The organism is Mesorhizobium sp. M0243, assembly GCF_040321775.1.
In the GTDB taxonomy this organism is placed as follows: domain Bacteria; phylum Pseudomonadota; class Alphaproteobacteria; order Rhizobiales; family Rhizobiaceae; genus Mesorhizobium.
This window is the reverse complement of record NZ_JAMYSF010000003.1, coordinates 224,681-277,678: the sequence shown is the minus strand read 5'-3', so window position 1 is coordinate 277,678 and position 52,998 is coordinate 224,681. Positions and strand designations below refer to the sequence as shown.

The 52,998-nt window shown below is 62.2% G+C and carries 64 protein-coding genes and 2 tRNA genes (2 of these 66 only partly in view); 43 read left to right on the top strand and 23 right to left on the bottom strand.

Annotation, left to right across the window (positions count from 1 at the left end):
* Positions 1 to 385 carry the start of a UDP-glucuronic acid decarboxylase family protein gene (locus tag NKJ11_RS05565; protein ID WP_352792853.1) on the bottom strand. It extends 653 nt beyond the left edge of the window, so only the first 385 of its 1,038 coding nucleotides appear in the window; it begins with the start codon at positions 383 to 385; the stop codon falls past the left edge of the window.
* 1,052 nt (positions 386 to 1,437) lie between these two features.
* On the opposite strand from NKJ11_RS05565, the gene NKJ11_RS05560 reads away from it, so the two are divergent.
* The 5 genes from NKJ11_RS05560 (at position 1,438) to NKJ11_RS05540 (ending at position 5,153) form a co-directional block, all read left to right on the top strand.
* Positions 1,438 to 2,043 (top strand): hypothetical protein, encoded by a 606-nt coding sequence (locus NKJ11_RS05560; RefSeq protein WP_352442189.1) that lies wholly within the window; start codon positions 1,438 to 1,440, stop codon positions 2,041 to 2,043.
* 61 nt (positions 2,044 to 2,104) lie between these two features.
* Positions 2,105 to 2,959 carry a 23S rRNA (adenine(2030)-N(6))-methyltransferase RlmJ gene (locus NKJ11_RS05555; RefSeq protein ID WP_128305672.1) on the top strand — a complete coding sequence of 285 codons (855 nt, stop codon included), beginning with the start codon at positions 2,105 to 2,107 and terminating at the stop codon, positions 2,957 to 2,959.
* 193 nt (positions 2,960 to 3,152) lie between these two features.
* Entirely contained in the window at positions 3,153 to 3,605 is a 453-nt protein-coding gene (locus NKJ11_RS05550) for a hypothetical protein (RefSeq protein ID WP_352676631.1), read from the top strand.
* 133 nt (positions 3,606 to 3,738) lie between these two features.
* A complete protein-coding gene (locus NKJ11_RS05545) occupies positions 3,739 to 4,320 on the top strand; it encodes a TetR/AcrR family transcriptional regulator (protein WP_352550511.1) in 582 nt (193 codons plus the stop codon).
* Entirely contained in the window at positions 4,317 to 5,153 is an 837-nt protein-coding gene (locus NKJ11_RS05540) for an EamA family transporter (RefSeq protein WP_352550509.1), read from the top strand. Before NKJ11_RS05545 ends, NKJ11_RS05540 begins: the two co-directional genes overlap by 4 nt.
* Before the next feature lie 38 nt (positions 5,154 to 5,191).
* On the opposite strand, the gene NKJ11_RS05535 is transcribed toward NKJ11_RS05540, so the two are convergent.
* Complete coding sequence (locus NKJ11_RS05535) at positions 5,192 to 5,503, bottom strand: transcriptional regulator (RefSeq protein ID WP_352792850.1); 312 nt, start codon at positions 5,501 to 5,503, stop codon at positions 5,192 to 5,194.
* 574 nt (positions 5,504 to 6,077) lie between these two features.
* Here NKJ11_RS05535 and NKJ11_RS05530 point away from each other — a divergent pair.
* Together NKJ11_RS05530 and NKJ11_RS05525 are read left to right on the top strand one after the other, a co-directional pair.
* Positions 6,078 to 6,542: a hypothetical protein gene (locus tag NKJ11_RS05530; protein ID WP_024504297.1), complete on the top strand. Its 465-nt coding sequence runs from the start codon at positions 6,078 to 6,080 to the stop codon at positions 6,540 to 6,542.
* A gap of 410 nt (positions 6,543 to 6,952) precedes the next feature.
* The gene (locus NKJ11_RS05525) at positions 6,953 to 7,549 is read left to right on the top strand and encodes a glutathione S-transferase family protein (RefSeq protein ID WP_352676635.1); all 597 of its coding nucleotides are present in this window, start codon (positions 6,953 to 6,955) and stop codon (positions 7,547 to 7,549) included.
* Between the two features lie 114 nt (positions 7,550 to 7,663).
* On the opposite strand, the gene NKJ11_RS05520 is transcribed toward NKJ11_RS05525, so the two are convergent.
* Positions 7,664 to 8,320 carry an outer membrane protein gene (locus tag NKJ11_RS05520; protein ID WP_023812630.1) on the bottom strand — a complete coding sequence of 219 codons (657 nt, stop codon included), beginning with the start codon at positions 8,318 to 8,320 and terminating at the stop codon, positions 7,664 to 7,666.
* Positions 8,321 to 8,732: 412 nt separating this feature from the next.
* Here NKJ11_RS05520 and NKJ11_RS05515 point away from each other — a divergent pair, with 412 nt between their 5' ends.
* The 6 genes from NKJ11_RS05515 (at position 8,733) to NKJ11_RS05490 (ending at position 13,867) form a co-directional block, all read left to right on the top strand.
* A complete protein-coding gene (locus NKJ11_RS05515) occupies positions 8,733 to 9,497 on the top strand; it encodes an SDR family oxidoreductase (RefSeq protein WP_352676638.1) in 765 nt (254 codons plus the stop codon).
* Positions 9,494 to 11,557 carry an excinuclease ABC subunit UvrC gene (gene uvrC, locus NKJ11_RS05510; RefSeq protein ID WP_352676640.1) on the top strand — a complete coding sequence of 688 codons (2,064 nt, stop codon included), beginning with the start codon at positions 9,494 to 9,496 and terminating at the stop codon, positions 11,555 to 11,557. Before NKJ11_RS05515 ends, uvrC begins: the two co-directional genes overlap by 4 nt.
* A gap of 100 nt (positions 11,558 to 11,657) precedes the next feature.
* Positions 11,658 to 12,254, top strand: a complete 597-nt coding sequence (pgsA, locus tag NKJ11_RS05505) for a CDP-diacylglycerol--glycerol-3-phosphate 3-phosphatidyltransferase (RefSeq protein WP_023673449.1) — start codon at positions 11,658 to 11,660, stop codon at positions 12,252 to 12,254.
* Between the two features lies 1 nt (position 12,255).
* A complete protein-coding gene (moaD, locus tag NKJ11_RS05500; RefSeq protein ID WP_023812627.1) occupies positions 12,256 to 12,513 on the top strand; it encodes a molybdopterin converting factor subunit 1 in 258 nt (85 codons plus the stop codon).
* A gap of 1 nt (position 12,514) precedes the next feature.
* Positions 12,515 to 12,991, top strand: a complete 477-nt coding sequence (locus NKJ11_RS05495) for a molybdenum cofactor biosynthesis protein MoaE (RefSeq protein ID WP_023812626.1) — start codon at positions 12,515 to 12,517, stop codon at positions 12,989 to 12,991.
* 111 nt (positions 12,992 to 13,102) lie between these two features.
* Complete coding sequence (locus tag NKJ11_RS05490) at positions 13,103 to 13,867, top strand: YbaY family lipoprotein (RefSeq protein WP_023812625.1); 765 nt, start codon at positions 13,103 to 13,105, stop codon at positions 13,865 to 13,867.
* A 69-nt stretch (positions 13,868 to 13,936) separates the two neighbouring features.
* On the opposite strand, the gene ndk is transcribed toward NKJ11_RS05490, so the two are convergent.
* On the bottom strand, positions 13,937 to 14,359 hold the full coding sequence (gene ndk / locus NKJ11_RS05485; protein ID WP_013532476.1) for a nucleoside-diphosphate kinase: 423 nt from the start codon (positions 14,357 to 14,359) through the stop codon (positions 13,937 to 13,939).
* Positions 14,360 to 14,704: 345 nt separating this feature from the next.
* Here ndk and NKJ11_RS05480 point away from each other — a divergent pair, with 345 nt between their 5' ends.
* Entirely contained in the window at positions 14,705 to 14,962 is a 258-nt protein-coding gene (locus NKJ11_RS05480; RefSeq protein WP_023812624.1) for a DUF2934 domain-containing protein, read from the top strand.
* A 17-nt stretch (positions 14,963 to 14,979) separates the two neighbouring features.
* On the opposite strand, the gene NKJ11_RS05475 is transcribed toward NKJ11_RS05480, so the two are convergent.
* Entirely contained in the window at positions 14,980 to 15,672 is a 693-nt protein-coding gene (locus NKJ11_RS05475) for a glutathione S-transferase family protein (RefSeq protein ID WP_128305352.1), read from the bottom strand.
* Between the two features lie 60 nt (positions 15,673 to 15,732).
* Here NKJ11_RS05475 and NKJ11_RS05470 point away from each other — a divergent pair, with 60 nt between their 5' ends.
* A complete protein-coding gene (locus NKJ11_RS05470) occupies positions 15,733 to 16,245 on the top strand; it encodes a DinB family protein (protein WP_023812622.1) in 513 nt (170 codons plus the stop codon).
* Between the two features lie 48 nt (positions 16,246 to 16,293).
* Here the strand turns inward: NKJ11_RS05470 and NKJ11_RS05465 are convergent, their stop codons facing one another.
* Together NKJ11_RS05465 and NKJ11_RS05460 are read right to left on the bottom strand one after the other, a co-directional pair.
* On the bottom strand, positions 16,294 to 16,884 hold the full coding sequence (locus NKJ11_RS05465) for a GNAT family N-acetyltransferase (protein ID WP_206535255.1): 591 nt from the start codon (positions 16,882 to 16,884) through the stop codon (positions 16,294 to 16,296).
* Position 16,885: 1 nt separating this feature from the next.
* Positions 16,886 to 17,845, bottom strand: a complete 960-nt coding sequence (locus NKJ11_RS05460) for a LysR substrate-binding domain-containing protein (protein ID WP_023812620.1) — start codon at positions 17,843 to 17,845, stop codon at positions 16,886 to 16,888.
* A gap of 110 nt (positions 17,846 to 17,955) precedes the next feature.
* Between NKJ11_RS05460 and NKJ11_RS05455 the strand changes: the two genes are divergently transcribed.
* From NKJ11_RS05455 to NKJ11_RS05435, 5 genes are all read left to right on the top strand, one after another.
* Entirely contained in the window at positions 17,956 to 18,789 is an 834-nt protein-coding gene (locus NKJ11_RS05455) for a hypothetical protein (protein ID WP_023812619.1), read from the top strand.
* Between the two features lie 45 nt (positions 18,790 to 18,834).
* A complete protein-coding gene (locus NKJ11_RS05450; RefSeq protein WP_023812618.1) occupies positions 18,835 to 19,761 on the top strand; it encodes a DMT family transporter in 927 nt (308 codons plus the stop codon).
* A complete protein-coding gene (locus NKJ11_RS05445) occupies positions 19,754 to 19,957 on the top strand; it encodes a hypothetical protein (RefSeq protein ID WP_023812617.1) in 204 nt (67 codons plus the stop codon). Before NKJ11_RS05450 ends, NKJ11_RS05445 begins: the two co-directional genes overlap by 8 nt.
* A 162-nt stretch (positions 19,958 to 20,119) precedes the next feature.
* Positions 20,120 to 20,569 (top strand): Ros/MucR family transcriptional regulator, encoded by a 450-nt coding sequence (locus NKJ11_RS05440; RefSeq protein ID WP_023812616.1) that lies wholly within the window; start codon positions 20,120 to 20,122, stop codon positions 20,567 to 20,569.
* Between the two features lie 124 nt (positions 20,570 to 20,693).
* Entirely contained in the window at positions 20,694 to 22,571 is a 1,878-nt protein-coding gene (locus NKJ11_RS05435) for an ABC-F family ATP-binding cassette domain-containing protein (protein ID WP_023812615.1), read from the top strand.
* 244 nt (positions 22,572 to 22,815) lie between these two features.
* On the opposite strand, the gene NKJ11_RS05430 is transcribed toward NKJ11_RS05435, so the two are convergent.
* A complete protein-coding gene (locus NKJ11_RS05430; RefSeq protein ID WP_023812614.1) occupies positions 22,816 to 23,154 on the bottom strand; it encodes a winged helix-turn-helix transcriptional regulator in 339 nt (112 codons plus the stop codon).
* Positions 23,155 to 23,289: 135 nt separating this feature from the next.
* On the opposite strand from NKJ11_RS05430, the gene NKJ11_RS05425 reads away from it, so the two are divergent.
* From NKJ11_RS05425 to NKJ11_RS05415, 3 genes are all read left to right on the top strand, one after another.
* Positions 23,290 to 24,204 carry an NAD(P)-dependent oxidoreductase gene (locus NKJ11_RS05425; RefSeq protein WP_128305354.1) on the top strand — a complete coding sequence of 305 codons (915 nt, stop codon included), beginning with the start codon at positions 23,290 to 23,292 and terminating at the stop codon, positions 24,202 to 24,204.
* Positions 24,128 to 24,610, top strand: coding sequence for a GFA family protein (locus NKJ11_RS05420; protein WP_348625600.1), 483 nt, complete (start codon positions 24,128 to 24,130; stop codon positions 24,608 to 24,610). The genes NKJ11_RS05425 and NKJ11_RS05420 overlap by 77 nt, the downstream gene beginning before the upstream one ends.
* Positions 24,611 to 24,745: 135 nt before the next feature.
* Positions 24,746 to 26,854 carry a molybdopterin-containing oxidoreductase family protein gene (locus NKJ11_RS05415; protein ID WP_023812610.1) on the top strand — a complete coding sequence of 703 codons (2,109 nt, stop codon included), beginning with the start codon at positions 24,746 to 24,748 and terminating at the stop codon, positions 26,852 to 26,854.
* 136 nt (positions 26,855 to 26,990) lie between these two features.
* On the opposite strand, the gene NKJ11_RS05410 is transcribed toward NKJ11_RS05415, so the two are convergent.
* From NKJ11_RS05410 to NKJ11_RS05400, 3 genes are all read right to left on the bottom strand, one after another.
* Complete coding sequence (locus tag NKJ11_RS05410; RefSeq protein ID WP_128305355.1) at positions 26,991 to 27,494, bottom strand: hypothetical protein; 504 nt, start codon at positions 27,492 to 27,494, stop codon at positions 26,991 to 26,993.
* A gap of 313 nt (positions 27,495 to 27,807) precedes the next feature.
* Complete coding sequence (locus NKJ11_RS05405; RefSeq protein WP_352792847.1) at positions 27,808 to 28,950, bottom strand: flavin-containing monooxygenase; 1,143 nt, start codon at positions 28,948 to 28,950, stop codon at positions 27,808 to 27,810.
* A 76-nt stretch (positions 28,951 to 29,026) separates the two neighbouring features.
* Entirely contained in the window at positions 29,027 to 29,536 is a 510-nt protein-coding gene (locus NKJ11_RS05400; protein WP_196815338.1) for an Lrp/AsnC family transcriptional regulator, read from the bottom strand.
* Positions 29,537 to 29,611: 75 nt separating this feature from the next.
* Here NKJ11_RS05400 and NKJ11_RS05395 point away from each other — a divergent pair, with 75 nt between their 5' ends.
* The 10 genes from NKJ11_RS05395 (at position 29,612) to NKJ11_RS05350 (ending at position 38,637) form a co-directional block, all read left to right on the top strand.
* Complete coding sequence (locus NKJ11_RS05395) at positions 29,612 to 30,820, top strand: diaminopropionate ammonia-lyase (RefSeq protein WP_352792846.1); 1,209 nt, start codon at positions 29,612 to 29,614, stop codon at positions 30,818 to 30,820.
* A complete protein-coding gene (locus tag NKJ11_RS05390) occupies positions 30,817 to 32,037 on the top strand; it encodes a Zn-dependent hydrolase (protein ID WP_128305359.1) in 1,221 nt (406 codons plus the stop codon). Before NKJ11_RS05395 ends, NKJ11_RS05390 begins: the two co-directional genes overlap by 4 nt.
* Positions 32,038 to 32,055: 18 nt before the next feature.
* Positions 32,056 to 33,228, top strand: coding sequence for a M20 aminoacylase family protein (locus tag NKJ11_RS05385; protein ID WP_352792844.1), 1,173 nt, complete (start codon positions 32,056 to 32,058; stop codon positions 33,226 to 33,228).
* 487 nt (positions 33,229 to 33,715) lie between these two features.
* On the top strand, positions 33,716 to 33,889 hold the full coding sequence (locus NKJ11_RS05380; protein ID WP_023812604.1) for a hypothetical protein: 174 nt from the start codon (positions 33,716 to 33,718) through the stop codon (positions 33,887 to 33,889).
* A gap of 88 nt (positions 33,890 to 33,977) precedes the next feature.
* Entirely contained in the window at positions 33,978 to 36,071 is a 2,094-nt protein-coding gene (locus NKJ11_RS05375; RefSeq protein WP_352792842.1) for an ATP-dependent helicase, read from the top strand.
* Positions 36,072 to 36,090: 19 nt separating this feature from the next.
* Positions 36,091 to 36,870, top strand: coding sequence for a 4-hydroxy-tetrahydrodipicolinate reductase (dapB, locus tag NKJ11_RS05370; RefSeq protein ID WP_352792841.1), 780 nt, complete (start codon positions 36,091 to 36,093; stop codon positions 36,868 to 36,870).
* Positions 36,871 to 37,260: 390 nt separating this feature from the next.
* Entirely contained in the window at positions 37,261 to 37,464 is a 204-nt protein-coding gene (locus NKJ11_RS05365) for a DUF680 domain-containing protein (RefSeq protein ID WP_352792839.1), read from the top strand.
* 47 nt (positions 37,465 to 37,511) lie between these two features.
* A complete protein-coding gene (locus tag NKJ11_RS05360) occupies positions 37,512 to 37,715 on the top strand; it encodes a DUF680 domain-containing protein (protein WP_128305364.1) in 204 nt (67 codons plus the stop codon).
* Between the two features lie 47 nt (positions 37,716 to 37,762).
* On the top strand, positions 37,763 to 37,990 hold the full coding sequence (locus NKJ11_RS05355; protein ID WP_023812599.1) for a DUF680 domain-containing protein: 228 nt from the start codon (positions 37,763 to 37,765) through the stop codon (positions 37,988 to 37,990).
* Positions 37,991 to 38,403: 413 nt separating this feature from the next.
* Positions 38,404 to 38,637, top strand: a complete 234-nt coding sequence (locus tag NKJ11_RS05350) for a DUF680 domain-containing protein (RefSeq protein ID WP_352792837.1) — start codon at positions 38,404 to 38,406, stop codon at positions 38,635 to 38,637.
* Positions 38,638 to 38,688: 51 nt separating this feature from the next.
* Here the strand turns inward: NKJ11_RS05350 and NKJ11_RS05345 are convergent, their stop codons facing one another.
* From NKJ11_RS05345 to purM, 3 genes are all read right to left on the bottom strand, one after another.
* The gene (locus NKJ11_RS05345; protein ID WP_352792835.1) at positions 38,689 to 39,219 is read right to left on the bottom strand and encodes a SixA phosphatase family protein; all 531 of its coding nucleotides are present in this window, start codon (positions 39,217 to 39,219) and stop codon (positions 38,689 to 38,691) included.
* 195 nt (positions 39,220 to 39,414) lie between these two features.
* Positions 39,415 to 40,128, bottom strand: coding sequence for a phosphoribosylglycinamide formyltransferase (purN, locus tag NKJ11_RS05340; protein ID WP_352792833.1), 714 nt, complete (start codon positions 40,126 to 40,128; stop codon positions 39,415 to 39,417).
* Entirely contained in the window at positions 40,125 to 41,204 is a 1,080-nt protein-coding gene (gene purM, locus NKJ11_RS05335) for a phosphoribosylformylglycinamidine cyclo-ligase (RefSeq protein WP_352555341.1), read from the bottom strand. Before purM ends, purN begins: the two co-directional genes overlap by 4 nt.
* A gap of 239 nt (positions 41,205 to 41,443) precedes the next feature.
* Here purM and NKJ11_RS05330 point away from each other — a divergent pair, with 239 nt between their 5' ends.
* From NKJ11_RS05330 to hdaA, 3 genes are read left to right on the top strand one after another with little or no spacing between them, the layout of a single operon-like run.
* Complete coding sequence (locus NKJ11_RS05330) at positions 41,444 to 42,001, top strand: CDP-alcohol phosphatidyltransferase family protein (RefSeq protein WP_127289150.1); 558 nt, start codon at positions 41,444 to 41,446, stop codon at positions 41,999 to 42,001.
* Complete coding sequence (locus tag NKJ11_RS05325; protein ID WP_352792832.1) at positions 41,973 to 43,175, top strand: AI-2E family transporter; 1,203 nt, start codon at positions 41,973 to 41,975, stop codon at positions 43,173 to 43,175. Before NKJ11_RS05330 ends, NKJ11_RS05325 begins: the two co-directional genes overlap by 29 nt.
* Position 43,176: 1 nt before the next feature.
* The gene (hdaA, locus tag NKJ11_RS05320; RefSeq protein WP_128305366.1) at positions 43,177 to 43,881 is read left to right on the top strand and encodes a DnaA regulatory inactivator HdaA; all 705 of its coding nucleotides are present in this window, start codon (positions 43,177 to 43,179) and stop codon (positions 43,879 to 43,881) included.
* 15 nt (positions 43,882 to 43,896) lie between these two features.
* Here the strand turns inward: hdaA and NKJ11_RS05315 are convergent, their stop codons facing one another.
* Positions 43,897 to 44,178 carry a hypothetical protein gene (locus NKJ11_RS05315; protein ID WP_128305367.1) on the bottom strand — a complete coding sequence of 94 codons (282 nt, stop codon included), beginning with the start codon at positions 44,176 to 44,178 and terminating at the stop codon, positions 43,897 to 43,899.
* Between the two features lie 101 nt (positions 44,179 to 44,279).
* Positions 44,280 to 44,356: transfer RNA gene (locus NKJ11_RS05310), tRNA-Pro, on the bottom strand.
* A gap of 140 nt (positions 44,357 to 44,496) precedes the next feature.
* Here NKJ11_RS05310 and NKJ11_RS05305 point away from each other — a divergent pair.
* Both NKJ11_RS05305 and NKJ11_RS05300 read left to right on the top strand, forming a co-directional pair.
* Positions 44,497 to 44,802: an ETC complex I subunit gene (locus NKJ11_RS05305; RefSeq protein ID WP_023812590.1), complete on the top strand. Its 306-nt coding sequence runs from the start codon at positions 44,497 to 44,499 to the stop codon at positions 44,800 to 44,802.
* Positions 44,803 to 44,849: 47 nt separating this feature from the next.
* Positions 44,850 to 44,926, top strand: a tRNA-Arg gene (locus NKJ11_RS05300).
* A gap of 87 nt (positions 44,927 to 45,013) precedes the next feature.
* Here the strand turns inward: NKJ11_RS05300 and NKJ11_RS05295 are convergent.
* From NKJ11_RS05295 to NKJ11_RS05285, 3 genes are read right to left on the bottom strand one after another with little or no spacing between them, the layout of a single operon-like run.
* Positions 45,014 to 45,295: a hypothetical protein gene (locus tag NKJ11_RS05295; RefSeq protein WP_023812589.1), complete on the bottom strand. Its 282-nt coding sequence runs from the start codon at positions 45,293 to 45,295 to the stop codon at positions 45,014 to 45,016.
* 39 nt (positions 45,296 to 45,334) lie between these two features.
* Positions 45,335 to 45,616 carry a helix-turn-helix domain-containing protein gene (locus NKJ11_RS05290; RefSeq protein WP_031213538.1) on the bottom strand — a complete coding sequence of 94 codons (282 nt, stop codon included), beginning with the start codon at positions 45,614 to 45,616 and terminating at the stop codon, positions 45,335 to 45,337.
* 4 nt (positions 45,617 to 45,620) lie between these two features.
* Positions 45,621 to 45,899 (bottom strand): hypothetical protein, encoded by a 279-nt coding sequence (locus tag NKJ11_RS05285; protein WP_245490282.1) that lies wholly within the window; start codon positions 45,897 to 45,899, stop codon positions 45,621 to 45,623.
* A 308-nt stretch (positions 45,900 to 46,207) separates the two neighbouring features.
* Between NKJ11_RS05285 and NKJ11_RS05280 the strand changes: the two genes are divergently transcribed.
* The 4 genes from NKJ11_RS05280 to NKJ11_RS05265 all read left to right on the top strand — a co-directional run bounded on the left by NKJ11_RS05280 (position 46,208) and on the right by NKJ11_RS05265 (position 50,082).
* The gene (locus tag NKJ11_RS05280) at positions 46,208 to 46,429 is read left to right on the top strand and encodes a hypothetical protein (RefSeq protein ID WP_023814103.1); all 222 of its coding nucleotides are present in this window, start codon (positions 46,208 to 46,210) and stop codon (positions 46,427 to 46,429) included.
* Positions 46,430 to 46,667: 238 nt separating this feature from the next.
* Positions 46,668 to 47,456 (top strand): GGDEF domain-containing protein, encoded by a 789-nt coding sequence (locus NKJ11_RS05275; RefSeq protein WP_352773928.1) that lies wholly within the window; start codon positions 46,668 to 46,670, stop codon positions 47,454 to 47,456.
* Positions 47,457 to 47,744: 288 nt separating this feature from the next.
* Positions 47,745 to 48,707 (top strand): glycosyltransferase family 4 protein, encoded by a 963-nt coding sequence (locus NKJ11_RS05270; RefSeq protein ID WP_352792829.1) that lies wholly within the window; start codon positions 47,745 to 47,747, stop codon positions 48,705 to 48,707.
* 148 nt (positions 48,708 to 48,855) lie between these two features.
* Positions 48,856 to 50,082 (top strand): anion transporter, encoded by a 1,227-nt coding sequence (locus NKJ11_RS05265; RefSeq protein WP_352792828.1) that lies wholly within the window; start codon positions 48,856 to 48,858, stop codon positions 50,080 to 50,082.
* Between the two features lie 76 nt (positions 50,083 to 50,158).
* Here the strand turns inward: NKJ11_RS05265 and NKJ11_RS05260 are convergent, their stop codons facing one another.
* Positions 50,159 to 50,746 carry a TetR/AcrR family transcriptional regulator gene (locus tag NKJ11_RS05260; RefSeq protein WP_352611860.1) on the bottom strand — a complete coding sequence of 196 codons (588 nt, stop codon included), beginning with the start codon at positions 50,744 to 50,746 and terminating at the stop codon, positions 50,159 to 50,161.
* Between the two features lie 87 nt (positions 50,747 to 50,833).
* On the opposite strand from NKJ11_RS05260, the gene NKJ11_RS05255 reads away from it, so the two are divergent.
* Positions 50,834 to 51,715 (top strand): crotonase/enoyl-CoA hydratase family protein, encoded by an 882-nt coding sequence (locus NKJ11_RS05255; RefSeq protein ID WP_352555358.1) that lies wholly within the window; start codon positions 50,834 to 50,836, stop codon positions 51,713 to 51,715.
* Here NKJ11_RS05255 and NKJ11_RS05250 read toward each other — a convergent pair.
* The 3 genes from NKJ11_RS05250 to NKJ11_RS05240 all read right to left on the bottom strand — a co-directional run.
* Positions 51,676 to 51,984 (bottom strand): cupredoxin domain-containing protein, encoded by a 309-nt coding sequence (locus tag NKJ11_RS05250; protein ID WP_352555360.1) that lies wholly within the window; start codon positions 51,982 to 51,984, stop codon positions 51,676 to 51,678. The two genes, NKJ11_RS05255 and NKJ11_RS05250, sit on opposite strands and share 40 nt — an antisense overlap.
* Before the next feature lie 11 nt (positions 51,985 to 51,995).
* A complete protein-coding gene (locus NKJ11_RS05245) occupies positions 51,996 to 52,520 on the bottom strand; it encodes a DUF4142 domain-containing protein (RefSeq protein WP_352555362.1) in 525 nt (174 codons plus the stop codon).
* Positions 52,521 to 52,637: 117 nt separating this feature from the next.
* A protein-coding gene (locus NKJ11_RS05240) for an RNA polymerase sigma factor (RefSeq protein WP_127289128.1) crosses the window boundary here: on the bottom strand, positions 52,638 to 52,998 show its 3' portion. The gene runs 314 nt beyond the window's last position; only the last 361 of its 675 coding nucleotides appear in the window; its start codon lies off the right edge, out of view — the gene reads right to left on this strand; it ends in the stop codon at positions 52,638 to 52,640.

The following is a 52,998-nucleotide window of genomic DNA, read 5'->3' as shown; positions in this document are numbered from 1 at the left end:
TCTGTCGCGCGAGTTCCAGAAGGTTCAGCGATCCAAGCACGCTTGTCTTGAAGGTGTGGATCGGGTCTGCCTGGTAGTGCGGCGGAGAGGCGGGGCAGGCGAGATTGTAGATCTCGTCGCATTGAAGATCCGAAGGCAATGCATCGACGATGTCTTGCTCGATGCAGCTGAAGCGCGGATTATGCAGGAGGGTATTGAGATTGTATCTTTTGCCGGTGTGGAAATTGTCCAGCGCGACAACCTCGTATCCGTCCCGCAAAAGACGTTCGCACAGATGCGATCCTAAAAATCCCGCTCCTCCGGCGACAAGGGCGCGCCGTCGGCTTTGGTTGGCGCCCCTTTGGCTGCCGGATTCCAGTTTCAGAACCTTGACAAGCTTACTCATGCTTTCCTCATACGCACCGCACACGCTACCGCCGGGCCGGGACAAAGCATCGCCCGGCCACGTTACTCAGAACGTGGCAAACCTCCGCATCTGCGGAACGCCATCACTGATGTGCGTCAATTGTTCTTTGGCTTTCGCGAAGCTGGTGCGACTACACAACCTCCGTGCTGCCGCTCAGCATTCTCTGCGCCCCGAAATCGCGATCACACGCTCGGTGTCACCATCGTCGATTGCTCGCCCAAATTGCACATCCCAACGCATCGAAAATATACCTGTGGAAATCATAGTCAACTAAATTAGATATTTCTTAACCATATCTGTTTGCGAATGGTTAATCACGGGCCGGCATCGGCCTCGAAGCTGAACCGGGAGATGTCCAGAGCAGTTCCTCATTTCGAATCAGCGTATTGGGTCGGTCGCTGGCCGTCGGCGCCACACGCTGTTCGTTATGTCGAATCAGCGCTTGGCAGCCAAGATCGCCATGGAGGAGGGGTTGCGCAATTCAGGGCGAGGTCGGGATGGATCCAGCCGAAAGTGGATTTAACGACCCAAGCGACGGGAAAATTTCAGATAGCAACGAGATTGCTGCCCGAAACCGCTCGGAGTGCAAATATAAATTCCAGGGCGCGAATATTCATACCATAGGGCTTGACCTATCGTAGGCACGCCGCAGCTGGCTATAGTTGGAAGAAGGGCAAGGGCTAAAGCTTTGTAAGCAAATTCATTCACAGGGACGAATTTTGACTTTATCCTCTTTTGGTGCCGCTGTTCATGATCTTTGCGCATCAAGGCCTCTGGTTCGCAAGGCGCACCGATGGCCCATTTCGCCGAAAAGCGCATGCGCGTGTTCATTTCATAGTGGAGGAGCGGTCATTTCGGCAACGAATTTTAAGCGCATAGGTAGAACTCCGCATTGGCGCCCGGCCACGCCGCCACCGGGTTGTTGCTTGCGCACGTCTAGCTCGATCGCCTGGGGTGGCGACTCGGCTGGCCATCGCCTTTTGATCGTTGGGGCGCTATTGGCAAGGTCACGATGGAATGTGGTGATGTGAATGCGCTTTCTGTTTGTCCTGATCCTGCTCGTCGGCGCCGGCATTGGTGTCGTCTATCCCTGGGCGATGAGCAATTTCTCCGGCCATCAGATCGGCACCTGGCGGGTCTATGAGCAGGGCCGCTTCAAGCCGCTGACGGTGCCGCTCTCCGGCCGCGACGCGCCGGTGCGGGTGCTGGTCGACCTGACCGCAAGAGCAGAGCGCATCGTCTCGCAGCAGCGCACCGTGCTGACGCTGACCGCTGCAAGCAATGGCCGCACGGTGCTCGCCTCGACGCTGCAGTTCAACCATTCCGACAATCCTCGCCAGGCCAGCCCGCAACTGCCCGACAAGATCTTTCGCGACGAGGCCGGCGTGATCGCGACCGTCAGCCCGGGTCCCTACATCTTCACCGTCGGACCGGGTGATGCCGACGACATACCGATGCGGGCGGTCGATCTCATCCTGCGCTCCGGCGCCGGCGAGATCGACAGCCGTGCACGGCCGGTCGGCTTCGCGCTGATGGCGATCGGCCTGATCGGGTTCTTGCTGACTTTGCGCACTCGTGGCGGCCGGCCGGAAAATCCCAACTCGCAGCCGCCACCGCCGCGCTGGGGCAGGGGCTGATGCATGTCGCCCAAAAGTGTGCAGCGGTTTGGGACAACGACGTGCATAACGGTACAAAACCATGAACTACCGCCACGCCTATCATGCCGGGAATTTCGCTGACGTCGTCAAGCATGTCGTGCTGACACGCTTGCTCGAGTATCTGAAGCAGAAGGACAAGGCGTTTCGGGTCGTCGACACCCATGCCGGTATTGGCCGCTACGACCTGTCGTCCGTCGAAGCGCAGAAGACGGGTGAATGGCAAGGCGGCATCGGCAGGCTGATCGATGCCTCGTTTGCCGCGCCGGTGGCGGTGCTGCTCGCGCCTTATCTGGAGACAATACGGTCGCTCAACCCCGAGGGTGGCATCCAGAAGTACCCGGGCTCGCCGTTGATTGCGCGCCATCTCATGCGCAAGCAGGATCGGCTGACGGCGATCGAGCTGCACCCCAAGGATGCCGCGAGGCTGAGGACGTTCTTTGCCGGCGATTTCCAGGCCCGGATCATCGAGCTCGATGGCTGGCTGGCGCTCGGCGCCCATCTGCCGCCGAAGGAAAAGCGCGGCCTTGTCCTCATCGATCCGCCATTCGAGGAAGCGGGTGAGTTCGAACGCCTTGTCGACGGGCTTATAAGGGCGCACAAGCGGTGGCCCGGCGGCATCTACGCGCTCTGGTATCCGATCAAGGACCGCAAGGCGATCATCGCCTTCCGCAAGGCGCTGAAGCAATCCGGCATTCCGAAGCTGCTCGACATCGAATTCGAGATCAGGCCGGCCTCTTCGGAACCCAGCCTCGACGGCAGCGGTCTGCTGGTGGTCAACCCGCCGTTCACGCTGGAGGGCGAGCTGCGGACGCTGCTGCCGGCCCTGCACAGGCTGCTTGCGGTGGGGCGGCCGGCGCACTGGTCGTTGGAATGGCTGGCCGGCGAGCAGGCTTGAGGCGGGCTCATCGATGACCCAGGGACCGTGCTCTCTTGGGTCTGGATATGAACGTGCCAGAGCCATTCCGGTGCGTGCAAACTCGGCTTTGGTCAAAAAGCGGTTTCAAACTGGGAAACCATTGTCAACGCAACCGCTTGACCGCCGCCGAGCGAATCCGCACAGTGCGCGCAATCGACCTTGAGAGGCTGCCATGACTCGCTTCACCAAATCCGCCCTTGCCGCCCTGATTTCGCTCTGCACCCCGCTTGCCGCGCCTCTCGGTATCACCCAGACCGTGCAGGCCGCCGATCTTACGGTCTATTCCGATGAAGACAGCGGGGTCTGCGGTCAGCCCTGGGTACTGAACAAGATCACCAGCCGCTTTTCCTATCAGGTGCATCACGTGCCGCATCTGCCTGACGTGCAGATCACCGATTTCCGGCGCATCCACCAGCATCGCTATCTGGCGGCCAACGATACCTGGCCGATCGGTCGCCGTTATTGCGGCGCCACCGTCAGTCTGTCCGACGGCCGCGATCGCACCATCTGGTACCTGATCGAGGAAGGCCAGGGCTTTGCCTCGATCGGCGACAATGTCGAATTTTGCGTCTCGGGCTTCGACCGCTGGATGGTCTACAACGGCCGCTGCCGCATTCTGCGCTAAACCCGGTCTCCCCTTCCAATCTCTTTCGCGCCTGTGGCTTGATCGGCTGCAGGCGTTTTTTGTGCCGCGTTGACAGCAGACGCGATCCGTCGCATAGCTATGAGACAGACCTGTCTCACCACTCGGTAAACGCATGACACCATCGCCCGTTTCCGATAAGCGCCAGCACGTCGTTGAAACGGCCTACGTGCTGTTCAAGCGCGCCGGCTTCCATGCGACCGGTATCGACCGGATCATCGCCGAAGCCGATGTGGCCAAGATGACGATGTATCGCCACTTTCCCAGCAAGGACGAACTGATCGTCGAGGTGCTTGGCTATCGCGCTATGCGTTTCGACCGCCAGCTCGACCGGCTCGCCCAAGAGGGCATTCCGCCGGAACAGAAAATCGGAAGAATCTTCGACTGGCATGCACGCTGGTTCCGCAGCCCGGATTTCCATGGCTGTCTGTTCGCACATGCGCTGGCCGAGTTCGGCGATCCCAGGCATCCGGTTTTCAAGGCCGTTGTCAGGCAGAAGAACGGCCTCAAGCGGCGCATGCGGTCTATCCTCGAAGAGGTGATGCCGCGCGGCCGCGCCGAGAGCGTGGCGGCGACGCTGCTTATGCTGATCGAAGGTGCGACCTTGCTGGCGCAGATGGGGCAGGCCGACGCCGCCATTCGCGACGCCCGCAAGGCGGCCATGGGCATCGTCGCTGCTTCGCGCAGGCCGCAATGAGCCCGCTGGTCATCGGGCTCGCATTGTTTGCGGCGATCCTGCACGCAAGCTGGAACGCGTTCCTGCGCACGGGGGCCGACAGGCTGTGGACCGTCACCGTCATGAGCTTTTCAAGCACGGCGCTCGCCATCCCCTTCGCCTTCTTCCACGCCCTTCCGGCCGCGCCGGCCTGGTCCTACATCGTGCTCTCGGCCTGCCTGCAGGTTGGCTACAGTTTGTTTCTGGTGGCCGCCTACAGATATGGCGAACTGGGACAGGTCTATCCGATCGTTCGCGGCAGCGTGCCGCTGCTTGTCACGCTCGGCGGGTTCTTCCTGGCCAACCAGCAGCTCACTCTGCCGCAGACCATTGGTGTCGCGCTGGTTGCGGGCGGCATCATGGGCCTTTCTCTCGGAAGGGGCAGGGCCGCCACGACATCGATATTCTATGCGTTGGCAACGGGAGCTATCATCGCCGCCTATGCGACGGTCGATGCGCTCGGCGTTCGGGCGGCGGGAAACGCCGGCGCCTACACCGCATGGGTCCTGCTGATCTACGGCGCGTTGCTGCCGGCGGCCTTCGTCGCCTGCCGTGGCCGGCTCATTGTCGACCTGCGCGCGTCTGAAACCTGGAAGGCGCTGGGCGGGGGCCTGTTTGCACTTCTGGCCTACGGTGTCGTGGTCGCGGCCTTCGCGCTCGGGCCGGCCGGGCCGATTACCGCGATCCGCGAAACCAGCGTCGTCTTCGCGGCCTTCATCGGACGCCTGTTCCTCGGCGAGGTGCTGACGCCGCGGCGGGTCGGCGCCTGCGCCATCGTCGCGCTCGGCGCCATCTGCCTCGGTTATCAGCCGTGACGGAACTGCGGATCGCGCAGGATTGCCCGGTCACCATGCTATTTCCTGCGCGGCGCCGCCTCGGCCTGATCGAGGATTTTGCGCAGGAATGCGGCGTGGCCGCGGAACGCGCGCCGTCCACTCGTCGTCGCCTTGAGGCGCGTCTGCGGCCGGCGGCCGACGAACAGCTTTTCGATGTCGACATAACCCGCCCTGGCCAGCGTATCGAGGTGCGCGCCGAGATTGCCGTCGGTGACGTCCACGATGGCCTTCAGCCCGGTGAAGTCCAGTGTTTGACGCCTTTCCAGCATGCTCAGCGCGGCCATGATCCTGAGCCGAGTGCTCTGGTGGATGATTTCGTCGGCACTCATCGATTGGCTCCGGCGCAGCCAAGCCGGAGGCCACGGACAACCATGCTGCCGCCGTGGCGGACCGTCTTGGCAATCTGGAACGGCGGCAGCGCCGCTTGCTCCTGTGCGATCGACATTGAAGTGCTCCCGCATGCTGTACAGAATACTCTGTCATGTAGAGTTATCTGTCAATTCACGAGCAAGCCGATCTGCGATCGTGCTTGACAAGACGATGCATCGACCGGCTGTCGCATTGCAGTATAGATCGTGCGCCTGCACGAGATGATCGCACCGATGAGGCGGCGGTCATGATATCGGCGACCGACGATCGACATGCAAAGCTGTTCACTGATCTTGGGAGCTTCACGAGAGGAGCGGTCCCGCGGAGTGTGGAGAATGTCGGCGACACATTCTAGCCATTGGTCGAAGATCAGCAGTGAATTTCTGCGACGGTCAGCACGACCATGTGCCGATCGTAACCGAAATTTAAGCTGCGAAAATCAGTCTATTGCTTCGCTGGCTAGCAAGCCGCGAGTCAGATATGCATGAGCGTGCCGGGTCATTACGGCCGTCGGCACAAAGGAAGGGGCATCGCATGGCTAAGCAGTCATCCAAAGCGCCGGCGTCCAAGGCACCGGCAAAGAAAGCACCCGCAAAAGCAGCGACGGCAAAGGTCGCAGCTGCAGTGAAGAAAGCAGCACCCGCTGCCAAGCCGAAGGCCGCGGCGGCCAAGGCAAAAGCAGCACCGGCCAAGAAGCCGGCAGCGAAAGCTGCTGCGAAACCGGCAGTGAAGAAGGCAGCACCTGCCAAGGCAGCGGCAAAGCCGGCTGCGAAGGCGGCACCGGCCAAGAAGCCTGCAGCGAAAGCCGCTGCGAAACCCGCAGCGAAGAAGGCAGCACCTGCCAAAAAACCGGCTGCCAAGGCTGCACCTGCCAAGAAGCCGGCTGCGAAGGCTGCTCCGGCAAAGAAGGCTGCGGCAGCGAAATCTTCAGCACCGGTGAAGAAAGCGGCACCTGCGGCCAAGCCGAAGGCAGCGCCCGCGAAGGCCGGCAAGAAGTAGTCGCGTCTTCCCTCGCCGGGGCGGTGCCGAAACAGTCAAGGGCGGGTGCCTGACAGGCGCCCCGCTCGCTGTTTAGGCAGTCGGAAGGCGAGAACAGAGGCGGACGAGGATATCTTTTCGCAGCTCCCAGGACTTCGCCACAGGGCGAAGTCCGGTGGGGCTTTTTTTGTGTCATTCATGCGGGGGATGAAATATCGGCGCGAGGCTCTTCGGTCTGCCTGTCGGCTGGCTGATCCATGCGATCCCGGCAACTCGGCGACCATGGTGATGAAGCGCCGTTTTCATGGAGCGCTCGCTAAACGGCCCTGGCCGATGCGTCGCTCGCTGGCGGCTGGGTTTTCCGCTTCTGGCCATTGCTCGATCGCGCCTGATCGGTCAACAGTGCCGGCCTGCAAAACAGGAAACCGATCATGCCCAGACTGCTCTATGCGTCGTCTTCTCCCTACAGTTCCAAGGTGCGAATGGCAGCAGCCTATGCCAGCATCGCTGTCGATCTGGTGCCGATCAAGACCGAGGAGAAGCCGGCCGACTTGATGACCGCCAACCCGCTCGGCAAGATCCCGGTTCTGGTGCTCGACGACGGTCGCTCCATCCATGACAGTCGCGCCATCACCCAGCATCTCAACCGTTTGTCGAAGAACGCGCTTTTTCCACGCAATCCCGACAAGCGGCTCGAGGCGGAAGTGCTGGAGGCATTGGCCGACGGCATTTGCGACTGCGCGCTGTCGATGGTCTATGAACGGCGCACGCGGCCCGAGGAGATGGTCTATCAGCCTTGGCTCGATCGCCAGTGGGCGAAGATCACGGCGGCACTCGACCTGCTCAACGCCAACCCGCCGAAGCTGCCGAAGAAGATCACCGCCGGCCAGATGGCGCTGCGCGCCTGCCTTGGCTATCTCTCGCTGCGCTTTGCCGGAAAATGGGAGAAGGGTCGTGCCCGGCTGACACGGTGGGCTGCGCGCTTCGACGAGAAGTTTCCAGAGCTGAGGCCCTGCATTCCCGGTTGATAGCCGATTACCCGGAATTGATTTGCCGGTGATCAGTCGATCACCGGGGAAAATCACTCAGACACAAAAAAGCCGGGCGCGAGGCCCGGCTTTTCGTGTCGTGGCTTGAACGACTTAGAACTTCATACCGACGCCGAAGGTGACGCGGTTGTCGGTGGCCTTGACCTTGCCGATACCGTCGAAGCTCTTGCTGCCGAAGTCGGTGTAACGATACTCGACGCGGCCGAAGACATTGTCGGTCAACTTGATGTCGGTGCCAACACCGGCGGTCCAGCCGAGCATCGTTGCGCGATCGCTGGCCCCAAGGACGGTGTCTTCCACCTTCAGGCTTCTGCCGGCGAGACCGCCGGTGCCATAGAGCAGGATTTCTGGGCTGACCGCGTAGCCGAGACGGGCACGCAGCGAACCTTCAAAGCCGGCCTTGGAGTCGATGCCGTTGTCGTCGCCCTTGACGCCGTTGTAGCCGAGTTCGGCTTCAGCGCCGTAGACGAAGTTCTCCTGCTGCCACTGATAGCCGCCGAAGACACTGCCGACGAAACCCTTGGTATCGGTTTCAACGTCGAAATCCTTTTCCTTGGTCCGGCCGCTGAAGCCATAGCCGACGTTGAGACCGGCGTAGGGGCCGGCCCACGAAGCGACCGGAAGTTCAGCGATCGGCGCAGGTGCCGGCGGCTCTTCCGAAACCACGTCAGCAGCATAGGCAGTTCCGCTGAGGGCGAAGAGGCCGAGCGCAACGGCCAGCGGCCGTGCGAATTTGAGATTGGCTTGCATTGTTCTTTACTCCTTAAGCCACAGGACACAGGCTTGTTTCTCACGATCGCCATCTACCCGTCCGGGGGGTGAAACGGATCTGGCGTTCGTCGGTTCCAAATGTCGTGTCAAAATGCGGCTGAAGCGAACCTGAACTTGGGTCATTCCCCGGCACGAATGAGGCAGAACCTTGACGTTGCATCTTCGCAACAGCGAAATGGCAGGAACCATCCCGTGCTGCGCTGCACACCGCTTGGTGCAAGGACTCCAGCACCCTATATTGCGGTCGGGCGCGCCCGAGTCCAGGGCGGGCCGGATGTCGAAACGGCCGTTTCGCCACAATGCTGCCCAAGGTGCGAACACCATTTAACGCATGCCGGGCCATATTTCGCCGGCACCGCTTTTTCGGGCCGAAATTGAGGATTGACACCATATGAGCAAAGCCACTGTCACGGCGCTGGTGACGGGCGGGGCCAGGCGGATCGGCAGGGCGATCGTCGAGGATCTCGCCGCGCATGGTTTTGCCGTCGCCATCCATTGCAACCGCTCGCGCACCGAGGCCGATGTGTTGGCTGCCAAAATCATCGCCGGAGGTGGCCGTGCCGCCGTGGTCGCCGCCGATCTGACCGATATGGACGCCGTTGGCGATCTCGTCGGCCAGGCGCAAGCAGCGCTCGGACCGATCCCGCTGCTGGTCAACAATGCGTCTCTGTTCGAGGACGATTCGGTTCTGGATTTCGACTGGCGGGCCTGGGACCGGCACTTTGCCGTCCATGTGAAAGCGCCCGCGCTCCTGGCGCAGAATTTCGCCCGGGCGTTGCCGGCAGGGCAGGAGGGCCTGATCGTCAACATGATCGATCAGCGCGTCTGGCGGCCGACGCCGCGCTACTTCTCCTATGCGCTGTCCAAGTCGACGCTGTGGACGGCCACGCAGATGATGGCGCAAGCGCTCGGCCCCAGCATCCGCGTCAATGCCATCGGCCCGGGGCCGACCCTGAAGAACGCGCGTCAGGATGACAGCGATTTTGCAGCCCAAGTCGATGGCTTGGTCCTGAAGCGCGGCCCGGATTTGCCGGAATTCGGCGCCACGATCCGCTATCTCTGGGAAGCGCGCTCGGTCACCGGCCAGATGATCGCGCTTGATGGCGGCCAGCATCTTGCGTGGCAGACGCCCGATGTGACAGGCATGACGGAATGAGTCCCGTAGACCACAAAAGCAAGCCGCGCGGCGGCGCCGACGATCTGCCCCCCGATATCGACGTCGAGGACGAGGCAGTCGAGGAGATCGTTGAAACCGTCGGTCCCGATGTCGCCTTCACCGCCATCGACTGGACGCCGCATGCCGGCGACGCGGAAGGCATGATCGGCGCCGAGGTGATCCAGACGCTGGTCAAGCGGCTGCCCAACGCGCCCGGCGTCTACCGCATGATGAACGCTGCCGGCGATGTGCTCTATGTCGGCAAGGCGCGCAGCCTGAAGAAGCGCGTCACCAACTACGCGCAAGGCCGCTTCCACACCACCCGCATCGGCCGCATGGTGCGCGAAACGTCGACGATGGAGTTCGTCGTCACCCGCACCGAGATCGAAGCGCTGCTGCTCGAAGCCAACCTTATCAAGCGCTTGCGGCCGCGCTTCAACGTCCTGATGCGCGACGACAAGTCGTTTCCCTATATCCTCTTGACCGGCGACCATGTCTCGCCCGGCATCTACAAGCATCGCGGCGCGCGCTCGCGCAAAGGCGATTATTTCGGGCCCTTCGCCTCGGCCGGTGCCGTTGGCCGCACCATCAACTCCCTGCAGCGCGCCTTCCTGCTCAGGAGTTGCACCAACTCGTTCTACGAGAACCGCACGCGGCCATGCCTGCTTTATCAGATCAAGCGCTGCGCCGGCCCCTGCACCGGCGAGGTCTCGCATCAGGACTATGCGGAACTGGTCGGCGAGGCGAAGGACTTCTTGTCCGGCCGCAGCCAGAAGGTGAAGACGGAAATCTCGGCCGCCATGCAGCAGGCGTCGGAAGCTCTCGATTTCGAGCGCGCCGCGATCTATCGCGATCGACTTGCGGCCCTGTCGCATGTGCAGAGCCACCAGGGCATCAATCCGGCTACCGTCGACGAAGCCGATGTCTTCGCCATCCATCAGGAAGGCGGCCAGGTCTGCATCCAGGTGTTCTTCTTCCGCACCGGCCAGAACTGGGGCAACCGCGCCTATTTCCCCAAGGCCGATCCGGCGTTGGAAGCAGCCGAGGTGTTGGGTTCGTTCCTGGCGCAGTTCTATGACGACAAGCCGACGCCGCGGAACATTCTTCTGTCGCATGGCGTCGAGGATCAGGAACTATTGGCCGAGGCGCTCTCCACCCGCGCCGGCCGCAAGGTCGCGATCTCCGTGCCGCAGCGTGGCGAGAAGAAGGACCTGACCGACAACGCCCTGCAGAATGCCCGCGAGGCGCTCGGACGCCGGCTGGCTGAAACCTCCACCCAGGGACGCCTGCTTGCGGGTTTCGCCGAGACATTCGGCCTGCCGAAGCCGCCGGTGCGCATCGAGGTCTACGACAATTCGCACATCATGGGCACCAATGCCGTTGGCGCCATGGTCGTCGCCGGGCCGGAAGGTTTTGTGAAGAATCAGTACCGGAAATTCAACATCCGCTCGACCGAGATCACGCCTGGTGACGATTTCGGCATGATGCGCGAGGTGATGGAGCGACGGTTTTCGCGGTTGCTCAAGGAGCATGGCGATGTCCCGGCTGGCGATGCAGTTGATGGTTCGGCAGACGATATGGAGGACGATATCTCCGGCAGCTTCCCGGCCTGGCCCGATGTCATCCTGATTGACGGTGGCCAGGGCCAGATGACCGCGGTGCGCAAGATCCTTTCGGATCTCGGCATCGAGGACCGCGTGGTTGCCATCGGCATCGCCAAGGGCCAGGACCGCGACGCCGGCCGCGAACGGTTCTTCGTCAAAGGCAGGGACTCGTTTTCGCTGCCGGTTCGCGATCCCGTGCTCTATTTCGTCCAGCGGCTGCGCGATGAGGTCCATCGTTTCGCGATCGGTTCGCATCGGGCGCGCCGCAAGAAGGAGATGGTCAAGAGCCCGCTCGACGAGATCAGCGGTATCGGTCCAGGCCGCAAACGCGCCTTGTTGTTGGCCTTCGGCACCGCCAAGGCGGTCAGCCGCGCCGCCATCGAGGATTTGAGGAAAGTCGACGGTATTTCCGAGCAGGTGGCGAAACTAGTCTACAATCATTTCCATGAGAGCTGACAGCAAGGATGCTATTTTCGTCTGGTCAATCGATTCTCGCCTGTTGACCCCCTACATTCGCTTCTGATTTGAGTAGGCAGGCAGAAAGAGTTTCCCAGATATGGCCAAGCGCGCGTTCAACCTGCCCAATATGCTCACCTACGCCCGCATCGTCGCGGTGCCGCTGGTGGTGCTATGCTTTTTTCTCGAAGGACATCTGAAGTCGAGCGACTTTGCCCGCTGGTCGGCGCTGATCATCTTCCTGCTCGCCTCGATCACCGATTATCTGGATGGCTATTTGGCGCGCGCCTGGCAGCAGACCTCCAACATCGGCAAGATGCTCGACCCGATCGCCGACAAGCTGCTGGTCGCCACCTGCCTGCTGCTGCTGGCCGCCGACACCGATCGCCATGCGGGCATTGCCGGCTGGTCGTTGTGGGCCGCGATCATCATCCTGTGCCGCGAAATCCTCGTCTCGGGTCTGCGCGAATATTTGGCGGCGCTGAAAGTTTCGGTGCCGGTGACGCAGCTGGCAAAATGGAAGACCGCCATCCAGATGGTCGCCATAGCGTTCCTCTTGGCCGGACCGGCCGGCGACAAGATTTTTCCGCTGACCACCCAGACCGGGCTGGTGCTGCTGTGGATCGCGGCGCTGGTTACGCTCTATACGGGCTACGACTATTTCCGCGCCGGCCTCAAGCACATCATGGACGAGTGAGATGACGACCCGGCTCATTTATTTTGCCTGGGTGCGCGAACGCATCGGCCTGCCTGAGGAGGATGTCGACCTGCCTGCCGGCATCGAGACGGTCGCCGATCTCCTGCGCTGGCTGAAATCGCGCGGCGAGGGCTACGAGCACGCGCTGCGATATCCCGACGTGATCCGCGTCGCCATCAACCAGGAACATGTCGAGCACCGCGAGAAGATCGCGGGCGCCCGCGAAATCGCGCTGTTCCCGCCGATGACCGGGGGCTGACATGAGCGGCGGGGTCTTACCTGTCGTGCGCATTCAGCGCCAGGATTTTGACGTCGCCGCCGAGATCGCCAGACTGACGCAAGGCCGCGCCGATATCGGCGCCGTGGTGACCTTCTCAGGCCTTTGCCGCGACGAGCAGGGCGCGCTCTCAGCGCTCGAGCTCGAACACTATCCCGGCATGGCCGAAGCGGAAATCGCCCGCATCGCTGCTGAAGCGGTCGAGCGTTGGCCATTGCAGGGGCTCACCGCCATCCACCGCCACGGGAAGATCGCGCCCGGCGAGAACATCGTGCTGGTCGTGGCAGCCTCGGCGCATCGCCATGCGGCGTTCGAGGCGGCGAATTTTCTGATGGACTATTTGAAATCGCGCGCGCCCTTCTGGAAGAAGGAGCATCGGGCTGACGGCTCGGAGGGTGGCTGGGTCGAGGCCAAGGAGGCCGATGCAACGGCCGCGCAACGCTGGTCTCAGTCCGAATAAGATCCGCCGCAGCCATGCATTGACCGCAATCCTTTGGCCAATTGGCAGGATTGGTCAGCCTGGGGCATTGGCAGCCCGGGGCATTGGCAGCCAGGGGTGAGGGAGATGGTCATGCTGGACAGGATCGCGGAGTTCTTCATCTTCGGTTTCGTGCCTCTGGTCGTCGGCATATTGGCCGTTCCGGACCAGTCTGTTGCCGCCGAACAGGCCGTGAGGGGCGAGGTCATCTATCGCGAGCGCATTGCCTTGCCGCCCAGTGCCGTGCTGTCCGTACAACTTGCCGATGTGTCGCTGGCCGATGCGCCTGCCACCATCATCGGCGAGCAGAAAGTGCAGCCGGCCGGCCAGGTGCCGATCAGCTTCGAGATCAAATTCGACCCTTCCGTCATCCGGTCGCAGATGACCTACGCGTTGCAAGCCCGCATCACCGTCGATGACAAGCTGCTGTTCATCTCCGATATGCGCCATCAGGTCGATCCGCTGGCCGACGTGCCGCAGACCATCATGCTGAAGATGGTCACCCCGAGCGCCGAGCCCATGGTTTCGGTCTTCGATCAGCTCTGGCTGGTCGACTATGTCGACGGCATCGGCGCCATTGCTGCCCCGCAAGCGACATTCAGGGTCAGCGAGGCCGGCAAGGCGGGCGGCAGCGGCCCCTGCAACACCTATTTCGCCACTGCCAAACTCGATGGCCAAACGATCGTGATCAGAGACATCGGTTCTACCTACAAGGCCTGTGCGCCCGAGGTGATGGCCGAGGAAAAGGCGCTGTTCGATGCGCTGGCCAAGGCGGCGTCATACCGTGTCGATGCCGGCAAGCTCATCATATCGGACAAGGACGGCCGCGAGATCCTGCGCTTTAGCGCGGCGAGCTGACCCCCCAACGAAGAAGGCCGGCGAAACGCCGGCCTTCTTTTTACGGGATCCAAGGTCTGGACTATCGGCTCAGCCGACGATCTCGGTGTCCGAGAACCAGTACTTGATCTCTTCTGCCGCGGTCTCCGGTGCGTCGGAGCCGTGCACGGAGTTTTCGCCGATCGACAGCGCATGAACCTTGCGGATGGTGCCTTCGGCGGCGTTAGCCGGGTTCGTGGCGCCCATCACTTCGCGGTTCCTGGCAATGGCGTTCTCGCCTTCCAGCACCTGGACGACCGTCGGTGCCGACGACATGAATTCCACCAATTCGCCGAAGAAAGGGCGGTCCTTGTGGACGGCATAGAAGCCTTCCGCTTCGCGGCGGCTCATCCAGACCCGGCGCGAGGCGATGACGCGCAGGCCTGCCTCTTCCAGCATCCTGGTGATGGCGCCGGTGAGATTGCGCCGGGTTGCGTCCGGCTTGATCATGGAAAATGTGCGTTCGAGCGCCATGGGTCGTCCTTGTCTGAGAATGGAATTGAGAGTGGCGGGCTCTATACAAGCCGCCCGGCCCATTGCCAAGGGGTGAGGAACGGTCCGCGCGGCGGACGGAAAGCCAACTGCTTGGCTTTCCGAGTGACGAACGGTGAAAGCCCGGTCCGCCTTCGGGCGGATTGAAAGGTCCAGTGGACCTTTCAAAGGGTTTGAACGCCCGAAGGGCAGGGAGCGAGAGCGAAGGGCCGGACGGCTGCGCGTTTCTGCGGCAAGCCGGCCCCGTTCAGACGGCTGCACAGCAACGCTTTGCTTGCTATAGTCGCGTGTCGGCGCCGCGCTGAGGTCGGGCCGTATGGAGACACCATGACCATGACAGACGATCGTCAGGAACGCATTCGCAACCGCGCACACCAGATTTGGGTGCAGGAGGGCCAGCCGGCTGGCCATCATGAGCGCCATTGGCATCAGGCGGCCACCGATGTCGACCAGGAGGACGCCGCAGGCAAGTCGGCAGCCAAAAAGCCAACCAGGAAGGCAGCTGGCGCAGGCAAGGCAAAGGCCGCCCCCAAGGAGGCAAAGGCTGCCACGAAGGCCGGCAAGCCAAAGAAGGCGGCCAAGTAAGTTACTGCTTTACGGCGTCAAGCCGCGGCGGCGACCTTTCGTCCCAGCCCGCCATGCAGGTCGAGGCAGCGAACGAACCACTGCGCCACCACGTCGCCATCGTCGAGCAGTTGGTAGGGAGAGGCTATGCGCGCCCATTGCAAGGCGCCGAAGACGATATAGTCGCTAAACAGCGGCGACGCGCCGCCGATGAATGGCTGATAGCCGAGCATTGAACGCAGCGGCTCCAGCGCGGCGCGGAATGTCGCCAGCCCGGCGTCGCGCGCGGTGACGACGTCCTCCAGCGTCTTGCCAAAGCGTTGCTCGCGGCTCCGGCGGAAATAAGCGGCGTTCTCCTCGTCCTGCATGGTGTGGAGGTCGATGATCGCGGCGGTGGTCACGTAGGGATGGATGGTCAGTTGCGACCAGCGCTCGACGAAACGAGCCATCGCCTTGCCGCCTTCACCGCCAAACAGCGTCGGCCGGTCCGGATAGGCTTCATCGAGATAGAGGGCGATGGCGAAGGAATCCGCGAGGACCGTCTCGCCGTCGCGGATCACCGGGACGGTTTTCGAAACGCCGCCCTCGACAGCGGGCACCTCGAGAAAGCGCGTCGGCACGGTCGATATGTCGAGCCCCTTGTGGGCGACCGCCATCGCCACCTTCCAGCAATGCGGGCTGAACGGACGTGTGCTGTCGCGTCCGACGAGATCATAGAGCAGAATGGTCATTGGCGGCAGGCCCTTCAAGCGTTAGGTAGGCCCCGCATCGACGCGAGCCGAGGGGAAGCCATGAGACAGCATTTCATGATGTTTGCGGCCTATAATCAATGGGCCAATGGCCGCATCTATGAGGCCGCCGCCGAGCTCGATGATGAGGAATTCAACCGCGATGTCGGTGCCTTCTTCGGCTCGATGATGGGCACGCTCAACCACCTTTTGACGGCCGACCGCATCTGGATGAAGCGCTTCACCGGCGAGGGCGACGCGCCGACGACACTGGATGCCATCCTGCATCGGGGGTTGACCGGCCTGCGGGCGGCGCGTGAAGCCGAGGACAGGAGGATCATCGATTGGGTCGGCGGCCTCAATGACAAGGCGTTGACGGGCCGCTTCACCTACATGACCGTCTCGGATATGCGCACCGTCTCGCAAAGGCTGGCGCCGGCGCTGGACCACGTCTTCAACCACCAGACCCATCATCGCGGCCAGGCGCATACGATCCTGACCATCCTGGGACGGCCAAGCCTGGGGTTGGACCTGATGCTTTTCCAGCGGACCGAGGAGGGCAGGGCTTTCGCCTGATCCGGTGGCGTTTTGCGTAGTCGGTCCGGGGTTGAAGAGCTTGCGCCACTATCGCTGCATTTTGTGCTGCAGCATCGTCTTTACCTCGGGCCACTCGGAATCGATGATGCTGAACCGGACGGAATTGCGCTTCCGACCGTCCGGCATGATCCGCTCGTTGCGAACGATCCCTTCCTGCTTGGCGCCAATTCGCAGGATGGCTGCCCTTGACGCGTCGTTCAGTTCGTCTGTGGTGAATTGCACACGGACACATCCCATGAACTCGAATGCATGGGCCAGGAGAAGATACTTCGCCTCGGTATTGACCCCGGACCGCTGAACCGAACTGCTGAGCCAGCTATGCCCGATCTCCAGCTTTCTATTCGTGCGATCGATCTTCCAAAACCGCGTACTTCCGCAGATCACTCCCGTGCTGCGCATGACGATTGCATAAGGCATGACAGTGCCGGCCCGTCGTCCAGCCAGGGCATTGGCAATATATCCATCGATCGTGTCTGGCCCGGGGACCACGGTGGCCCTCAGGTTCCACAACGCACCATCCGCTGCCGCGCTCAGAAGCCCCGACGAATGTGCCTGCTGAAGTGGCGTGAGCTCAACAATCTTTCCGACCAAGGCGGGCTGTACGGATTGCACGTCCATTTCAGGCAGCCGTCGAAGCTTCGCCCCTGATTTCGCTGTCCAGCTGGCACTGCGTCAGAGCCGCTTCCGCCATCACCCACTGCTTGAACAACTGGACCTTGCGTGCGGCAAGGCCTTTCTGCGGAGAGACAAAATACCAGCCAGCCGTGTTGGGATGGTGGACGGCGAAGGGAGCCACCAGCCTTTCGGCGCGGATGTCGCTGGCCATATAGGCACGGTTGGCCACCGCAAATCCCATCCCGGAATTGGCTGCCTCGTAGGACATCATGCACGAGTCGAAATAGATGCTCTTGGTCTCGCTGAGCACGAAGCTGGCGCCGGCGAAACCAAGCCAGGATTGCCAATTCTGGGTGCAGGTGTCGGAATGCAGCAGGGTGAAGTGCTTGAGGTCGTCCGGTGTCACCTTCGACAGCCGCTTATCGCCGAGGACTTCGTGGAACAGCTTGCGGCTGCACACCGGTGTCAGGTCTTCGCGAAACAGCAGATCGGATTGCAGCCCGTGAAAGTGACCGTCGCCATAACGGATTTCGAGATCGAATTCCGAGGCCGTGAACTCATGCGTCGCGTAGGAGGTCGAGACCCGCATCACGATATCGGGATATTGCTGCTGGAACAGCGGCAGGCGTGGAAATAGCCAGCGTGCGGCAAAGGTCGGCAGCACCGATATTTTTAGCACATGCTCCTGCGATTGCCCGGTCGCTTCCATGCTGGCGGCGACGATTCGCTCCAGCGCCTCGCGAACGCGCGAGACATAGGTCTCACCCTCCGGCGTCAACGAGACCGCATTGCCGCCGCGCTGGAAAATCTTGAAACGAAGCTGATCCTCCAGGCTTTTCACCCGCTGGCTGACCGCTGAAGCGGTAATGAACTGTTCTTCGCCGGCACGCGTGAAATTACCGTGCCTTGCAGCACTTTCCACGATTTTAAGCGAATTGAGGTTGACCTGACTGAGCAGACGCACGGTTTCGACCTTAAGCTTGGCTTACACTAGCACCAGCATTCCTAATTTTACAGGGGTGGGTGAATTAATCGACTGTTTACCAAGTGTTGCCCCCATCCTGGAGAAGTACAATGAACGCCCATACCATTCCCGAACTGCGTTATGCGATGAGCCGCGAAGCCATTATAGGCCATGAAACCGCCTGGAAAGTGTCGAGTTTCGGTGTCGCGCAATATCTGCACGGCTATGACCCGGCACTGCTTGCCGCGATCGAGGAGGCTGCCCTGAAGCTCAAGGCCAGCCATGCCGTGCACAAGCACCTCGATCTGACCTTCATCACCGGGGCCGACCGTTTCATCCCCGAGATCAAGGAATTGCTGCATGACAAGCTGCGCCTGGAGCGGCTGTCCGACATGATGGGCACCAAGCTGGAGCCCTATCCGCTGTCGATCGTCGGCTCGACGGTCACCTTCATGAATCCCAAGGACGGCGCCGTGGAGTGGCATTGCGATGGCGTTCCGGTCACCGAGCTCATTCCATTGTCGATCAGCAATCCGCTGGTCGGCGGCCACCTCGAAATCTACTGCGACGACTCCGAAACCGGCCGCGCCATTCTCGAAGCCGGCCGCGAGATCCCGCGCAACAGTGTCATGCGCATCGATCACAAGATGAACTACGCGACGCTCGGGCAATTCCTGGGCGTCCTGCATCGCACCGCTCCGATCCGGTTCGGCGAGCGCGTCACGCTGGTGCTCAACCAGCGCTCGGTGGCCAAGCCCTATGTCGACGACAACAGAATGTTCTATCTCGCCGCCGACAATGACCACGACCGTGAGTGGGTCAGCGAACTGGCCGAAGATGTCTGGACCAACCAGTTGCCGGCCTATCGTCGGTTCGAGGCAGAGCATCCCGTGCCCGCGGCCGTCGATGCACCGGTTCCGGGCGGCGCCAGGGAATCATGGTAATGAACCAAGATCCCGAAAAGTCGGAACCGGTTTTCGGACAGGATCATGGTCGAACAGCAAAATAGAATCCCATGCCGATTGTTTCGGCAGGGATCCGGCTCGATATCCGCGTTGGTCTTCGCTGCCGGTGCGGTGGCGTTGTGGTCCACCAATGCGCTGGTCGGCAAATCCCTGCTGGCCAGCCACCCGGCGTCGCAGGTCCAGTTCCTGCAATTTGCAGGCGCTGCACTCGTCTTCGCCGCCATCCGATTGATGAGCCGGGAAAGAGTAGCACCGGTCACGGCCGGGGCGGCGCTCATCTCTGTCGCAGTCGGATTCATCGGTCTGGTCGGCACCATGGTGCTGCAATACATCGCCTTCGCTTCGATGCCGGTCATCGAGGCCAATCTGATGGCCTACACCTGGCCGTTGATGGTCGCGGTGGCAGTCATCGCCTTGGAAAATCCGCGGCATCCGGCCCTGTTGGGTCTCGCCACGGTGGTAGGCTTCATCGGCGTCGCACTGGTGATTTCGGGAGGGCGCAGCCAATCCTGGTTCCAGGGCGATCTGGTCGGCTATCTCGCCGCATTCGGGTCGGCGCTGTGCATGGCCTTCTACTCGATCATGGTGGGACGGGTCGCCACCCCAGCGGATCGCCTGTTGCTGCCATCGTCTTTGATTGGCGTCGCTTTGACGTTTCTATGGTGCGCTCGCGACGGTTTCACCTGGCCCGTCGGCGCGGACCTGGCTCTCGGCCTTTATCTCGGCGCCGGTCCGATGGGCTTGGGCTACTATTTCTGGTCGCGCGCCTTGAAGCTTGAAGGCAGCGGCAGGGTCGCGGTGGTCGCCTATCTCACGCCGATCGCCTCGACCCTGCTTTTGACCTTGTCCGGCGAGCGGCTGACGGTGACGGCCATTGTCGGAGCTATCCTCGTCATCGGCAGTTGTGTCGCGGTCGGTGTGGAACGTTCGGAGGCCGAAAACCATGTTTGACGAGAATGAGCGTCTGGCTATTCAGGAAGCGAATTGGCTGATCGATGAATTCGGCGCCGAGGCACCGCTTTACGCCGCGATGAGGGCCGAAAAGGCGATAGAACAAAAGGATTTCGCGCGTTGCGCCCGCTGGAAGCGTATTCTGGAGATATTGGACGAAAGTCCTGCCTCTAAGTCTGCTGGTTCCAAGTATTAGATTTTCTAATTTGCACAGCGTCGATTTTGCATGAATGCTATTTTTGCTGATTCTTGATTCTTTTATGAGGCTTGGCGGTCCGTTGGGGGACGCGGTTAAAGAGATACATCGACACAAGTCTTCGCTGGGGTGGATGATTTTGTCGCAAATAAGGTGAAAGAATTGTCAAATATCGATGATAAGACCGTTATCGAGCTGACGGCCGATATTGTCTCGGCCTATGTAGGCAACAATCCGCTTCCGGCTGCCGGCCTGCCCGAGCTGATTGCCAGCGTCAGCGCCTCGGTTCGCAAGCTCGCCGGTGCGGCTGTCGCGGAAGTCCCAAACCTGGTTCCGGCCGTCAATCCGAAGAAGTCGGTGTTTCCCGACTACATCATCTGCCTTGAGGACGGAAAGAAGTTCAAGTCGCTCAAGCGGCATCTGCGGACCGACTACGGCCTGAGCCCGGACGACTATCGGGCCAAATGGGGCTTGCCACCGGACTATCCGATGGTTGCACCAAACTACTCGGCGACGCGATCGGCGCTGGCAAAGTCGACGGGACTTGGCCGCAAGCCGGCAGCAGCGCCGGCCGCTGTCGCCAAGGCAACGAAGCGCAAGGCGACTGCCTGAGAGCAGGCAAGCCACTGTTCGGCTGCTTTGACGGCGCCCTAGCGGGCGTCGTTTCGAGGCCTTGTGCGGCCAACTGGCCCGCAAGGCCTTGCGAAGCGTTGATGTCCGGTGCAAAAGCGCGGCCATGCTGATCATCAACGACCTATCGCTCCGCATGGCCGGACGCTTGCTTCTCGACCATGCCTCGCTGACCTTGCCGGCCGGCACCAAGGCCGGCCTTGTCGGCCGCAACGGCACCGGCAAGACGACACTGTTCAAGGCCATCACCGGCGATTTCCCGTCCGAGACAGGATCGATCAGCCTGCCGAAGAGCACCCGCATCGGCCAGGTGGCGCAGGAAGCGCCGGGCACCGAGGATGCGCTGATCGAGATCGTGCTCAAGGCCGATCTCGAACGCACGGCGCTGCTCGAAGAAGAAAAGACGGCGACCGATCCGCACCGCATCGCCGACATCCATATGCGGCTGGCCGATATCGACGCGCACTCAGCCGAATCCCGCGCCGCCACCATTCTCGCCGGCCTCGGCTTCGACGACGCTGCCCAGAGGCGTCCGGCATCGTCCTTCTCCGGCGGCTGGCGCATGCGCGTGGCGCTCGCTGCGGTGCTGTTTGCCGAGCCCGACCTTCTGCTGCTCGACGAGCCGACCAACTATCTCGATCTCGAAGGCACGCTGTGGCTGGAAAACTATGTGTCGAAATACCCGCACACAGTGCTCTTGATCTCGCATGACCGCGACCTGCTCAACCGCGCCGTCAACTCGATCGTCCATCTCGACCAGAAAAAGCTGACCTTCTGGCGCGGCGGCTACGACCAGTTCGAGCGTCAATATACAGAGCAGAAGGAATTGCAGGAGAAGGGCCGGGTCAAGCAGGAGGCCGCCCGCAAGCACATGGAATCCTTCGTCGAGCGGTTCCGCGCCAAGGCCTCCAAGGCGAGACAGGCGCAGTCGCGCATCAAGGCGCTGGAAAAGATGAAGCCGATCGCGGCCCTCGTGAACGATTCGGTGCGGCCGTTCTCCTTCCCCGAGCCGGTGAAGACGGTGGCCTCGCCGATCGTGGCGCTGAACAACGTCAATGTCGGCTACACCGAGGGTCAGCCGATCCTCAAGAAGATGACGCTGCGCATCGACGCCGACGACCGCATCGCGCTGCTCGGCGCCAACGGCAACGGCAAGTCGACCTTCGCCAAATTGCTGTCGGGCCGGCTGAAGCAGGAGAGCGGCACCATGACGGTGGCGCCCGGGTTGAAGGTGGCGATCTTTGCCCAGCATCAGCTCGACGATCTCCGGCCGGACGAAAACGCCTACGAGCATGTCCGCCGGCTGATGCCGGAGGCCCCGGAATCGAAGGTACGCGGCCGCGTCGCCCAGTTCGGCCTCACGACCGAGAAGATGAACACCGCCGCCAAGGATCTGTCGGGCGGCGAGAAGGCGCGGCTGCTGATGGGGCTGTCGGCCTTCGAGGGCCCAAACCTGTTCATCCTCGACGAACCGACAAACCATCTCGACATCGACAGCCGCGAATCGCTGATCCATGCGCTGAACGAATTTCCCGGCGCCGTCATCCTGATCTCGCATGATCGCCATCTGCTGGAGGCAACCGCCGACCGGCTGTGGCTGGTCAAGGACGGCGCGGTCAACCCGTATGACGGCGACTTGGAAGACTACAAGTCGCTGGTCACCGGCGTCTCCGGCGACCGCCGCGGCAAGCGCGAGGCCGACAAGGCGTCAAAAGCCGACCGCCGCCGCGATGCAGCGGCACGCCGCGCCGCCTTCGAGCCGCTCGCCAAGGAGATCCGCGCCACCGAAGCGCTGATGGACCGCATTCGCAAGCGAATCGACGGCATCGAGGACGAACTGTCCAATCCGGCGGTGTACGAAAAGGATCCCTCGACGGCGACCCGGCTGGCCAAGGAGCGCTCGCAACTGGCCCAGACACTGGCCGGCCACGAGGAAAAATGGCTGACCATGTCGGCCGAGTATGAGGAAGGCACGGCGGAGTGAGCAGCCGGCTATGCAAGCGAATTCATCGTGCCAGCCGCACGATGAATTGCCTGTGAACGCCGGGACGGTGTAGAGTAGCGGCGGATCCGGCAGATGGCTGAAAGGCCTGTGGCACAGATGCACTTGCTGCGGCTATTTTGCTCGACCGGACGACGCTGCCCGGCATCTATTGCCGCCTTTGGCGTTTAGAAGCGGACCGCGGATCACAAACTCTTCCGCGACCATGCACGAGTTCCTGCTTTTTTCAGGCGGCTTTCCGCTCGTCTTTCCATGTCTCGTGCCGCTTTCCCCATGCCGACATAGCGGTGACCGCATCGTTCAGACTCATGCCCAGGGTCGTGACCGAGTATTCCACGCGTGGCGGTACCTCGTCATAGGCGCGCCGGCTGACGAGTCCGTCGGCCTCCATCTGTCGCAATTGTTGCGCGAGCATCTTCTCACTGATTCCAGGCAACCGCCGGTGCAGTTCGGCGAAGCGGTGCGGCCGCAGGTGCAATTCCCACAATAGCGAGGTTTTCCACTTTCCGCCGATTGCCTGCATCGCGGCGGCAAAGCCGCAACTGTCTGGCTCCTTGCTCCTCATGTGACAACTCCTGACATGATTCCAATAGCTTACCTCAAGGTGCGTACTTCTCAACACAGCAAGAATATATATCTTTGGATCAGCGCGCCAAACACAAACCAATCCCTCGTCGAGAGGGCTATCGGAGAAGTCACCATGAAATCCAATGTCTGCGTGCTCGGCGCGGGCCGCATGGGCTCGTCCATCGTTCGAACGTTGCTCGACCGAAATTATCCAACATCCGTGTGGAATCGCACTGCAGCCAAGTGCCAGCCCCTGGCTGCTCTTGGCGCGAGGTTGGCCTCTTCAGTAGAGGACGGAATCCGGTCGGCCGATGTCTTGATCATAAACGTTCTGCATTATGCCGCCAGCGATGCGCTGCTCAAGCAGCGCAATGTCGCTTCGGCGCTGGCCGGCAAAGCCGTCATACAACTCACCTCCGGCTCAGCGCGTTTGGCGCGGGAGGAGGCGCGCTGGATCGAAGCGCATGGCGCCGGCTATCTGGACGGCGCGATCCTGGCGACTCCGGATTTTATTGGCAAACCGGACACCGCATTGCTGTATTCAGGATCCCACGCCGTCTACGAAGCGAACAAGACCCTGCTTTTTGCCCTTGGTGGCGGCACGAGTTATGTCGGCGAGGTGCCTGGCCAAGCCTCCGCGCTTGACACCGCGCTGCTCACCCAGATGTGGGGCGGGCTGTTCGGCGCGCTCCAGGGCATGGCTGTCGCCGAGGCCGAAGGTCTCGATCTGGATACGTTCAGGAGCCATCTGTCCGCATTCAAGCCGGTTGTCGATGCCGCTTTGTTCGATGTGGTTGACCGGACAAAGGCGCGCCTCTTTGCCGGCGACGACGCAACGCTCGCGTCATTGGGCGCCCACTACAGCGCCTTCCGGCATCTTCTCGAAGCATGCCAGGAGCGAGGTCTTGACGCGGCCATGCCGCGCGCAATGGACGGGATTTTTCAGCAGGCGCTCTCGCGCGGGCGCGCGGATGATGATTTTGCATCTCTCTCACCCCTGTTTGGAAATGGCTCGCCCCGTCCGGGCAGGGAGCCCGCGAATGCGTGATGGCAAGACAGAGCGAAGGGCGACCTGCTCGTGTCGCGGCGCGGAACTGGTTCTCGCCGGAGAGCCTCGGCGCGTCTATGCCTGCAGTTGCCTGGAATGCCAGAGATGCACCGGGGCAGCGTTCTCATACCGAGCCATCTATGCCGACTCCGCCATAGTCGCCCAGAAAGGCGAGACGAAATCCTGGCGACGAACCGGTTCGTCGGGGCAATGGCTGGAGCAGACATTTTGTACCACATGCGGATCGATCGTCTTCATGCGTGCAGAAGGCCTGACGGAAGCGCTGTCGGTATCTGTCGGCTGTCTGGAGGACCTGGAATTTCCGGCTCCGGCAATTCTCCATTGGCCCAACAGGAAGCACAAATGGCTCTGCCTGGAAGGCGTGCCCCTGGCGGAAGTCTCCTGAAGCAGACTGCCCCAGCATTGAGTGGCCGATCGGCTTCTTCCAAAGAGGAGAAGGCAGGGGGCTTGCTCGCCGAGGCAAAACCGTGCGCCGCATCTGGCCCTACACGCGGCGTTCTGAACCCGTTAGTCTTGCAGAATGAACCAGCACGCGCACCTCCGCATCGGCCATTCGGCCTGTCCGCATGATTGCCCCTCGACCTGTGCGCTCGAGGTCGAGCTGCTCGACGGCAAGCGCATCGGCCGCGTCCATGGCGCCAAGTCCAACAGCTACACGGCCGGCGTCGTCTGCGCCAAGGTCGCGCGTTATGCCGACCGCGTCCACCACCCCGACCGTTTGCTGAAGCCGCTGATCCGCGCCGGCGCCAAGGGCGACGGCGCCTGGAAGGAAGCAAGCTGGGAGGCGGCGCTCGACCTCGTCGCCGAAAAATTCATCGCGGCCGAGGAGAAATACGGCTCGGAGACGGTCTGGCCCTATTATTATGCCGGCACGATGGGACTGGTGCAGCGTGACGGCATCGACCGGCTGCGCCACGCCAAGAAATATTCGGGCTTCTTTGGTTCGATCTGCACCAATCTCGCCTGGACCGGCTGGATGATGGGCGCCGGCGCCTTGCGCGGGCCGGACCCGCGCGAGATGGCGAAATCCGACTGCGTGGTGATCTGGGGCACCAATGCGGTGGTGACGCAGGTCAACGTCATGACCCACGCCATCAAGGCGCGCAAGGAGCGCGGCGCGAAGATCGTCGTCATCGACGTCTATGAGAATGCGACGATGAAGCAGGCCGATCTCGGCCTGGTGCTGAAGCCGGGCACCGATGGCGCGCTGGCCTGCGCGGTCATGCATGTCCTGTTCAGGGAAGGCATGGCCGATCGCGCCTATCTCTCGAAATACACCGACGACCCGAAGGGGCTGGAAGCGCATCTCGAGACGCGCACGCCGGAATGGGCGGCCGGGATCACCGGCTTGACGGTCGCCGAGATCGAGGCCTTCGCCCGCCTCGTCGGCACGACGAAAAAGACCTATTTCCGCCTCGGCTACGGCTTCGCGCGCCAGCGCAATGGCGCCGTCAACATGCATGCAGCGTCCTGCATCGCGGCTGTCACCGGCAGCTGGCAATATGAGGGCGGCGGCGCCTTCCATTCCAATTCCGGCATCTTCAAGCTCAACCAGGATGTGCTGGAAGGCACGAAGATGCGCGATCCTTCGATCCGCCATCTCGACCATTCGCGCATCGGCCCGGTGCTGATGGGAGCCAGCGACGCGCTCTATGGCGGCCCGCCGGTGACGGCGATGCTGATCCAGAACACCAACCCGGTGAATGTTGCACCGGAGCAGCGGCTGGTGACGCAGGGTTTTATGCGCGACGACCTGTTCACTTGCGTGCATGAGCAGTTCATGACCGACACGGCCAAGCTTGCCGATGTCGTGCTGCCGGCGACGATGTTCCTCGAGCACGACGACGTCTACAAGGGCGGCGGCAACCAGCACATCACGCTCGGCCCGAAGCTGATCGAGCCGCCGGACGGGCCGCGCACCAACCATTTCGTCATCGAGCAATTGGCTGATCGCCTCGGCGTCGCCGATCGCCCGGGCTTCGGCCTGACCGAGCAGCAGCATATCGACATCATCCTGGGCAAGCGCGGGCTGGGCAGCTTCGACAGCTTGAAGGAAGAAAAGTGGGTCGACCTGCAGCCGGATTTCGACACCGCGCATTTCATCAGGGGATTTGGCCATGCGGATGGAAAATTCCGCTTCCGTGCCGACTGGACGGGACAGGCAGCGCCCAATCGGCCGCCGAAAAGCATGGGCCTGTTCGGCCCGGTGGCGCGGCTGCCGGAATTTCCTGATCATGTCGATCTGATCGAGGTTGCCGACGAGGCGCACCCGTTCCGGCTGACGACGTCGCCGGCGCGCAACTTCCTCAATTCGACATTCTCGGAAACGCCGGTGTCGAAGGCCAGGGAGGGCCGCCCGGAACTGCTTCTGCATCCCGACGATGCCGCAGCCCTTGGGTTGGCCGACGGCGATCGCGTCGAAGTCGGCAACACGCGCGGCGAAGTCGTGCTGCATGCGAAGCTGTTCGACGGCATCAAGCGCGGCGTGGTGATCGCCGAAGGCATCTGGCCAAACAGCGCCCATGAGCGCGGCGAGGGCATCAACGTGCTGACCGGCGCCGATGCGCCGGCGCCCTATGGCGGTGCTGCCTTCCATGACAACAAGGTCTGGCTGCGCGCGGCGGGGTGAGGGCGGCATAGCCGGTCAGGGATTTCCTGGTCGTGCATCTGGCGATGCGGCAACAATAGCAAGTTTGGCCGCGCGCCGTGCATAGCTGCGACGTTAATATTGTTGAGATTTCAGCGGGGGCTATGTATCGCGGAAGTTAGGAGGGATTCGAAATAATTTCGCTTTGGGATGGATGCACGTGAAGTTCATTTTCAAGAAATATTAGAATATTTTTTATTTGGTTGTTGAATGAAATCGAAATTATTAGGTGGAAAACCGCAAAAAATATGAGGTAGAAAAACATATCGGCCCCATTTTCATTGGTTACTAAGAAATATACCCATCCAAAAAAGGCTAAAATTAAAATAGGGTATGATATCAATGTCCCACTATTAGTAAATGAGCCACGTATAAAATTACCATTTTTGCCTTCAATAAACTGTGCCTTAAATGTTGTTATGTTTCTGTATACTCCAGCTTCAATCCAGAATTTCTTGTTAACTTTGTCTAAAAGCACACTGCTTACCAGGTTGCCGTGTTTTTCATTCGAATCAGAAATTTTAAAGAATAGATCTTTTTCTAATGTCTCATATTTAAAATCCCCAACCATTCTAGGGAGGACTAAAATTCTTAGGAAATTGCTATATCTGGGAGATTTCATGAAGCGCCGCTTGCTCTCTTTTACCAAATAAGAGGTTTCGCATAAACTCCCAATTTAAAGCTACGATTTTGTACCAGAGCTTTGCAACACCCTTTAGCGGGCTTTGCGTCATCTCACCACCATCACCCAATATTCTGGCTCTTCCGGCCGTGGCTGGCGTTTTTCCCATTCGACCGTAAATCCGGCTCCAGCTAGGGCCGCCCCCGCCCCAAACCAGGATCTCTAAAACACGATGGCGCTTGTCGCCGCCAAGCTGACGAAGGAGATTGCCAGCATGATGCTGACGACTGCGCTGGGATAGGCAGACCGCAGATCAAACCGGCAGGATTTCAGCCGCCTTGTTTCGGTCTCGTCGGAGGCTGATGTCGTCGGCGATCTGCTCTGCCTCGATCGAGATTTCGCGCAGCAATCCGGTGACCGGATTGTGAAACCCAATCAGATAAAGACCGAGGTCCGAAGCCCTCGCATTGACGCCGCTACCGCCTGGCTGGACGCCGGGCTCCAGCAATCTGGCATAGCCCGGCCGGAAACCGGTGGCGAAGATGATCGCATCGAACGCGCCATGCTTGCCATCGACAAAACGGGTGCCTTGTTCGGTGATCTCGGCAATATCGGGTGTGACCTTGATCGCGCCTTCGCGGATCTTGCCGACCGTACCGATATCGATCGTCGGGATGCGCGACGAGAGCGCGATCTGCTGCAGCATTCCTTGCCGCGGCCGCTTCAGCCCATATTTCCCCAGCCTGCCCAACGCCAGATCGAGAATGATAGGGAACAAGGCATCGTTGATGCGTTGCGGCATCAGGCGAGCCGCCATGCCGATCATCTGGATGGGCACGCCGAGCAGCTCGCGCGGCACGATATGGACGCCGCCGCGCACCGAAATCGTCGGTCGCGCACCGCCTTCCACCAGATCGAGCGCAATCTCGGCGCCGGTGTTGCCCATGCCGACGTTCAGAACCGACTGGCCGGCAAAAGGCATGGCGTTGAGATAGTCGGCGCTATGCAGCCTTTTGCCCCTGAAGGCATCGGCGCCGGCAAATCCGGGCATCAGCGGCTCCGCGTTGTTGCCCGACGCGATCACCACGTTTGAAGCGTGCAGGGGGCCGGTTGTCGTGTCCACGAGCCAGCTTCTGCCTCGCCGGCTGATCGCCCGCACCGTTTCTCCAAATCTGGGCCGCAGATCGAAGCGTTGCGCGTAGGCATCGAGATATGAAGCGAACAGATCGCGCGGCACATAGCGCGGATACTCCCTGGGAAAGGGCACGAAGGGCAGCGACGAATAGCGTTTGGTCGTGTGCAAATGGACGCGCTCATAGTGGCGTCGCCACGCGGGTGCGGCCTGCTCCTCTTTTTCGAGCAGGACGAAATCCTGCCCTGCCTGCCGCAGGCACGCGGCAATGGCCAGGCCCGCCGGCCCGGCACCGATAATCGCAACTGGTGTGGTGTCGTCCAAGCGCGCCTCCCCCGACAAATTCGCTTCCGGAGAATGGCAAAAGCATGGCAGCCGGAGCCTGCCATGCCTGCAACGCTCAGCCGGGCAAGGGCACCGTCAACCCGACCTTGACCCTGTCCATCGCAACAAACGTGCGGAACTTGCGGACATTGTTGCTGTCGAAGAACAGTTTTCGCGTCAGCGCTTCATAAGCGCCCATGTCGGCCACGGTGATGACCAGGATGAAATCGGCCTCGCCGGTGACATAGTAGCATTGCTGGATTTCAGGGGTCGCCGAGAATTGCCGCTTAGCCGCGTCGATCAGTTCGGCGCGTTCGCTCTCGAGTTCCACCTCGACGAAGATGGTGATCGGCTGGCCGACCGCCGCCGGCTCGATCACCGCGACATTGCCGGCGATGACGCCGGTCTGTTCCATGCGCTTGATGCGGCGCTGCACCGCCGGCGCCGACAGGTTCACAGCTTCGCCGATCAGCCGCTGCGGCGTCGTGTTGTCGCGCTGCAGGATGGCAAGGATGGCGAGATCGAAACTGTCGAGCGAGGGCGGGATTGCAGGCAATGAGATATTCCTGACGAAACAAATTTGCATTCGGGAGGCCATATTACAGCGCTCCTTGCGCCGATCCTGCAATATATTCTCGCTGAATGCCAAGGAGGCCTGCCAGTGTTCCTGCTCAACCGCAATGCTTTGCATCGCCTGCCACTCGATCCAACCGATGCCGAAACTCTTGGCGTGGCCGGCGCCGACACGGTCGAGCGTTTTCTCAGCCATCGCGACAATCACCTGATGACGCCGCTGCATGCGCTGCCGGCGCTCGCCGCCGAATTCGGACTTGGCGCCGTCCACATCAAGGATGAGGGCTTTCGCCTCGGCCTCGGCAGCTTCAAGGCGCTTGGCGGCGCCTATGCCGTCTTCCGGCTGGTGCTGGAGGAGGCAGGCAGCCGGCTTGGTCGCCCTGTCGACGTGGCCGATCTCGATCGCTCTGATGTGCGGGCCGTCGCCGCGGCGATGACATTTGCCTGTGCGACCGACGGCAACCATGGCCGCTCCGTCGCGCAAGGCGCGCAACTCCTCGGTGCGCGGGCGGCGATCTTCGTCCACGCCGGCGTCAGCGAGGAGCGCATCGCCGCGATCGCCCGTTATGGCGCCGAGATGATCCGCGTTGACGGCAACTATGATGATTCGGTCAGGCAAGCTGCCCAGGTTTCGGCCGAGAAGGGCTGGACCGTTGTGTCCGACACCTCGTGGCCCGGTTATGAACGGATTCCTGGCCTGGTCATGCAGGGCTATACGGCGATCGTGCGCGAAGCCTTGCGTCAGCTCTCTCGGACGCCAACCCACGTCTTCGTGCAGGCTGGTGTCGGTGGCATTGCCGCCGCGGTCGCCGGTCATCTCGCCATCGTGCTCGGTGACGCCAAACCGACCTTCATCGTGGTCGAGCCGGCGCGTGCCGCCTGTGTTTGTGCAGCCGCCCAGGCCGGGCGCCCGGTCAAGGTCGCGCATGGCCGGCCGACGGTGATGGCCATGCTCGAATGCTACGAGGCCTCTCCGGTCGCCTGGCGGGTGCTGGCGCGCGCCGCCGATGCCTTCATGACGGTGGATGAGGCCGACGCCGTCGCGGTGATGCGGCGGCTGGCCCGGCCGGACGCCGGGGATCCGGTGATCGTCGCCGGCGAAAGCGGCGGTGTTGGTCTTGCCGGGCTGATCCGGGCGATGGCCGATAACCCGACCGAGCTTGGACTGGACGGCAAATCGCGGGTGCTGGTGATCAACACCGAAGGTGCCACCGACCCGCATCGCTATGCCGAGCTGGTTGGCATGAGCCCGGCCGATGTGCTGGAAGGCAAGATGAAAGCCGAGGCAACGGCATGACCGCGATCGATGCACAGCGCCTGCTTGGCCGTATCCGCGAACTCGGTGCCGTCGGTCGCGACGGCGAGGGCAGGCTGATCCGGCTGGCCGCCTCCGACACCGACAAGCAGGGCCGCGATCTCTTCGTCGGCTGGCTGCGGCAGGCAGGGCTCGATGTCGCCATCGACCGGGTCGGCAATATTTTCGGCATCTGGCAAAGCCCGGACAGGGAGCAGGCGCCGCTGCTCATCGGCTCGCACATCGACACTGTCATCGATGCGGGCATCTATGACGGCTGTTATGGCGTGCTTGCCGGGCTGGAGGTGATCGAGACGCTCAAGGCATCAGGCTTTTCGCCGTCGCGTCCGGTCGCGGTCGCCGCTTTCACCAATGAAGAGGGCGTGCGCTACACCCCCGACATGATGGGCTCGCTGGTCCATGCCGGCGGCATCGATGCCGAAACGGTGCTGGCCGCTGTCGGCACCGACGGCAGCGTGCTGGGCCAGGAGCTCGCCCGCATCGGCTATGCCGGCGACCGGGAACCCGGGTTCCTCAAACCGCATGCTTATCTCGAACTGCATATCGAACAGGGGCCGGTGCTGGAGCGTGAAAGCGTGCCGATCGGCGCGGTGGAGAATCTGCAAGGCATCTCCTGGCAGCGTATCACCATCGACGGCGTCGCCAATCATGCCGGCACCACGCCGATGTCGATGCGCAACGATGCCGGCCATGCCGCCGCCCGGACCATCACCTTCCTGCTCGACCGGATCAAAGCCTCGAACGCGCCGACGGTGGCGACCGTGGGTACGATCCGCTTCGAGCCGAATGCCATCAACGTCATTTCTTCACGCGCCGTCTTCACCATCGATCTGCGCGATCCCGACGAACAACGCCTGCAGGCGGAGGAGGCGGCGCTTGCCGCCTATCTCGAGCAGCTTGCCACCGAGAACCTGACGGTTTCGGTCGAGCAGCTGGCCCGCTTCGAGCCGGTGATCTTCGACCTTCGCATCGTCGAGCTGATCGAGGCCGCCGCGAAGAACCGTGGCCTCGGCGTCCGGCGCATGACGTCCGGCGCCGGCCACGATGCACAGATGCTGGCGCGCATCGCCCCGGCAGCGATGATCTTCGTGCCGAGCACCGGCGGCATCAGCCACAGTCCGCGCGAGCACACCGATGACGCCGAGCTTGTTGCCGGTGCCAACATCCTGCTTGATGTGGCCGCGCAACTGGCAAAGTAGGTCAGGAGGGGCAGAAGAATGTCTGAACTGGATCGTGACGCGCTGAAGCAGGAGATGATTTTCTGGCGGCGCGATTTGCACGCTCACCCGGAATTCGGCTTCGAGGAGAAGCGCACCGCGGCCTTCGTCGCCGCCAAACTGCGTGAGTTCGGCCTCGACGATGTCACCGAAGGTGTCGGCGGCACCGGCGTCGTCGGCACGCTGAAGCGCGGCAGCGGCAACCGGGCGATTGCGCTCAGGGCCGACATGGATGCGTTGCGCATATCAGAGCAGTCGGACGCATCCTACCGTTCCTGCAACCCTGGCATCATGCATGCCTGCGGCCATGACGGCCACACAACCATGCTGCTCGGCGCGGCAAAGCTGCTGGCAGAGCAGGGCGGTTTCGACGGCACCGTGCGCTTCGTCTTCCAGCCAGCCGAGGAATGGGGCAGGGGCGCGCTCGCCATGCTCGACGATGGGCTGATGCAGCGCTTTCCCTTCGACGAGATCTTCGGCCTGCACAACATGCCCGGCCTGCCGATCGGGCATTTCGAGACCCGTGCCGGCCCCATAATGTCGGCCGAGGATATCTTCGAGATCGTGCTTAAAGGGCTCGGCGGTCATGCCGCGCGACCGCATGCGGGCAACGAGACGCTGGTCGCCGCCTGCGCGCTGGTCACCAATCTGCAGACCATCGTCTCGCGCCGGCTGAGCCCGGCCGACATATCGGTGGTTTCGGTGACCGAGCTGATCACCGACGGCACCCGCAACGCTCTGCCCGGCCTTGCCCGCATCCTCGGCGATGCGCGCAGCTTCCGGCCCGAGGTCAGCGCCGAGATCGAGCGGCAAATGCGCATCATCGCCGAGGGCATCGCCGTCGCCTACAATGTCACCGCCGAGGTCAAGTACAGCAGGGAGTTCGTGCCGCTGCGCAACGATGCCGAACTGGTCGATGCGGCATTTGCCGCCGCAAGGCACGTCTTCGAACCCGGCAACATCGCCGTCGCCCGCGAGCCGATGACCGCCTCCGAGGATTTCGCCCGCTTCCTCGACCATGTGCCGGGTTGCTTCGTCTTCCTCGGCAATGGCGAGGCTTCCGCGCCGTTGCACAATTCCAGCTACGACTTCAACGATGAGGGGCTGTTGTTCGGCACGAATTTCCATGTCGCCGTGGTCAGGCAAAGGCTGAGTGGCGAGGCGGGAAGATGATCGAGTTTTGATCCCCAGGCCGCGCTCGCCGCTAGCCCAAACACCACCGCTATTGCCAACCAGCTCCGGAGTTTATTGAGATTGCGGGGATGATGGTCAAGACAAGCTTGTGACGGACCGGCGACCGATAGGGCCGTGCGCATCGGTACGTTTTTAACAAAGATAATCCCCCAATGACGCAGGGGAAAGACTCAGCTAGCCTCACCTGTGCGGCGGACCTCATTATCCGCTTGGCCGGCGCTTCATTCCTCCTCCCAAGCGGCGCCGGCCTTCTTCCCCAAAAGCCTGTCCGGGACGCCACAGCGGCATGCGGCAGTGCACGAGCCCCGCAAACGCCAAGTTCCGCCTCCGGTGCTCCGAGAATGCATCGGGAAAGCGCTGGCGAAACCCATAGCCGTCCTCCATCTTCGACTGCGCGCGTGGACGATTGGCAAGGGAACCAAAGGCGGTTTCCCCGGTTGGTTCTGCTCCAAAGGAGTGTTGCACCATGTTCCGTCTGCTCGTCGTCGGCGCCTTCGCCTATGTCACCTATCGTATCGCCAGGAAGATGGTCGAAAACGTGCCCGATACGGTCGACCCGCTGCTGTTGCCGCCATCGCAATATGATCGCGAGACCTTGCGGCGGCAGTCGGCCGACATGGGTGTCGATCCGCAACGCTAAGACACGGACGTCACGCTTCGGCCTGTCGAGCACGAGGCCAGCCTCGCATCGACGTTGCGAACAAAGCAGAAACGATGCTTGATGGGCGATGAACCTCGCCACTGCTGATTCGACCTTTCGGGACCCGACCGTCCAGCCTGCCTATCTCGCCCGGCTCAACGATGCCCAGCGCCAGGCAGTCGAGCACGGCGACGGCCAAATAGCCGGTCCGCTGCTGGTCATTGCCGGCGCGGGTTCGGGCAAGACCAACACGCTGGCTCACCGCGTCGCCCATTTGGTCGTCAAGGGGGCCGACCCGCGCCGCATCCTGCTGATGACTTTCTCGCGCCGCGCCGCGTCCGAAATGGCCAGGCGCGTCGAGCGTATCGCCGGCGAAGTGCTCGGCCGCGATGCAGCTGTCATCACCGATGCGCTGACCTGGGCGGGAACCTTTCACGGCATCGGCGCGCGGCTGCTTCGCGACTATGCGCTGGAGATCGGCCTCGACCCTGCCTTCACCATCCATGATCGCGAGGATTCCGCCGACCTGATGAACCTGGTCCGCCACGAACTCGGCTTCTCGAAGACGGAAGCGCGCTTCCCCACCAAGGGAACCTGCCTTGCCATCTATTCGCGCGCCGTCAACGCACAGGCGCCGCTCAACGAGGTCTTGGGTTCTGCCTTTCCCTGGTGCGCCGGCTGGGCGGAGCAACTGAAAGAACTGTTCGCCGGTTATGTCGAGGCCAAGCAGGCACAGAACGTGCTCGATTACGACGATTTGCTGCTCTACTGGGCGCAGATGGCGGCGGAGCCCGAGATAGCAGCGCATCTGGGCAGGCGTTTCGACCATGTGCTGGTCGATGAATACCAGGACACCAACCGCTTGCAGGCTTCGATCCTGATGGCACTGAAACCCGACGGCGCCGGGCTGACGGTCGTGGGCGACGATGCACAGTCGATCTATTCGTTCCGTGCCGCCGAGGTGCGCAACATCCTCGACTTCCCCAACCAGTTCGCGCAAGCCGCCGACGTCGTGATGCTGGAGCGCAATTACCGCTCCACCGAAACCATCCTGGCGGCCGCCAATGCGGTGATCGGCAAAGCCTCGGAGCGCTTCACCAAAAACCTGTGGTCGGAGCGCAAGTCGACCGACAGGCCAAAACTGGTGAGCGTGCGCGACGAGGTCGAGCAGGCCAATTTCGTCTGCGATACCATCCTAGCCGAGCGCGAGGCCGGCACGGCACTGAAATCGCAGGCGGTGCTGTTTCGCGCCTCGCACCACAGCGGCCCGCTGGAGATCGAGCTGACGCGGCGCAATATTCCCTTCGTCAAGTTCGGCGGGCTGAAATTCCTCGATGCAGCCCATGTCAAGGACGTGCTGGCGGTGCTGCGCTTCGCCGAGAACCCGCGCGACCGCGTCGCCGGCTTCCGCGTGCTGCAGCTGATGCCAGGCATCGGCCCTTCGGCTGCCGCGCAGATCGTCGAGACCATGACGACGGCGCTGGACGAGGCCATGGGGCTGGCCGGCTGGCGTCCGCCGCAACGCGCGGCGGATGACTGGCCGGGCTTTGTCTCGCTCTATTCCGGCCTGCGCGCCGGCGCCAAATGGCCGGCCGACCTCGAACAGGTCAGGCTGTGGTATGAGCCGCATCTGGAGCGCATCCACGAAGATGCGACGACGCGGCGCGCCGATCTCTTGCAACTTGAGCAGATCGGTTCGGGCTATGCTTCGCGCCAACGCTTCCTGACAGAATTGACGCTCGATCCGCCCGACGCCACCAGTGACCAGGCCGGGCCGCCGCATCGCGACGAGGACTATCTGATCCTGTCGACCATCCATTCGGCCAAGGGCCAGGAATGGAAGAACGTCTTCGTGCTCAACACGGTCGACGGCTGTATCCCGGCCGATCTCGGCGTCGGCACCAAGGAAGACATCGAGGAGGAGCGCCGGCTGCTCTACGTGGCGATGACGCGGGCCAAGGACAATCTCAACCTGGTCATGCCGCAACGCTTCTTTCCGCACGGCCAGGCGGCGCGCGGCGACCGCCATCTCTATGCCTCGCGCACCCGCTTCATCCCCGCTTCGATTCTCGCTGCGTTCCAGCAGGTATCATGGCCGAGCGCGCAGGCGGCACAGGGCAGGGCGGCCCGGCCGGAGGTGCGCGTCGACATCGGCGCGCGCATGCGCGGCATGTGGAAATAAACAGCCGCGGGATAGCGCCATGTCGAAACCACCGGTCAGGGTCGCCATCGCGGGTGCGCTGGGCCGCATGGGCCGCGAGATGGCGGCCGCCGTGCAGGGCGACGCGTGGCTGGCGCTCGCCGCCCGCTTCCACCGGCCGGGCAGTATCGGCGAAGGGCTGGTGAGCCGCGACGAGGCGCTTGCCGTGGCCGACGTGGTCATCGACTTCACCACGCCGGCTGCCTCGGCTGATCTGGCCAGCATTTGCGCCGAGCGCGGCGGGCCGGCCCTGGTCATCGGCTCAACGGGCTTCGATGCTGATGAATCGGCTGCTATCGCCGACGCCGCGAAAACAATTGCCATCGTGCGCTCCGGCAGCTTTTCGCTCGGGCTCAACATGTTGATCGGGCTGGTCGAGCAGGCGGCACGGGCACTCGATCCCGATGACTGGGACGTGGAAATTGTCGAGGCGCATCATCGCCACAAGGTCGATGCGCCATCGGGGACGGCGTTGATGCTGGGGTCTGCCGCAGCCGGCGGACGCAGCATCGACCTGGACACGGTCGCAAGGCGTGCACGCGACGGCGTCATGGGCTCGCGGCCGACCGGCGAGATCGGCTTTGCGGTACTGCGTGGCGGCAGCATCGTCGGCGAACACAGCGTCAGCTTCTGCGCCGAGGGCGAGACCTTGACCTTGTCGCATGCAGCCGGCGACCGCATCATGTTCGCCCGCGGCGCCGTCGCCGCCGCACTCTGGGCGGCTGGACGTCCGCCCGGCGAATATGACATGCGCGACGTGCTGGGCATGACCGGCCTATAGCGGCCGGTTTGTCGTCCCGGTTGGACGTACGCACCCATATCTCGTCCAGCTCCGCACCGTAAAAAAGCTGGAGGGGTCAGGTCTCTTCAAACCGAACCGTTCGGTTCGATTTCCGTTGACGGACCGTATAGCAGATGGTGAACGCTGGCTTGGTTGTCGGCCTCGCATGGTGGGAGAAGAATCTCACTAACAATTTGATTTCGAACAATAAAATTATGACCGCCGAGGCCCTGTGCCAAATTTCAAGGTCCGAATTCGGGCCGCGGGGGAACACCTTCGTGATTGGTATCCGCGGCAGGGCAAGCCCATCTCGGGGTGGTCCGAGCGACGCGAAATTCCTCCCAAGGGCACGCCACTAGACGGACATGACAAATACCTGGAGTAAATAAAATGACCAAGATCGCTCTTACCGTCGCCGCCATCCTCGTTGCCACGGGCACTGCTTTTGCCGGCAGCGACAACTATGGCTCGGCCAACGCCAATCAGCCTGCCGTCACTGTCGACCATTCGGTCACCGCTTCGACCTCGAAGGTGACACCGACCGTCCAGGCCCCCGCTTCGCAGGGCGCTGACCGCAATCTCTTCGGCCGCTAATCGCGACTGCCGATATCAACCCAATCTTGAATTCAGGAGTAAATAAAATGACCAAGATCGCTCTTACCGCCGCCGCCATCCTCGTCGCCACGGGCACTGCTTTTGCCGGCAGCGACAACTATGGCTCGGCCAACGCCAATCAGCCTGCCGTCACTGTCGACCATTCAGTCACCGCTTCGGTCTCGAAGTCGACGCAGACCGTCCAGGCCCCCGCTTCGCAGGGCGCTGACCGCAATCTCTTCGGTCGCTAATCGCGACTGCCGCTATCAACCCAATCTTGAATTCAGGAGTAAATAAAATGACCAAGATCGCACTCACCGCCGCCGCCATCCTCGTTGCCACGGGCACCGCTTTTGCCGGCAGCGACAATTACGGCTCTTACAATGCCAACCAGCCGGTTGCGAACCAGTCCGTGTCCAACATCGACACCACGCACACCGGCTCGATCCCGAAGTCCGTGAAGACGCAGGGTGATGCCAATGCCAACGTGCCGGCTCAGTCGGGCCAGGGCATCTGGGGTCGTTGATTTTCTGAAGTCTGCGACCACAAAGAGCGGTGGGCTTTGCCCGCCGCTCTTGTTTTTTATGCATGAGCAGGACTTCGGCCGACGGCGCCAGTGTCGGGCGCCGATCGTAAATCGAACCAATTGGTTCAATTTATGTTGACGAATCGTGAACGGATGGCGAGCGCTGGCTCGACGAACCGCCGCACCATGCGTCAGGTATTCCCCCTTATAAGTGTTTGAGATCAATTGATAAAACAGGGTGAGCTCAACACCTTGGCCCACGTTCGAGGTCCGGATTTCGCGCGTGAGGGAACGTCTTCGTGATTGGAAGCCGGCGCACGAAAAACCCAGATCGAGGCTGTCCGAGCGACGCGAAATTCCTCCCAAGGGCACGCCACTGGACGGACAGGAACAGGAATACCGGAGTAAATAAAATGACCAGGATCGCTCTTACCGCCGCCGCCATCCTCGTTGCCACGGGCACCGCTTTTGCCGGCAGCGACAACTATGGTTCGGACAATGTCAATCAGCCGGCCGTCACCTCGCACGCGCTTAATGTCGACCACAGCTACACGGCTTCGACCCACAGGCTGGTCAAGCACCGCGACCTCACGCCGACGCCCGATTCGGTCCAGCCGGAATCCGGCCAGGGCAACTGGGGAAACTGACGGCTCAAGCGGGCGTGCGGTGGGCTTGGCCTGCCGCACCTGCCATCGACACTAGCCCAGGTCCTTCGGCCGCAGGCCCAGATCCTTCGGCCGCAGGCAATGTGTCAGCCGGGCAGGGGACACGACGGACCAATCGCCTTCGAAGATCACCCGGGCGAGAGCTGCCGTCGGGAATTTCTCCTCAAGTCTCCTGAGCGCCTCGGCGTCTGACCCCGGCCCGGCAAGCTGTCTGGCCACAAGTTCCAGGCCCGGATTGTGGCCAATTACCAGCAAGCTGCCGCTTGAAGCGTCGGTTTGACCAATCTGGCTCAGAATGTCCGCCGCTGAAGCATCGTACAGCGCCTTGACGAATGCGATCCGGGGTGGCACGGGCAGCTCCGCCGCCACCAGCCGCCAGGTGTCGCGGCTGCGCAGTGCCGCCGACACCAGCGCCAGGTCCGGCAGCCAGCCGCGCGCTGCAAGCTCGCGCCCCATCAAGCACGCCGCCTTAACCCCGCGTTCGGCCAAAGGCCGGTCGAAATCATCGAGATCAGGGTCGTCCCAGCTCGATTTGGCGTGACGGAGAAGAAGTAGTTGTCTCATCGATGTCGGTCAGGACCAGGGAGACTGGTCAGACGAGTGCGGGCCTTTTGTTTGATCGCTTCAATGTCGAAGGGATCTAACGGGCCGCTTTCCAATCCTTCCAGCCAAGCTCTGCGCAGCCGGTCCGTTTCGGCCTGGCACCGAGTCTGATTTGGCGGTTCCAGGCTAAGTGCCGTTGTCATTCCCGATCTAGGTTCAAGGCGTGATGCGCGCCAGATGTTCGAGGTCGGTTTCTTCGCGCAGCGGGTCGGGGGCCATCACCACCGAAGTGCCGTTGTCGGCATCGTCGGCAAAGTGGGCAAGCACGGTGCGGCCGGCCTCCATGCGCGCCTTGCCTTCGGCGACCAGTCCCAATGCCAGCGGATAGAGCCGGTGCTCGGCCTTCAGCACGCGGGCTGCCAAAGTATCGGCGGTGTCGCCGACCATCACCGGCACGGCTGCCTGCGCGATGATCGGACCGTCATCCATCTCGGAGGTTACGAAGTGCACGGTGCAGCCATGGATGCGGATGCCGGCGGCCAGTGCGCGCGCATGGGTGTCGAGCCCCTTGAAAGCGGGCAGCAGGGCAGGGTGGATGTTGATCATGCGGCCCTGCCATCTCTGGACGAAGCCGGGGGTGAGGATGCGCATGTAGCCGGCCAGCGCCACGATCTCGGCGTTGAAGGCCGCGAGCGCCGCGTCTATTGCCGCGTCATGCGCCTGCTTGCTGCCATGGTCGGCACGCGAGACGATCTGCGTGGCGACGCCGCGCGCCCTGGCGATGCCGAGCCCGGCGGCATCCGCCTTGTCGGAAATGACACCGACGATCTCGGCCGGGAACGCCGGGTCGCTGGCCGCGGCAATCAGCGCGGTCATGTTGGAGCCGCGTCCCGAGATCAGGACGACGGTGCGTTTCCTCTGCGCGCTCATAGGCCGATCGAGCCCCGATAGATGACTCCGGCGTCGCGGCGCGGCACGATGCGGCCGATCGGCGTCACCGTCTCGCCGGCCTCCTGCAGCACGGCGGCGACCTGTGCTGCCTGGCCGGATGCGACTGCCAGAATCATGCCGATGCCGCAATTGAAGGTGCGCATCATCTCTTCCGGCGCCACGCCGCCGGTCTTGGCCAGCCACGAAAACACGGCAGGAACGTCGATCGCCTCGAGGTCGAGTTCGGCCGAAAAATCCTTGGGCAGCACGCGCGGGATGTTTTCCGGGAAGCCGCCGCCGGTGATGTGGGCGAGCGCCTTGATACCATGCGTGTTGCGGATCGCCTTGAGAATCGACTTGACGTAGATGCGGGTCGGCTCGAGCAGCGCCTCGGCCAGCGTGGCCTCGTCGGCGAACGGCGCCGGATCGCTCCACGACAGACCGCTGACGGCGACGATGCGGCGCACCAGCGAAAATCCGTTCGAATGCAGGCCCGAGGAAGCCAGGCCCAGGAGCACATCGCCTTCGACGATGTCGTCGGTGGGCAAGAGCTGGCCGCGTTCGGCTGCGCCCACCGCAAAGCCGGCAAGGTCGTAGTCGTTGCCGTGATACATGCCGGGCATTTCGGCCGTTTCGCCGCCGATCAGCGCGCAGCCGGCCTGGCGGCAGCCCTCGGCAATGCCGCCGACGATCGCGGCACCCTGGTCGGGATCGAGCTTGCCGGTGGCGAAATAGTCGAGGAAGAACAGCGGTTCGGCACCTTGCACGACGATGTCGTTGACGCACATGGCGACGAGGTCGATGCCGATTGTGTCGTGCTTGCCGGCATCGATGGCGATCTTGAGCTTGGTGCCGACGCCGTCATTGGCCGCCACCAGCACCGGGTCGGTAAAGCCCGCGGCCTTGAGGTCGAACAGGCCTCCGAAACCGCCGATCTCACCATCGGCGCCCGGCCGGCGCGTCGCGCGCACCAGTGGCTTGATCTTCTCGACCATGAGATTGCCCGCGTCGATATCGACACCGGCCTCGGCATAGGTGAGCCCGTTCTTGCGCTTGTTCACGTCGCGCTTGCTCATTTCTGGTGCCCGTTCAACAATTTTCCTTGTCGCGGGCTCTTCGCATGAACGGTTTCTGTCCGCAAGGATAACGGCCATCTCGGCCTACAAAACCGTGGACAGCGCGCGCGTATAGGCGCTCGTGATTGGCGAAAGCCAAGCTGAAAGCCGCTCTCCCGTGCGGGAGATCGGCAGCTTCTCCCTTGTTGCCACCCGCCATCTTCATCATCTATCTCCGACCAAGAGGAGGTGCCAAGCATTTGACCATCCCCAACCTGATCACCATCCTGCGCCTTGTCCTGGTGCCGGCGGTGGTGCTGGCGATGCTGCAGGCGCGCTGGGACTGGGCTTTTGCCGGGTTCCTCGTCGCCGGTATTTCCGACGGCGTCGACGGGTTCATCGCCCGCCGTTTCAACCAGCAATCCACCCTCGGCGCCTATCTCGACCCGGTGGCCGACAAGCTGCTGCTGGTTTCGGTGTTCGTTGTCATGAGCTTCATCGGGCAATTGCCCCTGTGGCTTGTCGTCATCATGGTGTCGCGCGACGCGTTGATCGTCTGCGCGGTGGTGTTGTCCGCCGTCATGACCCATCCGGTCGAGATGAAACCGTTGTTCGTGTCGAAGGCCAACACCGCGATCCAGATCGTGCTGGCCGCGCTTGTGCTGGGAGAACTTGCCCTTGCCGTTCATCTCGACCCGCTGAGGTCAGTTCTCATATTGCTGTCCGGGGTCTTGACCGTGGCTTCGGCCGCAGCCTATCTCGTGACTTGGCTGAGGCACATGAGCGGCTATGGCGAAGGCTCCACTCCGGACATCTGAGACAGAAGCGGCAGCGATCGAGGCCGCGGCCGCCGACACCGCCGCGTCCGCGACCTTTCGCCGCCAGATCTTCTTCTGGCTGGCCGGCGCCGCGCTGCTGGCGCTTTTCCTCTATGTTTTCAGCGCCATCCTGCTGCCCTTCGTCGCCGGCATGGTGCTTGCCTATTTCCTCGATCCCGTTGCCGACCGGCTGCAGCGGCTCGGCCTGTCCCGTTTCATGGCGACGGTGGTCATCCTCATCTCCTTCCTCATCGTGCTGGTCCTGGCCTTCGTCATCCTCATTCCGGTTCTGGCCACGCAGATGGCGGATTTCGCCGGCAAATTGCCGGAATATCTGACCCGGCTGCAAAGCCTGATCACCTCGTTCGATCCGAAATGGCTGGAACAGAAGTTCGGCGTCAACGCCAATAGCTTGCGCGACGGGCTGAATTCGCTGCTGACCTCGGGCTTCGGCCTGATCACCACCGTCTTCACCTCGCTGTGGAGTTCCGGCATGGCGCTGGTCTCGGTGGTCAGCCTGTTCGTGGTGACGCCGGTGGTCGCCTTCTACATGCTTCTCGACTGGGACCGCATGGTGGCGGTCATCGACGGTTGGGTGCCGCGCGACAACGTCCAGACCGTGCGCGCCATCGCGCGTGACATCAACACCGCAACAGCCGGCTTCGTGCGCGGCCAGGGCACGCTGTGCCTGGTGCTGGGCGCCATTTATGCCACCGGGCTGACGCTGACCGGGCTGAATTTCGGCATCCTCATCGGCCTGTTCGCCGGGCTGATTTCCTTCATCCCTTATGTCGGCTCGCTGACCGGGCTGGTGCTGGCCGTCGGCGTCGCCTTCGTCCAGTTCTGGCCGGACTGGACGATGATCGTCGCCGTCGCGGTCGTGTTCTTCATCGGTCAGTTCATCGAGGGCAACATCCTGCAGCCGCGGCTGGTCGGCAAAAGCGTCGGCCTGCACCCGGTATGGCTGATGTTTTCGCTTTTTGCCTTCGGTGCGCTGTTCGGCTTCGTCGGCTTGTTGATCGCGGTGCCGGCTTCTGCGGCCGTCGCCGTGCTGGTGCGGTTCGCCATTGCCCGCTATCTCGAATCGCCGCTCTACAAGGGCCGCGGCGCGGCACCTGTGCCGCAGCTTCCGGCCGATCGCGGCGGCGGCCACCGCACGCAACCGCGTCGCTGAAGTGACTGCCCAGCCAACCGACCCGCCACGCCAGTTGCCGCTCGATCTCGGCCATGGCACCGGCTATTCGCGCGACGAACTCGTCGTCTCCGGCACCAACAACCAGGCGGTGGCGCTGGTCGACCGCTGGCCGGACTGGCCATCGCCGGTCGTGGTGCTGGCCGGTCCCGCGGGTTCGGGCAAGACGCATCTGGCCTCGATCTGGCGCGCGCGTGCCGATGCGGTGGCGGTCGACGCCAGGCGCATCGGCGACAGCATTGCCAATCTCGGCGCGCGGCCGGCACTGATCGACGATGTCGATACCGGCGCGGTCGATGAACAGAGCCTGTTCCATCTGATCAATGCGGTGCGTGGTGCCGGGTCGACGCTGCTCCTGACGGCGCGCCGCTTCCCGTCCGCCTGGGGCATCACGCTGCCTGATCTCGCCTCACGGCTGAAAGCGGCGGCGACAGTGGAAATTCATGAGCCCGACGATCTCCTGCTCGCCGGCGTCATCACAAAACTCTTCGCCGACCGTCAGATCGAGGTCGAACCGCATGTCGTACAGTATCTGGTCCGCCGTATCGAGCGCTCGCTGGCGACAGCGATGCGCGTGGTGGAGCGGCTCGACCGGACCGCGCTCGAACGCAAGACCTCGATCACCAGGGCGCTGGCAGCCGAAACCGTCAACGCCATGGACGAAGGGCAGGGCGAATTCGAGATTTAGCCTGAGAGGCCAGTCTCAGAGCCACATTCTGGCGAAATGACGGACCGCGAGGTAGACGGCAGAGTGAGCGGCGATATAGCCGGCGGCGACCAGCACAAACATTCCGATACTGACACGCCAGGAGCGGGAGACGACGGCGCCTGGGGCCTGCCTCGCCTGTCTGCGGCTTTCACGGTTGTTCCACATCGCCAGTGCGGCGCAGGCAATTGCCCACGTCACCATGAACGGAGCGGTGATACCGGCATAGGCAAAGTAGGCCGGTCCGAAAAGCGACACCCAGGCATCGATTCCAAGCATCTGAATCCCCTGTTGCCGAACCGGCCCGCGGCCGCCGGATGCACGACCGGAGCCGGAGCAAGTGAGCATATGGCTGCGCCGGGCATTGGGCTGTGAGGGGATGGTCGGAGTGGAGAGATTCGAACTCCCGACCCTCTGGTCCCAAACCAGATGCGCTACCAGGCTGCGCTACACTCCGAACGGTCTGTTGCCTATTCATTTCGGTGGTGCATGGCAAGTGCAAAAACCCGCGAGAGCAAAAACCTTGCCGCCGTGCGCATTGCGCAGTAATGACGGGCGAAGGGTGGCGATGCTGCCTTGCACAAGAACGAGGTGGCCATGTCCGCGCGCATTTTCAGCCCAGCCAAAACCGCGATGCAGTCCGGCAAGGCCAAGACCGGCCACTGGGTGCTGGAATTCGATCCCGAGACGCGCAAGAAGATCGATCCGCTGATGGGCTATACGACGTCGGCAGACATGAGAAGCCAGATCAGGCTTAGCTTCGACACGCGGGAAGAGGCGGTGGCCTACGCCGAAAAGCAAGGGCTCGCTTTCCGCGTCGAAGAGCCGAAAGAGACCAAGCGCCGCCAGATTTCCTATGCGGAGAATTTCCGCTATGACCGCAGGACGCCCTGGACGCATTGAACGGCGCCCAGCGCCAGAATATCCAGCCGGTCCAAAGGCCGGCCAGCGGTCCCGTAGCTCAGCTGGATAGAGCACCGGCCTTCTAAGCCGATGGTCACAGGTTCGAATCCTGTCGGGATCGCCAAAGCCTTTCGGGTCCATTCCGGACACATAGGTCGCGGTTTATACCAGAGACATGGGCTTTCAGAGAGCGTCACCAGGCCTCGTGCGCTCAAACCGCCGCCGCCAGAAGCAGCGTTACCCCCAGGACCGTCGACGCATAGATCGTGGCTAGAAGCACGATCGGGCGAGGATATTCGGCGGGTGTCGCGAGGCCGGCAAAGTGGGGATTTCGAAATGTTTCGGTGCCGGGCGACGGGCCGTCGGCGGCAGCGGGAGTGTTGTCATTGCAAGCGAGTAGAGAAAGACGCTGGGCAATATCGGCGGCGATCAGAGGATCGTCCGCCACCAATTTCGACCAGTCCGAAACAATGCCGATTTCACCTTTGAACATCGCGCGCCTCCCGTTTGGGATCTAACAGCGATATCTAATTTATGTTCCGCCGATAGTTTGACGAGGCGGACCGCTCTTGGTCCTTGCAACCTTCTGATCGATGAAAACCACGCCCGCTGCCTCCAACCCTCGACGGATGGCAGCCAGCTTGGCCGAACTCGGAATCCTTCGTCCGCTCTCGAAACTGCCGATCGTTCCTTCGCTAAGGCCGCACTTCGCGGCGAGTCGCACCTGCGACCATTTCAGCATCGCTCGTGCGGCTCTGCACTGCTGGGACGTAAGGGGCTGGATCCCTGAGACGGTGGAGCTTCGCGTGTTCACATCCTCAGATCCCTTCGCTTCGGCGGGAGGTGGCTTTGCACCAGGTGCACCTTGTCCAGACCCACGGTGACCATTGTCCGAACGACACCGTGACCTTGTCGCCCTCGATCTGCGTAACGTCGCCGGATAATTCCATCGGCTGGCCCTCGGTCAGCTTGGTCGCTGGACCAATGACCGAATGCGGAAAATTGTAACCGGGGATCGACACGCTGACGCGGTCTTCCGTGACGCGCTTCAGCACCGTCGCCATGACCGCCACTTCGTCGCCGACCTTTATTGCCATGCTTCTGATTCTGGGGCGGCATCCGGCTGGCGTCAAGGATTAGCTATGCCTTATATAGCAAGTCACGGAATCACCTCTTTCCATCCAGGAACGCCACGACAGCGGTAAATACCGCAAGCTGTTCAGCTCTATCATGGTGATGAGGGGATTTAGCGTGGCCGGGCAGTCGGCTGGGGCCAGCGTATTATTTCGTTACTCTGCCTTTTCGGAACCTTCCCGCGCACGGCGCGTTCGGCCCGCTGTATTCGCGGACCCTCATATAAAAGTGGACAGGCGGGAGGCAAACAAGGGTGGGGAGGAGTGTTGCCATGTCGAAGCGAGAAATAGGCATATCTTCGGCTCTGGATCGGCGCATCGCCGACCTCAAGGCCAGGATGCAGGACGCCCGGATCACGGAATATGAAATGAAGACCTTTCAAAAAGTGGCTTCAGCCATGGGAGGCGACGGAGGCTCCCTGCGCCTCGATGCCGACGACCTGATCGCGGCATCCTTTGTCGTCGATGCGCTGAGTGAGCCGACGCTCAACTGACGACGAGCGGTCTGGCTTCGCGCGCCGTTTTGCCCTTGCTCGGCCGGCAGTTGGCCCACGCCTTCAAGCTCTGAAACAGGATGGCTGCTTTCCAGCGGCCGTCTTGTAGCGTCTGTCGCAAGTCATCGACAGGGCCGGCGGGTTGGTTCCGCCGCCCGATATCGAATTGGAGGGAAAGTCTTATCAATTTGTTGGGGTTGGTGCGTCATAGTAGCGACGGCTAACGGAGTTGAACGCGATGAAGCTCGATCTGTCGCCGACGAGCTGGGGCAGGGTGATCGCTGTCACGGCAGTCGGTACGGCATTCTTCATTGCCGTGGCGTTCTTCGTCGATTCCTTCAACTTTCCCTATCTTTCGCCCGAGGCTCTGTGGCGGGCACAGATGACCGACCTGATGCTGCCTTTGGTGCTGGGTGGTTCGTTTCTGTTTTTCCTGATGTGGAAGATTCGCCAGCTGGCCATCGCGCAGCGCGACCTCAGCGTCATCGCCGCGACCGACAGCCTGACGGCGGTGCTGAACCGTGGCGCCTTCTCGATGCTGGTCGAAGCCTATCTCGAGCAGACCCGAAAGCAGGAGCAAACCCGTTCGGGCGCGCTGCTGATCATCGACGCCGACCACTTCAAGTCGATCAATGACCGCCTGGGCCATGACTGCGGCGATCAGGCGCTCAAACTGATAGCGCAGGCGATCAAGGGGCAACTTCGTGGGGGCGATATCGTCGGCCGCATCGGTGGCGAAGAATTCGGCGTGTTTCTGCCCGGCGTGGATCCCTCGCAATCCTGGGTGGTTGCCGAAAGCATCCGCCGGCGTATCAGGGAGATGGAATTCTCACCCGGCGGCAGGCCTTGTCCGCTTTCCGTCAGCATCGGCGGCACAAGCTTCACCGGCCCGATCACCTATGAGGAAATCTTCTCCGCTGCCGACAAAAGGCTTTACACGGCCAAGTCGAACGGACGCGATCAAGTCAGCTTCGATCCGGCCGGAACGTCTCCGGCGCCTGAGCCCGGGGTCGCCACCGTGCATTGATGGCAGAAACTTGCGGATGGCTGATCGGGAAGCTCTCGAAATCGACGCAGGCCGCTTTCTCGACGCTTCAATGCTTACAGTCGCCGGGATGCGATCTTTACGGATAGCATGCCGGCTCGATAGGCCATGGACTGCAACCGCTTACCGGTATACTTCCCCGCATTGGCGATGTTTCATTGTCGGCAGAAACGGTTCTCACTCCTGAGTTTCCAAGGGTTACGGCCGACGTGCGATCATGATTTTGACGCCGGCGAACAATGGCGGAAACGGTCAGGTAAGCACACGATTATGATCCATTTGTTCAACGGCTTTCAGGATCCTTTCGGTGGCAGTGACCTCAAGACCTTGGAACTCTATCGGCTGTTGAGCGCCGATTCGGAGGTGCGCCTTTGGGCTGCGTCATCGCGGGCTTCAGGTGAATTAATGCGGCAATTCCCGATACGTCGTATTTCCCCGCTTACGCGAAAAGTTCCGGATGGCGGCACTTACGTTTTTCTCGGAGCGCATTGGCGCAACAAGGTGTGGCCTTACCTGATCCCGCGGCCGCGCCGGCTGATTTACGACTTCAACACCCTTCATCCGAAGGTTCTCAACCTCACCACGCGCATGCCTCGGAGCTTGGGATGGCCCGCCGCCGAGATAGTGCTTGTTTCCGACTTTCAGAAGCGATTGCTCCAAATCGACGGCACCGTGCACCCCTCTCCGATCGAGATCGAACGTTTTTCAACACGGCGTCTGGATTCGGATCGTCCGTTCACCGTCGGACGCTTGAGCCGCGATGGGCCGGGCAAACATCATCCCGATGACATACCCCTTTACGAGACATTGCTGGCCGAAGGTACAGCCTTGCGGATTCAGGGAGGGACAGGGCTCAAGGGCAGCCTCATGCCGCATCCGCAACTCGAGCTGTTGCCACCCGGCCAATTTTCCGCCGAAGAGTTTCTGCAGACGCTCGACGTGTTTTATTATCGCACCGGTTGGCATGTCGAAACCTTCGGTCGCGTCGTGTTCGAGGCGATGGCCTGCGGCTTGCCCGTGGTCTGCCATTCATATGGCGGTTATTCCGACCATATCAGGCATGGCGAAAACGGTTTTCTGTTCGAAACGACGCAACAGGCGGCACGAATCCTGGCCGATCTCAAAGCCGATCCGGCGCTGCGGGGTGCAGTCGGCCTCAAGGCACGGCAGACCGTCGAGCAGCTGTTTTCACCGCAGGCACTGCGGCAGCGGCTGGATTTCTATCTGCGTTAGCGGCACGCCATCCTTGGGCGGTGCTTGACGCAACAACATGCCTGGCTGTCTGTCATCGGTCTCGGCATCGCGCTAAAGCAGGCACGCAAAGCGGACCATTGGGGCTGACAGGCAGCGGCGCGCCACAGACTGGGCAGGACTTCTATCGATGACATTGATGGGCGCGGCGGCACTGCTGATCCTGATCCTGACTTACGCCGGTGTCGCCATCGGCCGCATCCCCGGCCTGCGCCTCGACCGGGCGGGGATCGCGCTTCTCGGCGGGGCCGCGACGATCGCAATCGGCGCGCTCAGCATGGAGGATGCCTACCGGGCGATCAATTTCGACACCATCACGCTTCTGCTCGGCATGATGATCGTGGTGGCGCATCTGAAAGTGTCGGGCGCCTTTCGCGGCCTTGGCGCCATCGCCATCGAGCACGCGCACGCGCCCTTCATGCTTTTGGTGATGGTGACGCTGCTGACCGGCGTGTTGTCCGCCTTCCTGGTCAACGACGCTATCTGCCTCGTCATGGCGCCGATCGTCGTCCACGTCACCCGCATCATCAAGCGCAACCCGATCCCCTATCTGATCGCCACCGCCACCGCGTCGAATTGCGGTAGCGTCGCCACCATCACCGGCAATCCGCAAAACATGGTCATCGGCTCGCTGTCGGGCATTTCCTATCCGGCCTTTTCGGCAGCGCTCGCTCCGGTCGCCCTGTTCGGCCTCGTCGCGGTCGTCATCATCATCCGTATCGTCTTCCGGGCCGAATTCGCCCGCACTGTCCAACTGACGCCCGAAGTCTCGCGTGGCCGCATGCACAAGGGGCAGGTGCTGAAGGCGGTGGTGGTCTGCATCGGACTGGCAATCGCCTTCTTCGCCGGCGTGCCCGTCGCCAAGGCCGCACTCATCGGCGGCGCCATCCTCTTGCTCACCCGGGCGATCAAGCCGGAACGCATCTACCGCGAGATCGACGGTCCGCTGCTGTTCATGTTCGCCGGTCTGTTCGTTGTGGTCGCCGGCGCCGAAAAGACGCTTCTTTCGCCCGACATGATCGCTTCGGCCAAGAACCTCGGGCTGGGCGACGTCTGGCGCCTGTCCGGTTTCACCGCGGTGCTCTCCAACATCATGAGCAATGTCCCGGCCGTGCTGGCGCTTCGACCCTTCATACCCGGCCTCGAAAATCCCGAGCGCGCCTGGCTGGTCGTCGCCATGAGTTCGACGCTGGCCGGCAATTTCACGCTGCTGGGTTCGGTCGCCAATCTGATCGTCGCCGAACAGGCACGGGCCGCCGGCACGACGCTGTCGTTCGGCGCTTTTTTCAAGGTCGGCTTGCCGCTGACGCTGATAACGCTGGCCGCCGGCACGGCATGGCTGGCGTTTGGGTTCTAATGCATGTCGCCCAAAAGTGGCCCCGATTTTGGGGCAACGATATGCATAAAACCAAAGGCTTAAAGCGCGTCGCGCTTTAGGCCTGGCTGCCTGAAATTCGCGCCCGCACAAGCGTTGCCGCGGCGCGGCCGGCGGCCTCGATGTAATCGGGGTTGCGGTGGATCAGCATGATCGAAAAGCAGCCGTCGATCAAAAGCACGATCTCGCGTGCCAAGGCAGGCGGCTCGCCGACGCTATGGTCCGACAAGGCGCCGGCCAGCCATGTTTCGAAATTCAGCTTGTGCCGCGCGCCGACCTTGACCGCCGGATGTCCGGGCATCGAGGCGAGTTCGGCGGCCGTGCGCAGGAAGCCGCATCCTTTCCATTTCGGGTGACGAGCGGACCTCGCCAGATTGGTGAAGATCGCCTCGACCTTGCGATCCGCGCCGCCTTCGGCAGCATCGAACCAGCCAGCCATCCGCTTCAGATTGGGTTGGTCGCGGCCATCGAGATAGGCGGCGATGAGGTCGTCCTTGCTCTTGAAATGGTAGTAGAGCGTGCGCTTGGTGAGACCCGCTTCCTCGGCGACGGCATCGACGCTGACGCGACCGATTCCTTCGGCATAGAAGAGCCTGGTCGCGGCATCGACAATGCGTTTGCGGGTAGGACTTTGCGTGTCAGGCATGAGCTTAGGTATACCGACTAGTGAATATACACAAGCGGAAAGAGGCATAGTCTTCCGGTCATCAGCATGATGAAGAAGGAAGAGCCAATGACCGATCTTGTCCTTAACGAAACCCGGGATGGGATTGCCATCCTCACCCTCAACCGGCCGGAGAAGCTGAACGCGTTGAACTATGCCCTGATCGATCGCCTGCTTGCGATCCTCGACGACATTGACGTCGATGACAGCGTCCGCGCAATCATTCTGACCGGAGCAGGGGAGCGGGCGTTTTCGGCCGGCGGCGACATTCATGAGTTCTCGGCCAGCGTGGCGGTCGGCGTCGATGTCGCGATGCGTGATTTCGTCATGCGCGGGCAACGGCTGACGGCAAGGCTGGAAGCGTTTCGCAAGCCCATCATCGCTGCCGTCAACGGCATTGCCTTTGGTGGCGGTTGCGAAATCACCGAGGCGGTGCCGCTGGCCATCGCCAGCGACCGCGCTTTGTTCGCCAAGCCGGAAATCAGCCTTGCAATGCCGCCGACCTTTGGCGGAACACAGCGTCTGCCGAGGCTCGCCGGGCGCAAGCGGGCGCTCGAACTGCTGTTGACCGGCGACTGGTTTGCGCCGCCGCGTGCGCTTGAGCTGGGTCTCGTCAACGAGGTTGTGCCGCATGCCGAGTTGATGCCGGCCGCAATCGGCTTGGCCAGGCGTATCCTGCGGCACTCCGATCTGGCGATCGCCAGCATCCTCACGGCAGTGGCGCGCGGCCTCAACCAGAGCATCGCCGAAGGCTTGGCTGTCGAGGCCGAGCAGTTCGCCCGCATGGCCCCGACCGCCGATCTGCGCGAAGGGCTGAATGCCTGGATTGCACGCCGCGAGCCGGGCTATGACGGCTCGTGGACGCATATCGCGCGCCCCGACGAGGCCAGGCGAGCCTCGTTGGCGCTGGATCAGGGCGCCACCACCAAACGGCCTTTCATGTTGGGGTGAAAGCGGCAGAAATAGTCGACCGGTCCCGCGGCCTTCAATGTCAGGCTTGCGGATTTCTTCGGCGGGATCATCACTTCCCAGCCGCCTTTCACGGTGGCCGTGTGGGCGAACACATCCTTGTTCACCCACTCGATCGTGTCGCCGACCTTGGCCTCGACGGTGGCTGGCGAGAACACCAGCCTGTCGATGATGACCTGGATGGTTTCTGCTCGCGCCGGAACGGTACCGACGGCCAGCGCCAACGCAATCCACAGATGGCGTTTCGGCATGCTCCGGGTCCTTACTTGAGCATGCCGGCGACGTGCTCGGCGTGCTGCTCATGGCCCTGGAAAATCTTCAGGCCGGTTTCCAGCAGGCTCTTCAGTTCGGCATTCTGCGCCGACGGGATCAAAAGGGTTTCGAGCGCGCCGTTGACCTGCTTGTGGTAGGCGACCTCATTGTCGACATAGGCCTTGTCGAAGGCAGCGCCGTCGAGTTTGGCAAGCTTGGCCCGCTCCTCCGCCGCAGCTTTGGTCAGCGCCTGGCTGGTGGCGTTGTCTTCCGGCGTGACCTTGAGCTTCTTCACCAGGTCGAGCGCCTGAACATTTACAGCCTCGTGATCCCGGACCATGTCCTTGGCGAAATCGACAACCTCCTTGTTCTTCGATTTCTCGATCGCCAGCTTGGCCGCTTCGACGTCGATGACCCCGGCCGTGTAGGCGATGTGGGCGATCTGCGGATCGGTCGGCTTGTCGGCGGCTTGTGCGAACGGGGACGCGCCAAGCAGCAGCAGGGCGGCGAGCGCGGCAGTGTGTCGGATAGACATGGCATCTCCTTCGTCCGGACGCTGAAAATCGCGCCGGACTGTGTTTTTCGGTTGACGGTCATTGGATGCTGGTCGGCGGCAAACGTTCCCGCCAAAATCAACTGAATCCGGTGAGGGTCAGCTTTCCAGCCCTAGCCGCCGCATCACTGCGCTAGTCAGTCGTTCGCAACGCCGGCCGGCGAAGGGGAAGGCATCGAGCAGCACCGGTCCGATCTGGTCGTCCAGCGCTTTGCGTACCAGGGCGCGCGCGCGGTGCAGCCTTGTCTTGACGGTTTGCGGCCGCACGCCGAGGAGATCGGCGGTCTCCTCGATGCTCAGCCCCTCGATCACCCGCGCCACGAACACCGTCCGGTAGACGTCGGGAAGGCTGTCGGTGGCCTGTTCGACCAGTTGGAGGATCTGCCTTTGCGCCATCGTCCGTTCCGGATCGTCGCTGGGGTTGAGAGGGAACCGGATGATCTCGGCTTGCGGATTTTCC

Excerpts from the sequence above, each read along its gene's own strand:
- NKJ11_RS05350 (WP_352792837.1), top strand. The coding sequence starts at position 38,404 with ATGACCAGGATCGCTCTTACCGCCGCCGCCATCCTCGTTGCCACGGGC.
- NKJ11_RS05275 (WP_352773928.1), top strand. The coding sequence starts at position 46,668 with ATGAAGCTCGATCTGTCGCCGACGAGCTGGGGCAGGGTGATCGCTGTC.
- NKJ11_RS05560 (WP_352442189.1), top strand. The coding sequence starts at position 1,438 with ATGCGCTTTCTGTTTGTCCTGATCCTGCTCGTCGGCGCCGGCATTGGT.
- NKJ11_RS05285 (WP_245490282.1), bottom strand. The coding sequence starts at position 45,899 with ATGGCAATAAAGGTCGGCGACGAAGTGGCGGTCATGGCGACGGTGCTG.
- NKJ11_RS05480 (WP_023812624.1), top strand. The coding sequence starts at position 14,705 with ATGACCATGACAGACGATCGTCAGGAACGCATTCGCAACCGCGCACAC.
- NKJ11_RS05435 (WP_023812615.1), top strand. The coding sequence starts at position 20,694 with ATGCTGATCATCAACGACCTATCGCTCCGCATGGCCGGACGCTTGCTT.
- NKJ11_RS05490 (WP_023812625.1), top strand. The coding sequence starts at position 13,103 with ATGCTGGACAGGATCGCGGAGTTCTTCATCTTCGGTTTCGTGCCTCTG.
- NKJ11_RS05245 (WP_352555362.1), bottom strand. The coding sequence starts at position 52,520 with ATGTCTATCCGACACACTGCCGCGCTCGCCGCCCTGCTGCTGCTTGGC.
- NKJ11_RS05465 (WP_206535255.1), bottom strand. The coding sequence starts at position 16,884 with ATGGACGTGCAATCCGTACAGCCCGCCTTGGTCGGAAAGATTGTTGAG.
- NKJ11_RS05270 (WP_352792829.1), top strand. The coding sequence starts at position 47,745 with ATGATCCATTTGTTCAACGGCTTTCAGGATCCTTTCGGTGGCAGTGAC.
- NKJ11_RS05425 (WP_128305354.1), top strand. The coding sequence starts at position 23,290 with ATGAAATCCAATGTCTGCGTGCTCGGCGCGGGCCGCATGGGCTCGTCC.
- NKJ11_RS05555 (WP_128305672.1), top strand. The coding sequence starts at position 2,105 with ATGAACTACCGCCACGCCTATCATGCCGGGAATTTCGCTGACGTCGTC.
- NKJ11_RS05540 (WP_352550509.1), top strand. The coding sequence starts at position 4,317 with ATGAGCCCGCTGGTCATCGGGCTCGCATTGTTTGCGGCGATCCTGCAC.
- NKJ11_RS05530 (WP_024504297.1), top strand. The coding sequence starts at position 6,078 with ATGGCTAAGCAGTCATCCAAAGCGCCGGCGTCCAAGGCACCGGCAAAG.
- NKJ11_RS05400 (WP_196815338.1), bottom strand. The coding sequence starts at position 29,536 with ATGCAAATTTGTTTCGTCAGGAATATCTCATTGCCTGCAATCCCGCCC.
- NKJ11_RS05550 (WP_352676631.1), top strand. The coding sequence starts at position 3,153 with ATGACTCGCTTCACCAAATCCGCCCTTGCCGCCCTGATTTCGCTCTGC.
- NKJ11_RS05445 (WP_023812617.1), top strand. The coding sequence starts at position 19,754 with ATGTTTGACGAGAATGAGCGTCTGGCTATTCAGGAAGCGAATTGGCTG.
- pgsA (WP_023673449.1), top strand. The coding sequence starts at position 11,658 with ATGGCCAAGCGCGCGTTCAACCTGCCCAATATGCTCACCTACGCCCGC.
- dapB (WP_352792841.1), top strand. The coding sequence starts at position 36,091 with ATGTCGAAACCACCGGTCAGGGTCGCCATCGCGGGTGCGCTGGGCCGC.
- NKJ11_RS05345 (WP_352792835.1), bottom strand. The coding sequence starts at position 39,219 with ATGAGACAACTACTTCTTCTCCGTCACGCCAAATCGAGCTGGGACGAC.
- NKJ11_RS05515 (WP_352676638.1), top strand. The coding sequence starts at position 8,733 with ATGAGCAAAGCCACTGTCACGGCGCTGGTGACGGGCGGGGCCAGGCGG.
- NKJ11_RS05325 (WP_352792832.1), top strand. The coding sequence starts at position 41,973 with ATGGCGAAGGCTCCACTCCGGACATCTGAGACAGAAGCGGCAGCGATC.
- NKJ11_RS05520 (WP_023812630.1), bottom strand. The coding sequence starts at position 8,320 with ATGCAAGCCAATCTCAAATTCGCACGGCCGCTGGCCGTTGCGCTCGGC.
- NKJ11_RS05450 (WP_023812618.1), top strand. The coding sequence starts at position 18,835 with ATGGTCGAACAGCAAAATAGAATCCCATGCCGATTGTTTCGGCAGGGA.
- NKJ11_RS05265 (WP_352792828.1), top strand. The coding sequence starts at position 48,856 with ATGACATTGATGGGCGCGGCGGCACTGCTGATCCTGATCCTGACTTAC.
- purN (WP_352792833.1), bottom strand. The coding sequence starts at position 40,128 with ATGAGCGCGCAGAGGAAACGCACCGTCGTCCTGATCTCGGGACGCGGC.
- NKJ11_RS05415 (WP_023812610.1), top strand. The coding sequence starts at position 24,746 with ATGAACCAGCACGCGCACCTCCGCATCGGCCATTCGGCCTGTCCGCAT.
- NKJ11_RS05545 (WP_352550511.1), top strand. The coding sequence starts at position 3,739 with ATGACACCATCGCCCGTTTCCGATAAGCGCCAGCACGTCGTTGAAACG.
- NKJ11_RS05410 (WP_128305355.1), bottom strand. The coding sequence starts at position 27,494 with ATGAAATCTCCCAGATATAGCAATTTCCTAAGAATTTTAGTCCTCCCT.
- NKJ11_RS05535 (WP_352792850.1), bottom strand. The coding sequence starts at position 5,503 with ATGAGTGCCGACGAAATCATCCACCAGAGCACTCGGCTCAGGATCATG.
- uvrC (WP_352676640.1), top strand. The coding sequence starts at position 9,494 with ATGAGTCCCGTAGACCACAAAAGCAAGCCGCGCGGCGGCGCCGACGAT.
- NKJ11_RS05305 (WP_023812590.1), top strand. The coding sequence starts at position 44,497 with ATGTCCGCGCGCATTTTCAGCCCAGCCAAAACCGCGATGCAGTCCGGC.
- NKJ11_RS05385 (WP_352792844.1), top strand. The coding sequence starts at position 32,056 with ATGTCTGAACTGGATCGTGACGCGCTGAAGCAGGAGATGATTTTCTGG.
- NKJ11_RS05430 (WP_023812614.1), bottom strand. The coding sequence starts at position 23,154 with ATGAGGAGCAAGGAGCCAGACAGTTGCGGCTTTGCCGCCGCGATGCAG.
- NKJ11_RS05375 (WP_352792842.1), top strand. The coding sequence starts at position 33,978 with ATGAACCTCGCCACTGCTGATTCGACCTTTCGGGACCCGACCGTCCAG.
- NKJ11_RS05365 (WP_352792839.1), top strand. The coding sequence starts at position 37,261 with ATGACCAAGATCGCTCTTACCGTCGCCGCCATCCTCGTTGCCACGGGC.
- ndk (WP_013532476.1), bottom strand. The coding sequence starts at position 14,359 with ATGGCGCTCGAACGCACATTTTCCATGATCAAGCCGGACGCAACCCGG.
- NKJ11_RS05420 (WP_348625600.1), top strand. The coding sequence starts at position 24,128 with ATGATGATTTTGCATCTCTCTCACCCCTGTTTGGAAATGGCTCGCCCC.
- moaD (WP_023812627.1), top strand. The coding sequence starts at position 12,256 with ATGACGACCCGGCTCATTTATTTTGCCTGGGTGCGCGAACGCATCGGC.
- NKJ11_RS05390 (WP_128305359.1), top strand. The coding sequence starts at position 30,817 with ATGACCGCGATCGATGCACAGCGCCTGCTTGGCCGTATCCGCGAACTC.
- NKJ11_RS05255 (WP_352555358.1), top strand. The coding sequence starts at position 50,834 with ATGACCGATCTTGTCCTTAACGAAACCCGGGATGGGATTGCCATCCTC.
- NKJ11_RS05525 (WP_352676635.1), top strand. The coding sequence starts at position 6,953 with ATGCCCAGACTGCTCTATGCGTCGTCTTCTCCCTACAGTTCCAAGGTG.
- NKJ11_RS05470 (WP_023812622.1), top strand. The coding sequence starts at position 15,733 with ATGAGACAGCATTTCATGATGTTTGCGGCCTATAATCAATGGGCCAAT.
- NKJ11_RS05380 (WP_023812604.1), top strand. The coding sequence starts at position 33,716 with ATGTTCCGTCTGCTCGTCGTCGGCGCCTTCGCCTATGTCACCTATCGT.
- NKJ11_RS05250 (WP_352555360.1), bottom strand. The coding sequence starts at position 51,984 with ATGCCGAAACGCCATCTGTGGATTGCGTTGGCGCTGGCCGTCGGTACC.
- NKJ11_RS05295 (WP_023812589.1), bottom strand. The coding sequence starts at position 45,295 with ATGTTCAAAGGTGAAATCGGCATTGTTTCGGACTGGTCGAAATTGGTG.
- NKJ11_RS05315 (WP_128305367.1), bottom strand. The coding sequence starts at position 44,178 with ATGCTTGGAATCGATGCCTGGGTGTCGCTTTTCGGACCGGCCTACTTT.
- NKJ11_RS05280 (WP_023814103.1), top strand. The coding sequence starts at position 46,208 with ATGTCGAAGCGAGAAATAGGCATATCTTCGGCTCTGGATCGGCGCATC.
- purM (WP_352555341.1), bottom strand. The coding sequence starts at position 41,204 with ATGAGCAAGCGCGACGTGAACAAGCGCAAGAACGGGCTCACCTATGCC.
- NKJ11_RS05475 (WP_128305352.1), bottom strand. The coding sequence starts at position 15,672 with ATGACCATTCTGCTCTATGATCTCGTCGGACGCGACAGCACACGTCCG.
- NKJ11_RS05355 (WP_023812599.1), top strand. The coding sequence starts at position 37,763 with ATGACCAAGATCGCACTCACCGCCGCCGCCATCCTCGTTGCCACGGGC.
- NKJ11_RS05260 (WP_352611860.1), bottom strand. The coding sequence starts at position 50,746 with ATGCCTGACACGCAAAGTCCTACCCGCAAACGCATTGTCGATGCCGCG.
- NKJ11_RS05495 (WP_023812626.1), top strand. The coding sequence starts at position 12,515 with ATGAGCGGCGGGGTCTTACCTGTCGTGCGCATTCAGCGCCAGGATTTT.
- NKJ11_RS05360 (WP_128305364.1), top strand. The coding sequence starts at position 37,512 with ATGACCAAGATCGCTCTTACCGCCGCCGCCATCCTCGTCGCCACGGGC.
- NKJ11_RS05455 (WP_023812619.1), top strand. The coding sequence starts at position 17,956 with ATGAACGCCCATACCATTCCCGAACTGCGTTATGCGATGAGCCGCGAA.